Origin of the sequence: Terribacillus aidingensis (assembly GCF_040703035.1) — a bacterium.
GTDB lineage: Bacteria > Bacillota > Bacilli > Bacillales > Amphibacillaceae > Terribacillus.
Map to the genome: position 1 here is coordinate 1,147,634 of NZ_CP159996.1, position 57,671 is coordinate 1,205,304.

The window sequence follows — 57,671 nt, forward strand, 5'->3', positions numbered from 1 at the left end:
GCAGCCGGTACATCTAATGAGCCCGCTTGTAGCTTCTACGATATTGCTTGTCAGTATGTTGAAAATCGATCTTGGTGCATTTCAGCGATATGCAGTTAAATGGGCTGTTTTGACTTCATTATTCATTATTCTCGTAGCGATAGTAACAGGTGCCATTACATTCCGATGATTTCAAGATTCTGTTTGGCCATGACTAAAAAGTGGAACAAGTACTGGCTTCTAATGAAAGTTCTTATATGACAGGACAGACGATCCATATAAATGGAGGACAGTGGACTTCCTCCTAAATGAAAGAAGCACCAGCCCAAAGGGCTGGTGCTTCTTTTTTTATGCGTGGACTTTCGATCTTTCTGAGGGTGCATAGGCATCCAGATAGTTGCTGCTCCAGTCATTGATATGCAGCTTCAGGATCTGGTCGATGGCAAGCAGGTTTTCCTTGCTGAGAGACAAGTCCTCAACACCTGTCACTTCATCTAGTTGATCTGGCGAATAAGCACCCCAAATGGCTACATCCACTCCGTCTTGTTCCAGTACCCAACGCATCGCTAATTGAGCGATTGTCTTATCGCGGTTGGCTGCGAAGTTCTTCAATTGCTCGACCGCCATCTGCCGCTTTCGAATAGTGGGTGAGAAGAGCGGAAATCCTCCTCTGAGAATGTAGTCGATTTCGTCAGTGCCCCTGCAAGCAAGCCATATGCCATTGGTCCCTAGGCTAAGCCGCCAATATCATGTCGTTTAGCGTAATCAAACCATTCCCATAGACCGCGCTGCAGCATGTTAAACTGATTTTGTGTGACATGTAGTGGTGCTCCTCGCTGAAAAGCTTCCATTTCCTGTGGCGTGAAATTACTGACTCCGATAGCTCGAATCTTACCCTTTTTGTATAGGTTGTGCATCACTCCAGCGAGCTCTTCCATAGGAATTTCATGGTCTGGCCAGTGCACTTGATAAATCCAGATAATCCGTTCCTAAACGCTTTAATGTTAAATCAAGTTCCTTTTCCACATTCTCCGGGCGCATATCCCGGAACAATTGTGTATCCTCTGTCCAATTGACGCCGGGTTTTCCGGCTAGGATTAGTTTGTCACGAGGGGTACTGGATTCCTGCAATGCTTTGCCGATGAATTCCTCTGACTTCCCTAGTCCATAATCAGGTGCGGTATCGATAAAGTTGATGCCCTGGTCAAGTGCGGCATGGACATTACGTTTGGCACTGACCTCATCTGGCTCATGCTGCCACCTATAGCCACCCATGGCCCATGTTCCTAAAGCAATATGTGTTACTTCCAGATAACTTTTTCCAAGTCTGACTTTCTTCAAGCTGCTTCATCCTTTCCTCATGTGCATCTGCTTTTGGGGATTGTGTTCACGTCTGGTAGAAAACAAAACACATGAGAAAAGGCATTTACTTAGGTCCTAAACGCCGCATTAATGAGCGGATACCGAAGTAGAGTGTACTGCCAACTGCTAAAATAATAATTAAAAGCGTGATTGTATTCCCCATTCAAGTTCTCCTTTTAAGGCCCTATTTGAAATAAACGCAGAATGCCGCGACCGATCCAAGCGAGTAAGCGAAAAGGCAAAAACAGAAGTTCAGGTACCCAAAGCGGAATATCCATAATATCCCATTTGTGATTCGGATCAGCTTCCCTTTTTCGTTGTCTCCGTAGTTCCCGCAGTGTCAAAAGTCATCTCTCCTTTTGGCAAAATTAGGTTATCTTCATCTTATCATAATTTACTGACAAAACTTGTAATTTTTATTACAGTCCATTGAACGCACCTTGACAAAAACCTATATCCGTCACACTATAAAAGAAAGCGCTTTCCAAACAGGGGCAAGCAGCAGCCTGATAAAGGGGTGTCATGCATTTTGGATACAAAGGAATTGTGCAGGACGTTAATTGTCGATGATGAAATTCTTATCCGACAAGGCATCAAACACTATTTGGATTGGGAGAAGGAAGGGTTCACAATAATTGGGGAGGCTTCAAATGGAAAAGAAGCATTGGAACTGATTGAAACGCTGAACCCGCATATTGTTATCACGGATGTCGTCATGCCGATTATGGACGGCGAAGCTTTGACGAGGATGGTAAATGAAAAATACCCGAATATCGGACTGATTGTTCTGAGCAGCTTCAGTGAATTCGATTATGTACGAAGTGCTTTTCAGAACGGAGTTATCGATTATATTCTCAAACCAAAGCTGAATGCAGAAGTGCTGCTGAAGACTTTGCGCCTTGCAGCAGGACAACTGAAAGGATTTCACCTTAGCAGTGAGGGAGAGCATAAGCAAACCTTAACGGAAAAATTGCGTATTCTCTATGAAGGAACTGATATCCGTATGGAAGAAGATGCTGCATATTTTCCGCATAAGCATTTTCAAGTAGTAAGCTATAGACTGGAAGCAAATAAGACAACGAAGCCGCTTCATGAATATATAGATAAGGAAGCGGGAGTCCTAACGTTGATCTTACAAACTTCAGATCTGCACATATACTTGTGGAACAGCGACCATACATTCAGTGAGGGTTTATTTGGGGAATTACCGAAATCAGGTGCTGTATGCAGTACAGAAGCTTTTGCTAATCTCTCGGAACTGAAAGGAAAGCAAAAGGAACTGGAAAAAGTCGAGAGTTATCGGTTTTTCTTTCCGGGGAAGTTTTATCTGTCGGAAGACATCCTGCCGCCACTGCCTGAGGAGAGACAGTTATTTCAATTGGATCGATTTATCGAAGAGTGCAAGCGGGAAAATTTTCAGGAAGCTTTTACTTATTTAGAGGAACATATCGGACAGATGGTTCTGGATTACCAACAGGATATTGGCGAATACAAAGCTTTTCTGAATAATATTATGTTCAATCTAATGGTGCTGCTTGGCAATATGGATTACCAGACAGAGGTGCTGGAGAAGAAGAAGTATTCGTATTTCCAACAAGTCGGCCAATCAGCGGATGTTTATACAGCTAATCAGACGGTTGAATCATTTTTAAAAGAAGTAAAGCGGATTGTGGAAACAGAGGAAGGACAGGGACATATGCGGAAACTGACGGATTATATCAAGGCGCATTATCATGAATCGTTATCATTATCTGATATTGCGAACCATTTCCATTTTAGTCCTTCTTATTTATCCAATTATTTTTCGACCCATAGCAAAGAGGGTTTCAGCGAGTACCTTAACCGTATCCGAATTGAGGCAGCTATTTCCTTGCTCAGACAAAACGATATACCTATTTCAAAAATCAGTGAGCAAGTCGGATTTTCAGATCACAGTTATTTTTGTCGTGTTTTCAAAAAGCAAACAGGCTATTCTCCTTCGCAATATCGGCGAAAACGGATGATGAGCTAAGGAGGGGAAGTTGATGAACTTGATCAAAGACCGTCTTCAGCCCAATGGTCTGTTTATGAAGATGTTCCTTATAACTGTTGCACTTATTATTTTAGTTGCTATTACCGTAACTCTTACGACAATCCGGATGGCTGAGCAGTTTTTCGTAGAAAAGTTCAGCATTACCAATTCGCAGATCATCGATCAGATTCAGTATGATTTTGAAGAATTGAATTACAGCATTGTGATGGCGGCTACCGATATCGGTCAGAGCAGCACAATCGAGGCTTATTTATCAGAGAAAGAGCCGGATAATGAGCGTATTATGAGTCTTTACCTTGTAATGAGCCAAATTGATCATCTGCGGGAACAGCTAGGTGATCAAAATGTGGAGATAGCAATTGCTGATCAAGATGCAATCTCATACAGGACGAACTTTACGTATTGGCCTGCAGCACCAACAGATATTCGTAATCATGACATTACGGAAACGATCACCAAGGAGCCGAACAAGCTGCTTTATTTTCAGGATTCAAGAGAAGCATCCGATAATTATGTCATTGCGGCGAAGGCACTGCTTGATCGGGAAACAGATCAATCATATGGCGCGGTTTACTTTCCGATTAAAGAGGGGCAGCTGCGTTCCTTTTACACAGACTACGTAAAGCCGGGGAATGATTTTTATGTACTGGATCAAAACGGCAAGGTGGTCTCAAGCAGTTTAACGAATGCCATCGGGCAATCGCTTCCTGAGCTTAGTCAGCAGGCAAAAAATATGCAAGCCGATGAAGAAACGTACCGGGAGGTCGAGTTTCAGGATACCAATCAAATTATGCTGGCAGAATATCTGCCTTATTTTGATATGTACCTAGTTAATATGGTGGACAAGCAGACCGCTGTCGGAAATCTGATTGATACAAAGCAAATTGCATTATTGCTAGCAGGTGTTGTCGTTCTTGCCCTGATCATTGTTTTCCTTGTTACGAAGCGGCTGACCAACTCCCTATCGAAGCTTGTTAAAGACATTGAAGCTGTACCAAAGAAAGGACTGAAGCGGCGGCTCGTGTATGAAGGTACATACGAAACAAATCAAATTGGCCTTGCTTTCAACAGCATGATGGATGAACTGCAAGTATATGTAGAGAAACTCATCGAAGCCCAAAAACAGCAGCGTCATGCGGAGCTGGCTGCATTGCAGCAGCAGATCAATCCCCACTTCCTTTATAATACGATGGCTTCCATCAAGTTCTTGGTCATGATGGGGGAAAGGGAAGAAGCTGAAAAAACGATTGATGCGTTCATCACGCTTTTGCAAAATACAATCGGCAATGTTGATGAGTCGGTTACCGTAGAGCTGGAACTGCAGAATTTAAAAAACTATGTGCTGATCAATCAGAAACGGTACGGGGATAGGATTCAGGTACAGTTTATGGTGTCACCGGATTGTTTGGACTATCTTATTCCAAAGCTGATATTGCAGCCATTTATCGAAAACTCATTTTTCCATGCTTTCAATAAAACAGCTGAAGGCACTATTACAGTGCTTGTATGGAAAGAAGCAGACGACCTTGTATGTGAAGTAGCCGATGATGGCGATGGAATGGCAGCATGTGCAGATTTGCCTAATACAAACCGCAATCGACAGCTGTTTTCCGGTATCGGTGTCAAAAATGTACATGAACGAATCCAGCTTCTGTATGGAACAGAATATGGTGTGTCCATCACGAGTGAGACAGGTCAGGGGACGAAAGTAAAATTAAGGCTGCCGGCAGTAAAAGAAGAAGAAAGAGACGTAATATGATGCAACTACTTGGCAGTCAGCATGGATGGAGTTAAACATATTTCAACTGTCGTAATGAAGAGGCGGTATCGGAGTAAAGTAAATTGCGATAGAAAATACAAATAACAAAAAATAATCCTAATCTCCATTATGTAAGCGTTATCAATATAGAGATTTAATCCAAGTATGACACAATAAATTCCTAACAGAAGATAGTAGACGCATGCTAAGATTTAATCATAAAGACAGCGCTTACAAAAAAGAGGGGGTAACATTTGATGAAAAAGTTTCTAGCACTTTTATTTGTTAGTTTGCTCGTTCTGTCTGCGTGTTCTTCGGGTTCCGGCTCGGAAGCGGATGCAGATACGAACGATATCAAAGTTTGGGCTTGGGACCCGAACTTCAATATAAAAGCAGCCGAGCTTGCGAAGACAGCTTATCAAAAGGAAAACAGTGAGCTCAATATTGAAGTTATCGAGTATGCACAGGATGACATCATCCAAAAGCTCAATACTAGTCTCAGCTCTGGGACAACAAAAGGCCTACCGAACGTCGTTTTAATTGAGGACTATCGTGCGCAAAGCTTCTTGCAGTCTTATCCGGATATGTTTTACGCGGTTGACGATGCAATCTCAATCGATGAATTTGCAAAGTACAAACAGCCGCCGACAAGCTTTGAAGGCAAGCAATATGGAGTTCCCTTCGATTCAGGTGTAGCTGGTTTGTATGTACGAACTGATTACTTGGAAGAAGCAGGATACAGCATCGATGACCTGCAGGACGCTGATTGGGAGAAAGTAATTGAAATTGGTAAAGCAGTGAAAGATGCTACAGGCAAGCAAATGATCACGCAGGATCCAAAAGATCTAGGTCTGTTGCGTATGATGATCCAGACAAGTGGTGCATGGTATTTGGAGGAAGATGGAGTAACTCCGAATATAGCTAATAATGATGCGCTGAAAGAAGCATTCCGTCTGTATAAGGAAATGATCGATGCAGACTTGGTGAAACCTCATGCAGACTGGAGCCAGTACATTGCCACAATCAATAATGGAGACATTTCCATGCTGCCAAGTGGTAACTGGATCACACCTTCTGTTAAAGCGGAGGCATCTCAGTCAGGTAAGTGGGCAGTAGCACCATTCCCGAAACTTCCTGGCATGGAATCAGTGAATGCATCCAACTTGGGCGGTAGCTCCTGGTATGTATTGAACATCCCTGGTAAAGAAAAAGCAGCTGAATTCTTAGGCAAGACATTCGGTGCCGACGGTGATTTCCATCAGCAGTTCGTTGAAGAAGTAGGCGGTGTTGGAACCTATCAGCCTGCAGCTGAAGGAGAAGCTTACCAAGCAGAAGATGAATTCTTTGGCGGTCAGAAGATAATGTCTGATTTCGCAGCTTGGACAGAAGAAATTCCACAGGTCAATTACGGTCTTCATACGTATGTGATCGAGGACATCCTTGCGAATGAAATCCAGAAATATTTGCAGGGCGAAGATTTAGATACGGTTATGGAAAACGCACAATCGCTGGCAGAACAGCAAGCGAAGTAAACCAAGTGCCCTGGGACGCCGCGAACAAAAGCTGCCTCCCGGGGCTTCTTTCGAAAGGAGCCCACATTCATGAATATTCCTGAAAAACTAGGACCGGAAAAACTTGCAGAAAAACCAGCACCGCGTCCAGCACGATCCCTCAGGCTGAAAAATACATTGGTCGGCTGGACATTTGTTGCGATAGCTTCACTTTTAATTGGAATATTTTATTTCTTCCCGATGGTGCAGGCATTGATAATGTCGTTCGAGTCTGGCAGCGGTGTGAATCTGTCATTCGTCGGATTTGAGAACTATATCCGTCTATTTCAGGACCCTGTATTTCTGACTACGGTCAAGAATACGGTCATCTATTTGATCATCCAAGTACCAGTCATGATTTTGTTAGCATTATTCCTGTCTGTTGTACTGAACAATAAGACACTGAAATGGAAGGGATTCTTCCGAACAGCCATTTTCCTTCCGTGTGTAACATCACTTGTTGCATACTCAGTTGTGTTTAAATACCTGTTTGCACCAGACGGTATCGTGAACATGACCTTGCTGAAGATCAATCTGGTTTCTGAGCCAATTCAGTGGCTGACAGACCCGTTTTGGGCGAAAATCACCATCATCCTGGCAATCACATGGAGATGGACTGGCTACAATATGATCTTTTATTTGTCTGCTCTTCAAAACGTGGATCGATCCATCTATGAAGCTGCAAAAATCGATGGTGCTTCTGCTATCCAGCAGTTCTTCAAGATTACGATTCCGATGCTGAAGCCGATCATTCTATTCACATCCATCACATCGACAATCGGGACATTGCAATTGTTCGATGAGGTAATGAACATTACAGCTGGGGGACCAGGAAATGCCACCATGACCATTTCCCAATATATTTATAACTTGTCCTTCAAGTACACGCCTGACTTTGGCTACGCTGCAACTGTTTCCTATGCCATCGTAATCTTGATTGTTATCTTCTCGATCATCCAATTCAAAGCGGCAGGTGATAAGAAATGAGACTATCCAACAAAGTAATCGGTTATCTTTTCCTCAGCATCTGTGCGATCATTTCCATCTTCCCGTTTTACTGGATGGTTGTCAGCATGACAAACACGTCTACTGATGTTACGAGAGGGAAATTACTGCCCGGTGGACATTTTATTGAGAACTTCAAGAATCTGCTTCAAACAGTAGATTTAGTGCCAGCATTGACGAACTCAGCAATCATTGCAGTCGCTACAACAGTCCTTAGCTTGCTGATAGCTTCTTTGGCGGGATATGGATTTGAAATTTATCGCAGCAAAGCAAAAGATGTCGTATTCAATATCTTACTATTGTCGATGATGATTCCATTTGCGGCCTTGATGGTGCCTTTGTTCCGTATGTTCGGCAGTATCACACCAATCTTTCCGTTTCTCGGAATTGATACACTAACTGCTGTAGTGCTGCCGAGTATTACGACAGCATTCCTTATCTTTTTCTTCCGTCAGAGTACAAAAATGTTTCCTAAAGAAATTTTGGAAGCAGGACGGATTGATGGCTTGAAGGAGATTGGTATCTTTTTCCGAATTTATGTACCAACGATGAAGACAACATATGCCGCTGCAGCCATCATTACATTCATGGCCAGCTGGAATAACTATCTCTGGCCGCTAGTCGTCTTACAGTCACCAGATAAACAGACGATTCCATTGCTTATTTCGAATCTAGGTTCCAGCTACTCGCCCGATTACGGCATGATCATGATGGCAATCGTTATTGCGACATTGCCGACAGCGATTATTTTCTTCTTTATGCAGAAGCATTTCGTAGCAGGAATGATGGGTTCCGTGAAGTAACAGAAAGAGAGGGAGGAAGTAAATATGACAATCAATACAAATGTAATTCCAAGTTTGGATTGGCTTTCGGATACAAGTGTGTTCGCGGTGAATCGTGTTCCAGCTCATTCTGATCATGTGTATTTTGAAACTTTGGAACAGGCCAAGGCAAAGAAGGATATGCCTTGGCGCCACAGTCTAAATGGAAAATGGAAGTTCCATTACGCACAGAATCCTGCTGTTCGTCCTGCAGATTTTTACAGTGCAGCATACGACAATAGTCGTTGGGATTCCATTACTGTCCCAGCTCATATCCAACTGGAAGGGTACGGGACACCGCAATATGTGAATACGATGTATCCATGGGATGGAATACATGATATCCGGCCTCCTCAGGTGCCGATGGAGGATAATGCCGTTGGCAGCTATGTGAAACATTTTACTGTACCAAAGCATATGGAAGACATGCCGTTATACATCTCTTTCCAGGGTGTAGAGTCTGCATTCTATGTTTGGCTGAATGGTCAATTTGTCGGTTACAGCGAGGACAGTTTTACACCAGCAGCATTCGATCTGACAGCATATCTCCAGCCAGGTGAGAACAAATTGGCGGTAGAGGTGTATCAGCGCAGCACAGGCAGCTGGCTGGAGGACCAGGATTTCTGGCGCTTCTCCGGTATTTTCCGTGATGTGTATCTATACACGACACCTGAGCTGCATGTTTTTGATTTGTCTGTACAAGTACGATTGGATGAAACGTATTCAAAAGGATCGCTAAAGGCAGCCATGCTATTCCAAGAGGATATACCAGCGGCTGCAAAAATAACAGGCAGCCTTTATGACAAGCATGGAAGCTTAGTACAGGAAGCTGAAGGATTATTCCATGAAAAAACAGCTGTCGTTTCATTTCATGTAGATTCACCGCAACTATGGAGTGCGGAAGATCCTAATCTATATTCGCTTTATCTGCAAGTTTACAATGAGGAAGGGCAGCTCGTCGAAGTCATTCCGCAGACCGTCGGCTTCCGCCGTTTCGAGATGATAGACAAAGTGATGTGCTTAAACGGTAAGCGGGTTGTTTTCAAAGGTGTCAATCGACATGAATTCAATGCTCAATCAGGAAGGGTCGTTACCGAAGAAGATATGCTGTGGGATATCAGAACGATGAAGCAGCATAATATCAATGCTGTCCGGACTTCTCATTACCCGAACCAGACTCGGTGGTATGAGCTATGTGATGAGTATGGTTTGTATGTTATCGATGAGATGAACCTGGAATCGCACGGTTCCTGGCAGAAGCTTGGACAAGTGGAGCCATCCTGGAACGTACCGGGCAATTTGCCTGAATGGCAGGATATCGTCATGGACCGGGCAGTATCCATGCTGGAACGGGATAAAAACCACCCGTCCATTCTGATCTGGTCCTGTGGTAATGAATCGTACGCTGGCGAAGTCATCGTCAATGTTGCGAATTACTTCAGGGAAAAGGACCCGAGCAGGCTTGTCCATTATGAGGGCGTGTTCCACGCACGGGAATACGATGAAGCAAGTGATATGGAAAGCCGGATGTATGCCAAAGTGGAAGACATTGTAGAGTATCTGGAAAGTGAACCGGAGAAACCATTTATCAGCTGTGAATATTCCCATGCGATGAACAACTCGTTGGGCGGGATGTACAAATATACTGATTTGGAAAATGCCTATCCAATGTACCAAGGCGGTTTTATCTGGGATTACATGGACCAGGCACTTCTGAAAAAGAATCGTTACGGTCAGGAATTCCTTGCATATGGCGGCGACTTCCAGGATCGGCCGACTGATTATATTTTCTGTACAGATGGCATCGTCTTTGCCGATCGTAAACTTTCTCCGAAAATGCAGGAAGTGAAATATCTTTATCAGAATATCAAATTGGATATAGATGATAAAAAAATTGTAGTGCGCAATGAAAATCTCTTTGCCGATACAAGTGCCTATGAATTGGTCTTGGCAGTGCGTAGAGAAGGAGAAAGCTGTTATGAACGAAGCATTGAACAAGATGTTTCGGCTGGTCAGCAAGCAGAATATGAGATAGATATTCCAGCAAGTGTTATAGCAGAACCAGGAACATACACAATCGATGCCAGCATGAGATTGCGTGAAGCAGCATTATGGGCGGATGCAGGATTTGAAATCGCATTCGGGCAATATGTTTTGGAGAGAAAAGCAGAGATTCCTAAAGCTGCGGGTACGCTCCGTGTTGTCGAAGGAGATGTGAATATCGGCGTATATGGCAATGATTTCTGTGTTCAATTCTCAAAAGCAGCAGGCAGTTTGACGTCGCTTCGTTATGACGGAAAGGAACTGATTGAGACACCTCCTCATCCGACATTCTGGCGGGCAAGCACGGATAATGACAACGGCTATCAGCATAGCTATACAGCTGGAGTCTGGCTGGCAGCCAGTGTAGCGAGGAAATGTACGGATGTGGCTTTGGATATAGGGACTGAGCAAGTGGATGTGACATTTACCTATGCATTTTCAATAGCAGAAAAGCTGCAAGTCCAAACAATCTATTCCGTGTTCCCGGATGGTTCTATCCGTGTGAAAGCAGTGTACCAAGGGGCAGAAGGATTACCAGATCTGCCGACATTTGCTCTTTCTTTCCGGACTTCTGCAGATTATAGCAATTTGGAATGGTTTGCCCAGGGGCCAGAAGAGAACTACGCGGACAGAAGTCATGGAGCGAGGCTCAGCCGGTTCCGGAATACGGTTCAAACAAACGGTACAGCATACGTACGACCGCAGGAATCTGGCACAAGGACGGGAGTTCGCTGGCTGAAGCTTACCTGTGAAAAGGGAAGCGGGATTGAGCTTCAATCTGATGATAAGCCGATTACATGCAATGCATCTCCGCATACTGCTTTGGAGATTGAGCAAGCCAGTCATGCTTATGAATTGCCGCCAGTACACTATACTGTGCTTACTGTTTCTGGCAAACAGATGGGTGTAGGGGGCGATGATAGCTGGGGAGCACCGGTGCACCCGGAGCATAGGCTATCATCTGATGGAGATCACAGCTTCACTTTTACTATCAAAAGGGTATAAAGAAACCCCCCTCTGATCAGGCAGAGGGGGGTGTTTGATTATGCGAAGCTTGCTTCTTCATATTGCAGCAATGTCTTCGTCATGACAGGTGCTTGATCTTTGTCTTTATTTTCTTTCCGCATTGCACGGTGCTCTGCGACATGTGATTCTCGGGAGATCCAGGCTACGAAATCAGCTTTTTGATCCCACTTGGTAACAATAGCATAAGCGACTGTATCACTTTTTTTTGTATCTTTGTTCCAGCATTCGGCTGAATGCAAGCCAGCCACATCAGTCAGTTCTTCCATCGTATGCTTTACTTTATTTATAATTTTATCTTGGGCGTCGAGTGCACCTTCGAAAATAACTTGATTGACAAACATAGGATTGCCTCCTCATAAATCTCGTTCTCCTTTAAAGCTACCAGAATGCTGGGGAACAGTCAATGAGAATGATTATCAGTATTGAAGGAAAGTTGTGGAGTATAAACTTTCTGTCATACTTTTACAACGTGAGGATGTCCTGTCATAGTTATATATAAACTGAATTTTTCGACATGTGGGGGCGCGGTATGTTTGAGTCTGACTTCGTTAATCTGATTATAGAAATAATAAGCACGTTGGCATTATTTCTAATTGTAACCTATACCATTTTTGACGATATTAAACAGGATGCGTTTATGCTTGTATTATTCATTATTATGTCTATTGTGATGATCAAATCTATCGTCATGAGAATAGTGAAATTCATTAAGAGCACTCAAAAAGCTGACTGATATATCAAATGAAATACGTCATGAAATAACAAACGGGCTGTCGGTATTAACTCGACAGCCCGTTTTATCAATAAACTTTATCGCCATTAAAGATACTATTTTTAACAACAACATAATCAACGTTGCGGATTGCTTCTAATTTTGTACCGCCAGCATAAGAGATGGAAGACTGAAGGTCTTGTTCCATTTCTGTCAAAGTATCTTGAAGTGACCCTTTGTGCTCAACGAACATTTTCTTGCCTTCGACATTACGTTTTTCGCCTTTTTGGAACTCAGATGCAGAACCGAAGTATTCTTTGTACAGCTTGCCATCTTTTTCTACCGTGTCGCCAGGTGATTCCTCATGACCGGCAAACAAGGAGCCGATCATGACCATAGATGCTCCGAAGCGAACTGATTTGGCGATGTCGCCATGTGTGCGGATACCGCCATCAGCGATGATTGGCTTGCTTGCTGCTTTCGCGCACCAGCGCAGTGCTGCCAGCTGCCAGCCTCCAGTTCCAAAGCCAGTTTTGATTTTTGTAATACAAACCTTACCTGGCCCGATGCCTACTTTCGTTGCATCAGCTCCAGCATTCTCAAGCTCCCGGACTGCTTCTGGTGTACCGACGTTTCCGGCAATGACAAAGCTTTCCGGCAAATGCTTCTTGATGTGCTGAATCATGCGGATAACAGCATTGGAATGACCGTGAGCGATATCAATCGTAATAAATTCAGGTACCAAAGCTTTGCTTGCCAGTCCTTCTATGAAACCATATTCGTCTTCTTTTACTCCTACACTAATTGATGCGATCAGATTCTGTTCCTGCATTTTCTTGATAAAGGCTTCTCTTGTTTCAGGTTCGAAACGATGCATCACATAGAAGTAATTATTTTCAGCCAAATAAGTGGCGATGTTTTCGTCAATGATCGTCTGCATATTTGCCGGTACGACTGGCAGACGGAATGTATGGTTTCCAAGTGTAGCAGTCGTATCGCATTCTGAACGGCTGTCTACTACGCATTTTGCGGGAATTAATTGAATATCTTCGTAATCAAATACATTTTCCATGTTTATACCCCTCTAAAGACGAATTATTTTTGGTGGTGACTTTTATTTCGTTCGCCCTTTGGTACTATACAATAATTCAGAAAACAAAGCAAAGGTTTTATTCAAAAAATAAAAATATAATTAAATGGGGTAGAATAATAGGGGAGGGATAGTAAAGTGAAATTGCGAATGAAGATGATCTATCGTACACCTAAAGGAACGGAAGCGGAGTTCTTGTCAGATTATTTGCCGCCAGGTGCTGCGCTTTTACTGATGGAAGATATGCAGCAGAGCGGAAGAGTACCGCAGTTAGAGCTTCTGGATCAATATGAGACAGAATGGACCATAAAAGAATTGCGCAGCTACATGAAGGAATTGGAAACAGAGCCGCATAATGTCCGCATGTATGTGGATGGAGGTTTTGATAAGGAAACAGGCAGAGGCGGCCTTGGCTGTGTTATCCATTATGAACAGAGTCAAAAGGAATACCGTCTTCGTCGTAATCAGGAAATGGAACAGCTTATCTCAAATAATGAAGCGGAATATGCAGCCCTCTATTTTGCGATAGGTGTTTTGTCCGAAATAGGAGTGAAAGATCAGGGAATCGAGGTATACACAGATTCCCGAACCGTCGTCAATCAGATGTCGGAAGAGTGGCCAGTTTATGAAAAAGAACTGAAATACTGGGCAGATAAAGTGGATGATGTGGTGAAGAGGATCGGGTTAACGGTGCAATATGCCCATGTGGACAGAAATCAAAACAAAGAAGCAGATCAGCTTGCAAGCCAAGCTTTGAAAAGTATCCAAATTGACAGCACGATACAAAAATAACCGCCCAAGCTAAGCTTGAGCGGTCATTCTTATTTGGAAGTCTGTTGATCAAGAGCTTCAATCAAACTAGTCTTGGTAGAACCAGATGCTGCTTCCACTAATGCTTGGAAACGTTCTGTCAGCAATTCCTTGTTTTTATACTCCTGCGGATGGTTCTGATTGTAATAGAAACGGAAGATAGCTTCCTCAGAGAAATGCTGTTTTCCGATCTTAATCATGAATCCTACAGGAAGCTTATCATAAGCATATGCTGCTTTTGTCTCGACTAGCGGCGTTTCCGCTACAGCTGTTTGGTTTTCAGTTGCCAGCTGTTGAATTGCCTGCTTGATGAATTTCTTGCGGGCACGCTTCTTCTTAGAACGCATGTTCATCTCAGCAAGAACTTTATCCAGACTTTCGGTTTTCGTAAGTACTGTCACGACTAAAAACTCCTCTATTATTGTCTGCAACCTCTATCATATGATATTTTCGCAGATTTTAGAAGTCTAGCAGTAGAATTGCTAACTTTCTGACAAGTTATCAATAATAGTAAGTGTCGGAATACGTTGGATCTGATTCAAATAGTGCTATACCGAGAATCATGAAAATCATGAAGACAAGGAAATAAAGTACGATAACTGCGGCCATTACGATAAATGTAGCAATGGCATAATTCCTTCTTGGATTGGCACGATCAGCTGCCCAGATGATCAGCATGATAATATTGACAAGCGGAATTCCTGTTAATACCAATGTCCATACCCATTGCATAATTCTCATTTGACCATTGCTTTGATGGTCTCTTTGTTGTGGTTCCATAAATAAATCGCTCCTGACTTAGGTAAAATAATGACAGAAATAACTATAATGGATAGTTTCTGTTAATTCAACCAGTGTCAGTAAACCCTACAAAGCTGGTATGAAGCTATTTTAGGGACTTTTCTCCTGATTCGCTGCCCGCTCCAGTCTTTGTTTCGTTTCCAGCATTTCTTGCCGTGTCATCGGATCAAAAAGACCTTCCGCAAGGGTTTTATCAATATATTGGATTGCTTTGTCCAATTGGGAATCCATTTTCTTGGCACTCCTTCTCCATAGGTTTTCTCTACTACCGGGATTTGTTAATACTTCCAGTATAATGACACATAATCACATCTTTTATACTAGGTAAATTGCAGTCTGATTCCTGAAAATATTATAATTCTAGAGGTTGTCCGCCAATCCCTCTTTCGATATGCTTAATTTATTGAAAAGTTGAGGTGAAACAGATGCTATACGACATCATCATTCTCGGGGCTGGTTCAATGGGGATGAGTGCAGGTTATCAGCTGGCAAAGAAAGGCCAAAAAGTATTGACGGTGGACAGCTATCATCCTCCGCATACACACGGGAGCCACCACGGGGAAACAAGGATTATCCGTCATGCATACGGCGAAGGGGAGGCTTATGTTCCATTTGCCCTCCGTGCTAGAGAATTGTGGAAGGATCTGGAGCAGAGGATCAAAAAAAGCATTTTGCTTGAAACAGGTGTATTAAACTCCGGTCCTGAATCAAGTCCTTTTATACAAAATGTCATTAAGAGTGGTAAAAAATATGATTTGGATGTGGAAAAGCTTACTTCTGAGGAAATGAAAAAACGGTGGTCAGGTTTGACTATACCCTCCGATTATATTGGCGCTTATGAAAAGGATGCAGGTTATCTGCTAACGAATCAGATTTTGAATGGTTACGCCGGGCTGGCTGCTTCTCATGGAGCTCAACTTGCAGGAGGGCAGCGTGTAGAAAAAGTACATATAAAAAAAGGCAAGGTCGAAGTTAAGACTAATAATGGAATATACAGTGGGAAGAAGTTGATTGTAACAGCAGGAGCATGGGGAGGAGAATTACTGTTACAGCTTGGACTGCAGCTGCCGATTACAGTCATTCGGAAGACATTCGCTTGGCTGCATGCTGATGAATCTTTTCAAGAAGGCAAATTCCCTTGTTTCAGCTTTGACACAAATATGGGTACATATTATGGATTTCCTGATATAAACAGGACTGGATTTAAGATCGGACGCCATGACACCGGCTTGCCGATACACCCAGATCAAAAGAGTGCTCCATTCAATGATGGTGATGCAGAAGAGCTGCTAAGCTTCCTGTCTCGATTTATGGGAGGCGGAACATTCCGGCTGCGGGAAGGGAAAACATGCATGTACAGTATGACTCCCGACGAAGATTTTATCATTGATCATCATCCGGATCACCCTGAAGTCATGTTCGCACTCGGCTTTTCAGGCCATGGATTCAAATTCGCCAGTGCAGTAGGTGAAGCTCTCAGTGAAATGGCACTGGAGAAGGAATTGACAGTGGATATGAAGCCTTTTCGTTTAAAGAGATTTGAATAGATGCAGATTTTGATGGTTATTGTTAAAGAATGGACATAAATCAAAGCAAGGTAACTTTCTATCATGTTATAATAAAGGAATAGACTATTTTTTGTAAGGAGATGCTGTATCATGCCACCAAGCGTGCGTTTGATTCTGATCTTGGCGGTGGCCTTGCTTACTGTCGGGCTCTTATTTTATGGAGCTGTCAAAAGTAAGCAGATGAGGGTGCCTTTCATGATTTTGGGGATATTATTAGCATTCATCTATATCGTTTCATTTATCGTATTATTTGTTATATAAAAAGCATGCACAAATATCGTGCATGCTTTTTATATTTTCTACAGGAAAGCGTACCATTCATTTCTAGGAACAGTGAAATTGAAACATTATTGTAATGTTTTGTCACACTTTCGTATAGTATACTGTTTCCGGAGATTACTTTATTTTCTATTCATTACAGATTAATCATACTAGGGCTATAAGAATCAAAATCAAATAAATAGATTCACAGGGGGAACGGATTTGAGAAAAAAATGGCTGCATATCGGTTTGGCTGCAGTGATCGGAACTGCTGCACTTGTCTTGCCGGTATCTAGTAATGTTGCTTTTGCCTATGAGGATTTGGATGAACAAAGAGAAGAAGTCGAACGGAAGAAATCGGAGAATGAAGAGCAGCAAACAGAGAAGTCAGAGAAGCAGGATGACTTGCAGGCTGCTGCTGCGAAACTCCGCACTGAGTTAGAGAAAATCGATGGCAAAATCAGTGAAACGAACACCAAACTAGCAGATACAGAATCTGAGATTTCCAGCTTGGAATCTGATATTGATACATTGAAGAAGGAAATTGCTGATCTTGAAGTCCGGATCGAAGAGCGTCACGGTTTGCTGAAGGATCGGATGCACTCTTTGCAGAAAAGTGGGGGTCAGGTAAAATATTTGGATGTCATCATGGAATCCAAGAGTTTTTCGGACTTCCTGAACCGTGTTGATGCTGTAAGCACAATCATGGGAGCCGATCAGGATTTGATGGAAGCTCAGCAGCAGGACTTAGAAGATGTTGAATCTAAGAAATCAGAGCGTCAAACAAAGCTTGTTCGTGTAGAGAAGCAGGCAGATGTCTTAGAAGAGACAAAGCAAACCTTGACAGATCAGCAGGAAGAGAAGGACAAGCTTATTGCAGAGGTTATGGAAGAATATGATGTAACTTCTGAGGAACTTGTCAGTCTGAGTGAAGAATCCGCATTGCTGGCTGCCCAGGAAGAAGCTATTGCTGCAGAGGTTGCTTACCGTGATAAGCAGAAAGCAGAGGAAGAAGCACGCAAGGAAGAAGAGCGTCAGCGTGCAGAGCAAGCAAAGCAGGAAGAAGCTGCTAGAGTAGCAGCAGCTGAAAAAGAAGCAGCTGCCGAAGCGGAAAAAGCTTCTGCATCTGCTGCAAGCGAATCGACAGTAAAACAAGTGCCGAAGCAGGAAACATCTGAGCAGAAGCAAACAGCAGATACGAAGTCGACATCTGCTAAGTCAGCTCCAGCTAAACAGGCAAATACTGCACCAAAACAGGAGCAGCAAACATCCAAGGTTCCTGCGTCCAGTGGTGATTTCATTACACCAGCACCTGGCAGTATTACTTCCGGTTTCGGACCAAGATGGGGTACATTCCATTACGGAATCGATATTGCGAAGCGTGGGTCTAATGTGCCGATTTGGGCAGCAGCTTCTGGTACGGTGTCACAAGCCTACTATTCTTCCAGCTACGGAAATGTGATTTTTGTGAGCCATTCTATTGATGGAAAAACATATACAACTGTATATGCTCATTTAACATCCATGAAAGTAAGTGCAGGTCAGCGTGTCTCCCAAGGGCAGCAGATCGGAACAATGGGGAATACAGGTATGTCTCAAGGGCAGCACCTTCATTTCGAATTGCACACAGGTGCATGGAACGGCAGTAAATCAAATGCAGTGAACCCGATTCCATATTTGAATTAAGTAAAACTCCAACACTCGTAAAGGGTGTTGGAGTTTTTTTGCATTTGGTGTAAAATGGAAGGAATATATGGAAAAAGGAGGGAGATGAATGCACCAACCAGCATTAGATAGACTAGCAGATATTTTGGCAAATGAAGAGGAAGTTAAAGCCATATTCGTAAAAGGATCTTTTGGCAGAGGAGAACAGGACCCGTACTCTGATATAGATTTATATTGCCTAGTGGAAGAAAATGACTTAAATCACTTTCTAACAAAAAGATTGACCTTGCTTTCCGCATATAAAAATGTGCTTTATAGCGAAGAGCTATTTATAATTGCGCCGCAGTTAATTGTTGTTTACGATGACTTCCTCCATGTGGATTTGTTCACAGTAACGGAAAAGACGTTTAAACAGAGCGACCATTTTCAAACTCTTTATGATCCGCATCACTTGCTGGATCAATTCAAAGAAACACAAAAGCTGACGATGTCAGATGAAGAATACGGCAGCCAGATAATAGATATGACATGGTTTCTCTTCCAGTATCGAAAAGCTGCTCTGCGAGAGAATGGTGCATGGGCAGCTGCTATGCTTCAGCAAGTTACCGATCCGCTCGCCAGAATGCTTTTGCATCATTATGCACCTGGTCGTGCACAACTTGGTTTAAAACGAGCGGAGCAGCTGCTGCCTTTCTCTATTTTTTCCGAGTTCAAAATAATCTTGGAAAATGTCACTCCATCAGGACATCAAAAAGCAGCAACTGCTATTCTTCATCTGCTCACCCGAGAACAATCTTTTCTGGAAAATCGGCTTAAAGGAGCCGAAAAACAAGTAATCTATCCTTTTTTTCAAAAGTTGATTGCAGAAGTATCTCTTCTTAATAAGTAAAAGAAAAAGCGATATCCTTTAGGATATCGCTTTTAATCTATACTAGCTTGAACCGACCACCGGACATCGCTATTCGTCTGTGAATTAAGCTTCTCCATCAGATCTGTTGCTTCCATTTCATTACGGAACAGCATATCTGAAGATGAACTAGAATGTTTTAGGTAGGTTTTCGTTCCGTTCGCTTCTCGGACAATTCTGTAGAGCATCGAACCCACTTCCTTACCTATTTATTATATTTCTATATCCATTGTCTCATAGGAAATGACGAATGTATATGAATTAAATCGAATATACCATTAAGATTCTGTGGCAAATTAGTATAATCTGCATTTTCTTAGCAGACTTCTAACAGAGAGTAGGTCAAAAGTAATTACAAGTTTTTCTATGCACATGAAAAGGATCAATTTATGTATATATTGTAAATTATTTACGTTCAAACAGACAGAGTGATAGATAAATGTCTGTTCTTATTGAGAATAAGCCTCCGGTAACAATTTTCTTTCTTTTACAACAATTAAACATATCTTCACAATACTTTAAACACTAGCTTCACAATCAGCTTGTACAGTTAACAATATAGGAACAATTGAAAGGAGTAATGCTGTGAAGAATATGTATTTTTCTTTAATGTTGCCATGGAGCGAACCTCAGGAAAAGATAGTGCAGAATGCAGCTGAAAGCTGTTTGTCTGGCTTTATGCAAGCAGAGGAGGGCGTCACATGAAAATATTGGTTACCAATGATGACGGTGTCTTCTCTCCTGGTGTAGAGGCGATGATTGAGACACTGCAGCATTTCGGCGAAGTATATGTCGTTTGCCCAGATCAGGGATTCAGCGCTGTCAGCCAATCCATTACTTCACGGCAGCCTGTTCGTGTAAAGGAGATGTATCATTTTCCGGGTGTTGCTGGAGCTTGGAGTTTGAACGGTACTTCTGCTGATTGTGTCAAGCTCGGTGTGGAAGTACTGCTTCCGGAAACACCGGATTTCCTTTTCTCAGGGATCAATCTGGGACCTAGTCTGGGGAGGGATGTGTATTATTCCGGCACGATGGCTGCGGCTGTGGAGGCTGCCCTATATAACATTCCGTCTGCCTCCGTCAGCTTGAATATTAGCTCTGTTCACCATGTAAACTATTCCAAGGTAAAGACTCTTTTCTATCAGGTTGCAGAAGTTCTGCTCCAGCATAGATCGAAATCGGTCGGTTTACTGAATGTGAATTTGCCGAATGTCGATAAACGGGAGTACAAAGGGATTCAAGTCATCCCGATGGACATGAGTGTATCGCGGTATCGCTTCGTTGGCCTGCATGATCCTCATGGTGAAGTATATTATTGGCTGAAGGATCAGCTTCGGGAGCTGGAGAACTTTCATCCGGCAAGCGATTATCTTTTGTTAAAAGAAGGATACATAACCGTCTCACCAATTGAATTGCGCACCCACTATAAACGCAAACAAGAACAAGTAGAACGCTGGTTTAAGTCTATGGAGACAAATACATCAGAGTAAAGGGAGAGATTGAGATGAAAAGAAAATGGATGGCAGGTATCGTAGGTACTGCATTGTTTGCACTTACAGCATGCGGGCAAGAGGAAGCCGGTACCAGTGCAGGTGCTTCGGACGGAGAAATCGCCGGTACGCTCAGCTTCTATACATCCCAGCCGGATGCGGATGCTCAGAAATTGGTCGAGGGCTTTGAAAAGCACTACCCGGAGGTGGAAGTGGAAACATACCGTTCTGGTACCGAAGAAGTGATTTCCAAGCTGAATGCGGAGAAGATGGCAGGAGATGTACAAGCCGACGTCCTGCTCGTGGCGGACAGTGTGACATTTGAGGATTTGAAAGAGCAGGATATGCTGCAGGCCTATGAGTCTGGAGAATTGGATAGCGTCCCGGATGAATTCGAAGATGCTGATCATTATTATACAGGAACGAAAATCATGGCAACAGGAATAGTAGCCAATACCGAATCGGGTGACGTACCAACTAGCTGGAGTGCATTAGAAGAAGCTGATGCAAAGGCTCAGACAGTCATGCCTAGTCCGCTTTACTCTGGTGCTGCAGCATACAATCTTGGTGTTTTGACCAGACAGGATGCTTTTGGCTGGGAATTCTATGAAAAGCTCAAAACCCAAGAAACTGCAGTAGTAAAGGGGAACGGTGATGTATTGAAATCTGTTGCTTCCGGTGACAAGCAGTATGGTGTGATTGTCGATTATCTTGCTGCCAGGGCCAAAGCGGATGGATCTCCAGTTGAGCTCGTTTATCCAGAGGAAGGTGTCCCGGTCATCACGGAACCGATCGGTATCACAAAGGATACCGACAACACTGCAGCAGCAGAAGCTTTTGTTGATTATGTTTTATCTGAAGAAGGACAAAAGCTGGCAGCAGAGCTGGGTTATACCCCGATCCGTGAAGGAATCGATGCTCCGGAAGGGCTGAAGACATACGATGACATGAAAGTATTACAGGCTGATACTGAAGCATTGTATACATCACGCAATAAAGACAAACAGCAATTTGAGGACCTGTTCGGTAAATAAGCAAATGGAGGGCAACCCATGCAACAAACTATGAAATCAAGGCAGCTGGAAGAAGGCGGGCATACCGCCCTCCGCAAGCTTCCTGCTATAATCGGGATGCTGATCCTCATCTTCTTTTTCCTGCTGCCGATTGTCAGGCTGATCATAATGAGTTTCACCTCTGGAGAGAGCCTCTCTGTCAGTGCTTATTCAGAGGTGCTCAGGGAGTCTGTCACTTGGAAAACACTTTGGAATACAATTTATATTGTCCTCGGCAGTACTGTCTTGTCCATGATACTCGGCATAACGATGGCTGCAATCATGGCATATACTGATGTTCGCGGTAAGTCTGCTATGCAGCTGTTCATCTATTTGCCTTTCATCATTCCGTCTTATATTACGACACTCGCTTGGGTACAATTTTTCAGCAGTTCAGGTCCGCTTGGTAGATTGCCTGAATGGCTGATGCCTAATCTATACAGTGTCGGAGGAATTATATTCGTACTCGGTATATCACATTACCCGCTTGTCTATTTGATGACAGTACAAGTGTTCCGCAGAATTCCTCGTGATGCAGAACTTGCTGCAATGGTTTCGGGTGCGTCACGTATCTCAACCTGGAGAAAAGTGATTCTTCCGATGGCCCTGCCTGGTATTTGCAGCGGCGGTTTGCTAGCGTTCTTATCCAATCTGGATAACTTCGGTGTGCCAGCTTTTCTAGGTATACCTGCGAATATACGTGTACTGAGTACATACATCTATGAACAAGTCATCGGCTATGGACCAAGTGCCTTCAGTCGGGCAGCTGTTCTTTCCGTATTGCTTGGTATCGTTGCTGCAGCTGCTACGCTGATTCAAGTATGGCTTTTAAGAAGAAGCAAAGTTACAGAAACAACTGTGCCGGATAATGAGCCTCGAATCCAGCTGCGCCCAAGCCGGAGGAAAATCTTGCAGACAGTCCTTTGGATATTTCTGCTAAGTACAAGCCTGGTGCCTTTTTTTGCAATGGGTACAGTCAGTTTGGTTCAAGCATATGGAATCGATTTGACATGGGAGAATTTATCTCTGGAAAATTATCGCTATATCTTATTTGAGGATGAAAAAGTAATTCGATCCTTAAGCAATAGTCTTCTGCTAGGACTCATCACTGCATTTGTCTGTCTTATTTTCGGAACTATATTTGCTTATTACCGTTCCCATAAGCAAGGAAGATTTCCAAAGGTATTGGAAGCGATTATTACGATGCCTTACGCTCTACCAGGAACAGTACTGGCGCTATGTATCATTTTGATGTGGATGCAGCCATTACCTGGCTGGTATCCAGGTGTGTATGGCACACCAGCTATTCTATTAATCGCTTATATCACGCGGTTCTTTGTATTACAGTTTCGAGGCAGCTACACTGCTTTCTCGCAGTTGGATGCTCGGATGGAAGAGGCAGCGCGGACGAACGGCACAAATCTTATTACAAGATGGAGGCAAATTCTCTTGCCGCTTATTTTGCCTGGTGTCCTGAGTGGTGCGCTGCTTGTTTTGCTGACATCGCTGACAGAGTTGACTGTCTCCAGTATGCTTTGGTCAAGCGGTGCCGAGACAGTCGGAGTGATTATTTTCAGTTTCGAGCAAGCTGGTTACAGCACGTACTCGACTGCATTTTCGTCATTGATTGTCCTGGCAATTCTGCTCGGGGGTATTGCATATCTCGTGTTGCAGCGTAAATGGAGTCAAAGGGGGAAAAAAGCATGATTACATTACAAGGATTGGAAAAGCATTATGGGAAAACCGCTGCATTGAGCCAAGTGGATCTGACGATACCACAGGGGGAATTCCTCGCCATTCTCGGTCCGTCTGGCTGCGGAAAAACTACATTGCTGCGATTGCTGGCTGGTTTCATGAAGCCTACGGCTGGAGCTATACGATTCGGTAATACAGAAGTAGCTAATTCCAAACATAGCAGCAAGCCGGAAAATCGTAATATAGGTATGGTTTTCCAATCGTTTGCCCTTTGGCCTCATATGACTGTCGAGGATCATATACGCTTTGCATTGAGAAATCATCGTTTTACTCGAAAACGGACGGTCGAAGAACAGGCAGAAAGAGTAACAGAGGTATTGCAGCTTGTCGGAATGGAATCTTTCCGGAAAAGATATCCTGCAGCTCTATCAGGCGGACAGCAGCAGCGTGTAGCATTAGCTCGGGCAATCGCTCCGAAACCTGATATTCTGCTCATGGATGAACCGCTTAGTGCTCTGGATGCGGAATTGCGTATCAGTATGCGAAAGGAAATCAAGCAGATTCACAAGAAGCTGGGTGCCACCATCATCTATGTTACGCATGATCAAGGAGAGGCTTTGGCAATGGCTGATCGAGTGCTTGTCATGCAGCAAGGCAAGATTGAACAAGCAGATGCTCCAGAAACAATCTATCAGCGTCCGAGAACTCCTTTTGTGGCTACGTTTGTTGGAAAAGCAAATTTAGTAAAAGGTACGTGGCATGGTGACCATTTTGTACCTGCCGGCAGTCAAATACGCTGGCGGGATAATGGCGTATCAGAAAAGCTGAAACAAAAGCAGCTTTATCCTGTCCGACCGGAGGAATGGCAGCTGTTACCGGCAGAAGCGGATGGATTGAAAGGAGAAGTAATCATAAGCCAGTTTCAAGGAACAGAACGGCATTATGTGATTCGGGTGGACAGTCAGGATTATCAAGCATCTCAGCCAATTGCTGCTTCAGCATGGCGTGAAGGAGAGCTGGTGTCGTTGCAGGCAAGAGCAAAAGAGATGCAGTATACAACCGAAGAAGTGCTGATAGAATTAAGATAATAGTAAAACTGGACTCCCGTGAAAGGGAGTCTTTTTTCTTGAAGGAAATTGGATACAAAGACAGAAATAATGGATAGAGGTGATGCGTTTGAAACGGGATATGTCTCTTATCAGAAGTCTCCTGCTGGATATTGAAGCAGAGTTCACAGAGGGAGGTTTTGCGCTGGAAGTAACAGAAGAGGATGAGTATTCCGAAGAAGAAATGAATTATCACTTGCAGCTGATGAAGGAAGCGAAATTAATTAAAATGGATACCGTTCTTGATGAGGAAGAGGAAGAAGAGGAGCTGCTCATCTATGGGTTGACCTGGGATGGACATGAGCTCCTGGACAGTATCAGGGAAGAGGAAGTATGGCAGCAGCTACTCGTGAAGCTGAAGAGAGAGAAGGGCAGTATGCCGTTTTCCGTTCTGCGTAAACAGGCGGCGAAAGCAGCGGAAGCATTTTATGCTTCCGAATAATTTATCAAAAATACGATTACGATCGGCACAGAAGTTAGTAGATGATGATAATGAAATTTTTGAAAAAAAGAAGTTTTAATTACTGGCCAATTTGGCAAAACAGAAGTATCAAGATTATGGGAGGGTTAAATATGCTCTGCATCTTTTCCGCCGCGAGGGATAAGTTCCGGGAAGACCACCAAAAACAGCAGCAGGCGGCTAAGCAAGGCGCCAAGACTGATACTGCTGCTAAGAAATAAGAAAAAGCTGCGCACTTATAAAAAGCGGATGCGAAGTAAAGACTACAGATAAAAAGCAAAAGAGGTGCAGGCAGGTGCGCAGTCGGTCTACATTCATCAAAGGATTCATGTTAGGGATTGTCATTGCCCTGGCAGTATGGTTCGTCGTAACTTATATAGCTTCTAAATTTGTATGATATAAGAAAACACAGCTGTTATAGCTGTGTTTTTTTCTGCTTGTGGGCGTTGTTTTCATATTCTGTTTCCGGATGACCGTATTCGCCATTCATCGCCTGTTCATCCTGATCTAAACCGATCGCTTCTGCTGCTTCATCACGCTGATTCGATTTATCTTGTCTTTGCTGCATCTATCCCACCTCCTGTCGATAGTGTGGCACTCCTGACAGTAATTATGTAAGGACAGTCTAGCTGCCCCTCTATTTTAACGCTGTTGAGTGGAATAGTAATAGTTGTTATACGGATAAGGTGTTGGATATGGATAAGGAACAGGATAAGGCACTGGGTAAGGAGCGTTATATCCATATTTATAACCATAGCTCGGTCCGCTGATTAAAGCACTGCCAAGAAGACCTCCTGCCAACCCGCCAATGAATGGGATGAAAGCGAATCCGAACCGCTGATCCTCCTGGTTTATTCTGTAGTCTGTTGTATATGTTGATTGTCCATATGGATGCGAATAGTGTGTATAGCTCATAAACATTCCTCCTGTCCCTTTACTTTATGCACAGCAGTCTAGGGAAGGATGGGCAAGTATCTTGACGATTGAGAAAAGATTTCCAAGCTAGAAACTCATTGGCAGGACTAGTTTTCAGGCAAGGACATACACTAGTAATGACACGTTCATGTTTGTAAGCCAAGGTGACTGGGTATTAAGCGTTATGGACTAATTTTGGACATACATAACGAGAAAAGGACTTGATTATGCAGAAACTTCTTACGCTTTTTTTATTGACTTTCTTTTTTATCAGTAACCTATGTCTGGTTTTATACCTGCCATTAAAGGATCTGAAACAGAATGTCTATCCTGCAAGAGTTTATGCGGATGAAAGAACCCAGCCAATGCTATCGGAGAAGGATACGCATTCTGAAAACGGACCTGCATCCATCGTCTTATCTGAAAGAGATGATCGAACCAAAGACTTGGCGGAAGCGACAATCGAACAAAAACAGTATTCAGCTGAAGAAATCGAGCTGCTTCAAAGGTTAGTACAAGCTGAGACGAGCGGAGAGGACTATCCCGGCAAGGTGGCAGTGGCTACTGTAGTCCTTAATCGTATCGAAAGTGATGAATTCCCTGATTCAATTCATGATGTAATCATGCAGAAGGGGCAGTTTCAGCCTGTAAGCTCGGGTGTCATATGGCGAAGTGAACCAACAGAAGAAACGGTACAAGCAGTGGCGGATGCATTGGTGCAAAAAGATAACATGCAGGACATAGTCTGGTTCATGAATCCGGAAACAGCTACTACAAACTGGATAGCAGAAACACAGGAGCATGTGGAACAGATTGGCAACCATGTTTTCTACCGTTAATATGGAGGTGGTACTGTCGAACTCAATAATTTTTTTACTTAATGTAATTTAGGCTCATCAGGAATGGCAATAAGCTCTAGCAGATTTGAATTTCAAACCCATCGCGTTGTCAACAAAGTATGTTTTATATCTCCTCTGACCGGCAAAACATTAGGGAAGCCTAATAGAAGGAGATGTTAGCATTGGGGAAATTAGATGATCGTATTGCAGTCGTGACCGGCGGAGCTACCGGTATTGGTCGAGCAACTGCTTCTTTGTTTGCAAAAGAAGGAGCTACAGTACTAGTAGCGGATATAAAGAAAGATGAGATGACAGGTTTGGTAGAATCCATTCTATCGGCTGGAGGAAAAGCAGAAGCCTACGAAGTAGATGTTTCTGACGAAGATAGTGTGAAGAAATTTGCTGATCAGGTAAAAGACGCTTACGGAAAATTGGATGTGCTCTTCAATAATGCCGGTATTGATCAAGAAGGCGGCAAAGTGCATGAATATCCAATTGAATTATTCGACAGCATCCAAAAGACAGATCTGCGGGGAACCTTCCTTATGAGCAAATTTCTTATACCGCTTATGCTGGAAAATGGGAAAGGCGCTATCGTGAATAATGCTTCGATGAGCGGGAGTTTTGCCGATCTGGACAGATCTGGCTATAACGCAGCCAAGGGCGGGATTATCAACTTTACAAAAGCAACTGCCATTGATTATGGCAGACAAGGAATACGGGCTAACTCTGTGTCGCCAGGCACAATCGAAACACCATTGATTGACGAACTGACAGGTTCAAAAGAAGAGGAACAGGGAAAAGCTTTCCGTGAATCGAATAAATGGCTTGCTCCAATGGGCAGACTCGGAGCACCAGAGGAAATTGCCAAGGCTGTTTTGTTCCTTGTATCAGATGACAGCTCCTATATCACTGGTCAGGACTTGATCGTTGATGGAGGACTAACAGCATACACATGGCCAGGCAAAATGGTAATGGACGACAGCTGGAAAGAAACGACGCAATAAGAGTGGTGGAGCAATTAAATACTGTCCCAATTGTGAAGCGGTAAAGAAAAAATATATACAAACAGTCAATCACCGATATTGAATCGGAGATTGGCTGTTTTTTTTGTATAATAAGTTTTCTTCTTTGATGGAGTTTTGTAGGTTCTGTGGACCTGCCTCTATTTTGTATATATGCTCATATGTTAAAAAATGCAACATATTGTTCTTGATATAGTTTAAAAATGCCTCTTTAAGAATCGAAATTTTTGATAAAATGAGTGGTTATTTAAAAGAAAAAATATTTAAAAAATACAGATATTTAATTGATATTTGAAAGGGCTTTCATTTATACTGTTACTAAATCAGTTTACAAAACCGATTTAGTAAAGGAAACTCAGGATTGCAGCTACAAAGAGTTTGTTACTCTTATCGCGGTCTTCGAGGTTCCACCATCCCCTTACCCCAAAATCATATAGCAGCTCAGCATGTAAACGCCTGTCCATTGCTTAGTAAGAGTTTGCTCATCTATTATTCTCCTCGATACAGCTATCATAGACAGTTTTAAATGCAAGTTAAAAACATGGGAATGCTTCGTGAAAATCGTTCAAATTAAGAGTGAGTGGGAGGCAAGTAACATGTCAACAGTAGTGATTGAAGCGGAAAAAATAAAGGAGCTTGCAAGCAGGAAATTGAAAGAAGCTGGCCTGAATGGTATTCATGCTGAAAAAGTGGCAGAAGTTTTGGTTCATGCTGATCTTCGAAATGTTAATTCTCATGGTGTGCTGCGCACAGAACATTATGTAAACCGTTTGAAAGCGGGAGGGATTAATCCTGACGCCCAAATCTCATTTAAAGCGACAGGACCTGTAACCGGGATAGTAAATGGTGACGATGGATTTGGCCATGTGATTGGCGATGTGGCCATCGATCATGCTATAGACATGGCAAGACAGAGTGGAGTAGGCATGGTTACAGCTATTAACAGCAGCCATTGTGGAGCATTAAGCTACTTTGTTCAAAAAGCGGCCGAAGCTAACCTGATCGGGATTGCCATGACCCATACTGATAAAGTGGTGGTTCCGTTTGGGGGCAGTTCTCCCTTCTTTGGAACAAATCCGATTGCTTATGGTGTTCCAGCCAAAAACAATAAGCCTTTTATCTTGGATATGGCCACCTCCAATGTAGCTTTGGGGAAAGTCCTCCAGGCTCGTGAGGAAGGAAAAGATATTCCGTTTGGCTGGGGTGTGGATGACAATGGCGCACCAGTGACAGACCCGAACAAAGTCGTTTCCCTCTCCCCATTTGGAGGTCCAAAAGGGTATGGACTTGCTGTCATTGTTGATATTTTTTCTGGTTTATTAGCTGGAGCAGCTTTCGGTCCTCATATTTCCAAAATGTATGATGACTTAGATCAAAAACGTAAATTGGGTCATTATTTCTGTGTCATCAATCCATCATTCTTTACCGATACCGATACATTTCTCGAACAAATGGACAGGATGATGGATGAGCTTAAACAGGTACCGCCCGCTCCAGGTATTGAGCGTGTATTTGTTCCGGGGGAAATAGAACAAATTCATGAAGAAAATAATACGGAGAATGGGATTAGAATCGCCTCCAGCGTTTATGAATACCTGACAGGGGAGAACAAAAATGAAAGCATTACAAGTTAAAGGTCCTCGTGAATTAGCTGTCATTGAAGCTGAGCTGCCTAAAATAAAGAGCACTCAGGATGTATTGGTCAAGGTTAAAAGAGTAGGGATTTGCGGGTCTGATATGCATATTTATCATGGAACGAACCCGCTTGCAACCCTTCCGCGTGTGGTTGGGCATGAAGTTACGGGTGAAGTTGTGGATATTGGAAACGACGTAAAAAATATCAGAGTAGGAGACCATGTCGTAGTTGAACCAATTCGATATTGCGGAAAGTGTTATGCGTGCCGAAAAGGCCGACAAAATGTATGCGCTTTATTGTCTGTGTTCGGCGTTCATGAAGATGGTGGAATGAGAGAATGGCTCGTTCTTCCTGAAAAGCAGCTGCATGTGGTTGATTCAGAACTTCCTTGGGAAGAAGCTGTAATGGCTGAGCCGTACACGATCGGTGCACAGGCGGTATGGAGAGGAAGTGTCGCCCAAGGGGACACGGTTTTGATACAAGGAGCAGGACCAATAGGGATTTGTATCTTGAAGCTTGCAAAGTTTCAGGGAGCAGCAGTTCTGATTACGGATTTAAGTGAATCCCGTCTTGATTTTGCGAGTGAGAATGGTGCCGATGTTACAGTAAACGCTGCAAAAGAAGATGTGAGGCAGCGAGTTTCTGAATGGACAGGTGGAGAGGGTGCAAATGTAGTGATAGATGCCGTCTGCCTGCCATCCACCTTTGAACTGTCCATAGAAGTGGTATCAGAAGCGGGACATGTGGTTGTTCTTGGCTTTGACGAGAGATTCTCTTCTATTTCCCAGCTGCCGATTACGAAAAAAGAAATAACTATAACTGGTTCGAGGCTGCAAACTCACCAGTTTCCGAAAGTAGTGGATTTATTGAATAGCGGGAAGCTCAGGGCGAACGGTTTGATAACACACACTTTCACTCTCGATCAAGTGCGGGAAGCTTTTGAGTTCATTGAAAACAATCCTGATCAGGTAAGAAAAGCAGTTATCATATTCGACTAAGGAGAGATAACATGATCGCTAAACATTCAATCCTAGCCCGTATATCTGAATTGAAAGTGGTAGCCGTCATTCGCGGCAATACAGCAGAAGAAGCTATTGAACTATCAAAAGCAGCCGCTGATGGAGGGATTGAAGCCATTGAACTGACATACACAACCCCCAATATCGATCAAGTCTTCAAGGAGTTAGCAGGAACAAAAACGCTTCTTGGAGCCGGTTCTGTACTAGATCCTGAGACAGCGAGGCACGCCATTCTTTCTGGCGCCCAGTTTATCGTAAGTCCGTCTTTGAACCCTGAGACCGCTACAGTATGCAACAGATATGGAATTCCTTACCTGCCAGGGTGCATGACGATCAAGGAAATGATTCAGGCGCTGGAAACTGGATGTGATGTAATCAAGCTATTTCCTTCCAGCCAATTCCCGCCTTCGTTTATCCGCTCCATTAACGGCCCACTTCCAAATGTGAAAGTGATGCCTACAGGCGGTGTAAACCTGGATAACATAACAGAATGGTTGAAGGCAGGGGCAGTTGCAGTTGGCATTAGCAGCGACTTAAATAGAGCCTATCAAAATGGCGGGTATAATTCCGTGGTGGAACTATGCAGTGAGTATCACAATAAAGCAAATAAAGCTGCTGGAGGTGTAGCATGAACATCACATTTCGTTGGTATGGAAGAGACAATGACACTGTTCAACTCGAACACGTCAAACAAATTCCAGGTGCTAAAGGAATTGTCTGGGCCCTTCACCAAAAACCAGTAGGGGAAATATGGGGAAAAGATGAGATTAAAGAAGAAGTCGAATACATTCAATCATTTGGTTTTCACACAGAGGTTGTAGAAAGTGTAAATGTCCATGAATCTATCAAATTAGGCAATGAGGAAAGACAGCACTATATTGAGAACTACAAGCAGACGATCCGTAATCTATCGGAATTCGGGGTTAAGGTAATTTGTTATAACTTCATGCCGATATTTGATTGGACGCGAACGAATATGTTCCATCCGTTGGAAGACGGTTCCACTGCCCTGTTTTACGAAAAAGCTAAAGTGGCAGATCAAGATCCGCAAGATTTGATCCGTACTGTGATGGAAGCTTCAGACCTTACTCTTCCGGGTTGGGAACCAGAAAAAATGGCAAAGATCACTGAGCTCTTTGAAGCATATAAAACGGTCGATGAAACCAAGCTATGGGATAATCTAGCATTCTTCCTGAAAGAAATCTTACCTGTTGCGGAAGCTTCCGGCATCAAAATGGCTATCCATCCGGATGATCCACCATGGTCGATTTTTGGTCTTCCACGGATCATTACAGGGGAACAAAGCTATGAAAAACTGATATCTATATCAGCTTCTCCTGCCAACGGCTTTACTATATGTACAGGGTCCATGGGAGCAAATCCGAAGAATGATATGGTCCAGGTAGCAAGAAAACATGCATCGCGTGCACCGTTCTCCCACATTAGAAATGTGAAAATCTATGATAATGGAGATTTTGTAGAGACTTCCCATTATACGCAGGATGGTTCCATCAATATCAATGGCGTCGTAGCTGAGTTACATAGACAAAACTACGATGGATATGTAAGACCAGACCATGGCCGCCATATATGGGGCGAGAAATGCAGACCAGGTTATGGGCTTTATGATCGTGCACTTGGTATTATGTATTTGCTTGGATTATGGGATGCATATGAAGCAAGGAAGTCAGGTGAAAGCACGTGATACCAATTCATGAAAATTTAAAAGGGAAAGTGGCAGTCATTACAGGCGGGAGCGGTGTCCTCTGCTCCCAAATGGCTATCGAGCTTGCCCGACAAGGCGTGAATATAGCTATTTTGAACAGGGATGCTAAAAATGGTCGTGATGTGGTTGAAAGGATTCAGACATCAGAGGGTACTAGTATCTCCGTGAAAGCTGATGTTTTAGACAAAAGTTCTATGGAAAAGGCTCGTGAAGAGATTTTAGGAACCTTTGGACAAGTGGATTTTCTAATCAATGGGGCTGGAGGAAATCATTCTGATGCTGTTACAGATACGGAAACATATCAAGGTGAGGATACAGGGAAATCGTTCTTCGATTTAGAAGAAAATGGATTTTCAAAAGTGTTTGCGACTAATTTTACCGGCTCCTTCATTTCCAGTCAGGTATTTGGAAAGGATTTATTGCAGGCAAAGGCACCGTCCATTTTGAATATTTCTTCCATGAGTGCCTATGCACCAATGACAAAGGTTCCAGCATATAGTGCGGCTAAATCATCCATCAATAATTTCACGATGTGGATGGCGGTTCATTTCGCAGAGACCGGTCTAAGGGTAAATGCCATTGCCCCAGGCTTCTTCTTAACGACACAAAACCGGAACCTTCTTATAAATGATGATGGGAGCTATACGGCTCGCTCCAACAAAATCATAAACGGAACTCCTATGAAGCGATTCGGGAAACCGGAAGATCTGCTGGGAACAATGCTTTGGCTGCTCGATGACAGCTATTCCGGTTTTGTTACGGGTATTACCGTACCTGTTGATGGAGGGTTCATGGCATACTCAGGTGTATGATTAAATTGATATTTTTGAAAAGTTAATCATCCGTCATTTTACCGTGCTTGCTTCTGCGTTATAATAACCAAGAAATGAATCGTACTACAAAACGTTTTATAAATAGTAGTACGGAACAAATATGGCGAGGTTGACAGAATGAGACCCATTACAATCACAGACGTAGCAAAGCAAGCCAATGTATCTAAAAGCACTGTATCTCAATACTTGAACAAGCGGTACGAGTATATGAGTGAAAAAACACGCCAAAAAATCGAATCCGCCATAGAAGAATTGAATTATCAGCCTAATATTGTGGCTCGAAGCCTTAAACAAAAAACTACTTTTACAGTTGGGGTCATTGTAGCGAATATCCTCCATACATTCTCTACACATGTGATTCGTGCCGTTGAGAATTTCTTTCATGAAAAAGGGTTTCAAATAATTGTATGTAACGCGGATGATGAACCTGAAAAAGAAAAGAAATATATCGAAATGCTCAGGGCAAAACAGGTAGACGGAATCATAATCTTTCCAACCGGAGGCAATTTGGATCTTTATGAGCGTATGCTCAATGATGATTTTCCGATTGTATTCATGGACAGAACCATCAAGGACATGAATATTGCAACAGTGATGCTTGATAACCATCTGGCATCTAAGCTGGCAGTTGACCATTTTGCTGATAAAGGCTACGAACAAATTGCCATACTCACTACTTCTGTTATCAGAAACATTAGTCCAAGGGTGGAAAGAATTGAAGGATATAGAATTGCTATGGAAGCCTGTGGACTGCAAGTAAAGTCAGAGTATATAAAAACAGCTGATGTCGATCAGATTGCACCAGCATTAAAGGAACTTTTTCAACTGGAAACTCCACCGCAAGCTTTGCTAGCTGGTAATGATATCGTACTTATTGAAATACTGAAATATATAAAAGAACAGGGCTTGAGAATACCCGAGGATGTAGCGGTCATTGGAATTGATGAAGTTCCTTTTGCCAATTTCTTCACTCCTCCCATTACAACAGTATCTCAACCGGCTATCGAAATGGCTGGCAAAGCAGTCGACTTATTGCTGCAGCAAATGAATAAAGACCTGGAAGAGAAGGACAAAAGCGTTATTCGCCTAAAGCCAAGTCTTCTAGAAAGGAACTCTTGTCTTTCCTTAAAGCAATAAAGGCTGCTTCCGCCTTTTACTTCGAAAGTAAATCGGTTTACTATCTTTATTCCTAGTGGGTTTCTGGATGTAAGGCAAATCGTTACCTTAAAATGTAAGCGCTTTATCTAAAATTGTTACAACCCTAAGGAGGTAAATCCATGAAATCATTGTTTACTAAAGGGAAACTAGCTGTCATGATTTTGTTGTTTTTTGCCGGTATCATTAATTATCTTGACCGTTCAGCCTTGTCCATTGCAGCACCGTTCATTACGGAGGATCTGGAACTTACTGCTACTCAAATGGGGATTATTTTCAGCAGTTTCTCAGTCGGATATGCGATTTTTAACTTCTTGGGAGGGGTAGCTGCTGACAGGTACGGAGCTAAACTCACTTTATTTGTAGCTATGATTGTCTGGTCTGTATTTAGCGGGGCCATTGCGCTTGCTGTCGGATTCACTAGCTTAATCATTATCCGTATCTTGTTCGGAATGGGGGAAGGCCCTCTTTCCGCCACTATTAATAAAATGGTGAATAACTGGTTTCCATCTGATCAGCGGGCTTCTGCTATAGGACTAGCCAACAGCGGAACTCCGCTAGGTGGTGCTATAGCAGGTCCGATCGTGGGCTTCATTGCCATCTCATACAGCTGGAAATTATCCTTCGTCCTAATAATGATTATCGGGTTTATATGGACGATTATATGGTGGAAGGTTGTAAAAGAAAAGCCAGCTGAGACTGCTGTAGAGAAAGATATTACAACAGAAGCAGCTCCAAGGGCAAAGAAACCATTGACCTTCTATCTAAAACAAAAAACGGTCTTGTTCACTGCATTTGCTTTCTTTGCATATAACTATATTTTGTTCTTCTTTTTAACCTGGTTCCCTAGTTATTTAATAGATGCAAGGGGAGTCAGCGTTCAGGAGATGAGTATCGTCACAGTCATTCCCTGGGTTCTTGGTTTTATCGGCCTTGCTGCGGGAGGTTTTGTTTCTGACTTTGTATTGAGAAAGTTTGCTAGAAAAGGCGTGCTGTTCTCCCGTAAGGTCGTATTAGTTACATGCTTACTTGCCTCTGCAATATGCATCGGTCTAGCTGGCCTTGTTACTACAACATTTAGTGCTGTTGGGTTAGTGGCATGTTCAGTATTTTTCTTATACCTAACTGGTTCTATTTATTGGGCAATCGTTCAAGACGTTGTTGACCAAGGTAATGTCGGTTCAGTCGGGGGCTTCATGCATTTCCTTGCCAACACAGCGGGTATTATCGGGCCGACTCTAACTGGTTTCCTTGTTGATAGATCAGGCACTTACACTGCAGCGTTCCTGCTTGCTGGCGGATTAGCAATATTTGCTTCGCTGGCTGTCATTCGATTTGTTCGTCCGATTAAAGGGACAGTTGTTCCTGGTAACGCAGATAAAACGATTACCGGAAACTAAATTCCGCAGGATGCTAGAAGAGGTTTCTTTATAGTTTAGTAAACGTAAAGAGACCTCTTTTCGTTTAATGTAATTTCGGAATCAACATCGGAAAGGACGAAGGACCTTGATAAAACAAAGGAGCATGGAAGAAGTAGTCAATGATTGTAAGGGTCGTAAACCGCTGCCAGTAAAAATCCTTCAGATCGGGGAAGGAAACTTTCTAAGAGGCTTTATTGATTGGATGATACAAGAAGCAAATAGACAGGGAAACTTCAATGGCGGAATTGCCGTAACAAATCCACGCCAATCTGGCAGTGAGAAGATGGAGAAGCTGAAAAAGCAGAAAGGGCTGTTTACCCTCTTGACCAGGGGAATTCAGTACGGAGAAACGATTGAGAATGGTCAGATCATTGATGTCTTTTCTAAGATAATAGATCCTTACCGGGAATGGGACGAATTTTTGCTGTTGGCAAAAGAGCCGGAGCTGAAATTTGTCATTTCCAATACGACGGAAGCAGGCCTTGTCTATATTGCAAGCGATGTAGTCGAAAACAGCCCCTTGGAAACGTTCCCTGCCAAACTGACTCATTTCCTTTATAAACGTTTTGAAATATACAATGGTGACCCTGATAAAGGGCTTATTATGCTTCCTTGTGAATTAATCGAACAGAATGGGCAGCTCCTTAAGGAAATAGTGTTATTACATTGCAGGGATTGGAATCTACCGAATGAATTTATTTCCTGGTTGCATGATCATAATCTTTTCTTGAGTTCTCTTGTTGATCGGATTGTCCCTGGTTTTCCGGAGCAGGAGGCCGAGACGATATTCAAAGAATCGGGATATGAGGATCCCTTTTTAAATGTTGTCGAACCTTATCATTTATGGGTAATCCAAGGGGATGGCAGGCTCGATGATCTCCTCCCTTTAAAAAAATCCGGTCTAAATGTTAACTGGGTAGATGATTTAAAGCCTTTCCAGCTTAGAAAAATTCGTATTCTGAATGGGTCTCACACACTCATGGCACAACTAGGCATTTTGATGGGCATTGAAATCGTGAGGGAAGCAGTAACACATAAAGAGATGGCACTATTTATTAAAAATACGATTACTGAGGAGATAATACCCTCGCTAGATCTTGATCCTATGGAATCTTTAGCATATGGAGAGGCTGTGTGGGAACGTTTTCTCAACCCCTTTTTGCAACATAGACTCTCAGATATATCTCTTAATGCCTGTTCCAAATTCCAATCGAGGCTCCTGCCTACACTAAAAGCATATGTTATTAAGAACGGTAGACTGCCGGAAAACATCATGAAGGCCTAGCGGCCATCATCTGCTTCTATAAGGCTGAATTGTTAGATGGAAGATATGCAGGAAGTGATTTTAACGGCAAAACCTATATTATCCGTGATAATGAACGAGTTCTTGAATTTTTCCATTCACAATGGGGTCTTCTGCAAAGTCAAGAACGATCGCTTCACACAATGGTGAAAGGAATCTTGCAAAACAAGGAAATATGGGGAGAGAATTTACATGAAATCCCAGGTGTGACTGAAAAAACTGCTGCGTTAGTAGCGGAATTGGAGGGGAAACGATGAGCTTAAATGCATCTATTCTATTGCATGAAAATGATGGAGCAGCTGTTGCATTGCGTGACATCCGCATGGGGGAAACAATCTTGATTGAGGAACTATCTAAATCCATAAAGGCTACCGAAGACATCACCAAAGGCCATAAGTTCGCTGTCAAAGAGATTGCACAAGGAGATAATGTCCTGAAATTCGGTTATTCCATTGGGATAGCTACCGAGCACATCATGGAGGGTTCCTGGATACACACCCACAATTTAAAAACCGGCTTGAATGGATTGCTGGAGTATTCCTATGAACCGGATGTGGCATCCAATCAACCAATGAGGGAGAGCAGTTTTTACTTTAATGGGTATGTTCGGGAAAATGGAGAGGCCGGCATTCGGAATGAGATATGGATCATCAACACAGTGGGCTGTATCAACAAAACGTGTGAGCATCTGGCTAAGATGGGCGGATCATTATATGGAGATCGAATCGATGGTATTTACCACTTTTCCCATCCATATGGATGCTCTCAGCTAGGGGATGATTTAACCTATACACAAACATTATTGGCTTCACTGGCAAATCATCCAAATGCAGCCGGTATTTTGGTGGTCGGTCTTGGCTGTGAAAACAATCAAATCGAAGAGTTCAAAAAGGTAATAGGAGAACAGCCCGCTGGAAGAATCAAGTTTTTAACTTCACAGGAAGTGGACGATGAATTCGAGGTCGGAATGGAGCTGATCGGGGAGCTTGTGGAGTATGCTGAACAATTCAAAAGACAGTCTGTTCCCGTTTCAAAATTGAAAATTGGTCTTAAGTGCGGTGGTTCAGATGGGTTATCTGGTATTACTGGCAATCCATTAGCAGGCATGATTTCTGACTGGATCATCTCTGAAGGAGGGACTTCCATACTGACCGAGGTACCAGAAATGTTCGGTGCAGAAACGATCCTCATGAATCGAGCAGCCAATGAAGAAGTCTTTCGTAAGATTGTTCATCTAGTAAACGATTTTAAAGAGTATTTCATTAGACATGGACAGGAAATTTATGAAAATCCCTCTCCAGGTAATAAAAGGGTGGCATTACGACACTGGAGGAAAAGTCGCTTGGCTGTACCCAAAAAGGAGGTCATTCGATTGTCCAGGATGTAGTCCCTTATGGGGAAAAAGTTAAAGTGTCTGGATTGAATCTGGTCCAATCACCAGGTAATGATCTTATTTCTGTAACGGCTCTTGCGGCAGCTGGTGCTCATATCGTTCTATTCACTACTGGCAGAGGAACTCCTTTTGGAGGGCCGATTCCTACAGTGAAAATCTCCACTAATACAGAGCTGGCACATCGAAAGAAAAACTGGATTGACTTTGATGCGGGCCGGCTTGTAGACGGAATGAAAATGGAGGATTTGACTGATGAGCTGATTGAAGACCTTATCGATCTGGCCTCCGGAAAAAGCCGTACGAATAACGAAAAGTTTGAGTTTAGGGAAATTAGTATCTTTAAAGATGGCGTTACGCTGTGATCCAGGTATCTTATCCTAAACCGGAGGGGAATTATTATGAAAACGATCGTATGCAATAGTCCCAATCAATTATTAGTGACAGAGAGGAAAAGGCCTGCTGTTAAAGAAGGGGAGGCCTTAGTGAAGATTCATAGGATCGGGGTATGCGGAACAGATATACATGCATACCATGGCAGACAGCCCTTTTTTTCCTATCCAAGAGTTCTGGGACACGAGCTTTCTGGAGAGATTGCTGAATTGAATGAAGAAAATCAAGATCTTTCCCTAGGAGATAAAGTGGCAATCATTCCCTATCTGGAATGTGGACAATGTATAGCTTGCCGAAAGGGAAAACCGAATTGCTGCCGGAATATCCAAGTGCTTGGTGTCCATACAGATGGTGGCATGCAGGAGTATATTTCGGTACCCACCAGCCATTTGATAAAAATCAATCAATTGTCTTACGATCAGGCTGCTATCGTCGAATGTTTGAGTATAGGCGCACATGCGGTCCGTCGGGCTAATATACAAAGAGATGAATATGTGCTGGTGATTGGGGCAGGTCCAATCGGGTTAGGAATCATGCAATATGCAAAGCTTGCTGGAGCAAAAGTCATTGTCATGGATATGAGTATGGAAAGATTGAAATTCTGTCAGAAATGGGCCTCCCCGGATTATACAGTAAATGCAAAAGAAAACCCTGAGTATGATATTGCTGAAATCACTAATGGGGATTATCCGACAGCGGTGTTTGATGCGACAGGTAATATTAACTCCATGAATAATGCCTATAAATATGCTGCCCATGGAGGAAGCATAATTTATGTTGGCTTGGTACAGGCAGAGCTTCAATTTTCAGATCAGGAATTCCATAAGCGGGAGTTGACCATATACGCAAGTAGAAATGCTACCAAGGAAGATTTCGAAACCGTTATAAATTCGCTGGAAGAAGGAAAAATAGACATTCAACCATTCATTACCTGTAATGTATCCCTCGAGTCCCTCCCAGAACGTTTTGAGGATTTGACTGCACCTGAAACAGGCAACATTAAAATAATGATTGAGTTGCCGTAATAAAGCTGGGGATGAACCTCCAGCTTCTTTATATTTATAGTAGATATGGCGAAACCCCATGAGCCTAAAGATGAAAGAGAATCTTACTCATCAAACCGAGAAAATGCTTATTCAAAAGTACTGAACATAAAAGGCCATCACAGAATAGAAAAGGTAAAAGTAGGAGCAGGATTATTGACATACAAAAAATTTAGATATATGATTGACCTATCAACTATTGATGTATCAACTATTTAGGAAGAGGTTATGACGATGACTGCTTGTTCTGTCCGTCTGCAGATTTTCCTGCAGCTGCAGGCTGTAAATAAAGAGCTCTGCTCAAAGTTTGAGGCATGCTTAGGCGCCAGCCCATCCCGGGTGGAGATTCTTCATTATTTGCTGCAGCATGAGGAAGTGACCCAATCAGCATTACAAAAGGAAGTCAATATCGATGCCGCCGCTGTAACGAGACATTTAAAGCAGCTTGAGGCTGCCGGTACGATTCTGCGCTACAAGAAAGCTGATGATCAGCGAGCTACATGGGTGAAGCTGGAGGAGGAAGCAAAGCGTCATATCGAGCAATCCTATCTGGAAAAATGCCAGTTCGTGAATGAGACTCTCGCTGGATTTTCGGAAGACGAGCTAGAACAATTCCTGCAAATGCTGAGCAAAGTCAGTAAAAATGTGTCCCGTGTTACAAAGAATCAGCTAGGAGGAGAAAACAAATGAACGAAACATCCATATATAACAAAGAAGCTTTTTTGCAAATCGTACAGGATCGCCGTTCCATCCGTACGTATGATGAAAACGTGAAAATCAGTAAAGAAGAAATGTCTGAAATGCTCACTGTAGCAACGAAGGCGCCATCATCAGTCAACTTGCAGCCTTGGCGCTTTGTTGTCATCGAAAGCCCGGAAGCGAAAGCAAAGCTTGCGCCGCTTGCCCGCTTCAATCAGCAGCAAGTGAAAACTTCTTCTGCAGTAATCGCCGTATTTGCTGATATGAATAATCTTGACTACCTGGAAGAAATCTATGGAAAAGCAGTAGAGCATGGTCTGATGCCGAAAGAGGTCAAAGATCAGCAAGTGGTCTCTATACTTAATTTGCTTTCAGGTATTACGGAACAGAAAAATAGGGAATCAATCCTTATCGATAGCGGTTTAGTATCGATGCAGCTGATGCTGACTGCAAAGGCATATGGTTATGATACAAATCCGATTGGCGGATATGAGAAAGACCAAATTGCTGAAGCATTCGATTTGGATAAAGAACGTTATGTTCCTGTTATGCTGCTTTCTATCGGGAAAGCAGCAGATGCTGGCTACAAATCCTATCGTATGCCGGTAGAACAAATTACAGAATGGAAATAAGGAGAGAGAAACTATGATTATCATCCACGCTAGAATGTCAGTTAAACCAGAGAAGAAAGAAGAATTCCTTCAAGAAATCGAAGCAGTTATGGAAGGAAGCCGTGCAGAAGCAGGTAATAACAGCTACGACCTATTCCAGGATCCAAAAGATGTTAACAGCTTTGTCATGGTGGAGAATTGGAAGGACATGGAGGCTGTCCAAGCACATAATACAAGCAGCCACTTCCAAAAATTCAGTGCAGCTGCCCAAGAAATGCTTAGTGCACCACTGGCAGCAGATGTGTATCAAGGTGAGAAATTGAATTAATCAAAAAGGATGACCACAGTCATCCTTTTTCTTTTATCTTTAACGGAAGTATTCCTTCATAATATTCAATTGGACCTGCTTCGGAGATGATGAATTCACGAAAACCTTGTTCACTTACATCATGGAGAGCAGCTAATAGGAGTGATCGGCCAAAACCTGAATCCATAGATATTTGATTTTTCTCTCGGGTTATAAAGACAACACGTTCGTCAGAAAAATTCATACATACGAAAAAGAGACCGCATTTTATTGCGGCCTCTGGATGTCAAATTTAGTTTGTAACAATTTATTATATTCTTCCTCGTCAATCGTCTGCTTCTCAGGGACACCGTTCTGCCATTTCGTAAAGGAAGAAGGAGTGAGAATATACAGACCATCTGATGTCCTTCTTGTAAGCAGCGGTGACTTATTGAAAGGGGAAGCAGGATGTGTTTCAATAATCTGCTGCATTTGTTCCAGTTCGGTCATGTCGGTAATCTGGTTTTCTACTGAGAAAAAATATCCTATACGCCAATCGTCGTCTCGATCCGCTAATTTTAAATCCAGCGTATAACCTTCATCAGCGGGAATAATACGGAATTGGCCATTAGCAGTTGCCATCATTTCACCTGACAAAGGAAGTGGAGCAAGAGGTATATTAGCTCCAAATCCGGCATCGACAATATATTCTTCACCATCATGCTTCAAAAGGATAGTGACATGTGTATTACCAGTAGCACTCCAGTCATTTTTATCCTGATCGTAAATACAGGCAGATACTAACGTTACATCGAATCCGCTATCCTCTAAGAAATGATAAAGAAGCGTATTAAGTTCATAGCAAACGCCGCCTTCGCTGTGAATAAGGATTTTTTCCTGCAGACCTTCTTTTGATAGAAGACTTTTATGTTTCTCAATAATGCGCAGGTTCTCAAATGGAATGGACTGAGCAAAACGTTGTAATAGTATAGGAAGAGTCTCAAATGTCACTTCGCTATCCATATTGATTCGCTGTTGAAATAAGTTTCTGAATGATTGCATCGTATTCCTCCTGACTCAGCTAGTATAAATACTTTGTATCAGAATTGCTTGCATCGTGCTTTTGTATCCTATATAATGACCAGATGAATATGGCAGATAGTTTTCTAGGGTTCCGCAGTTAATAGCTGGTCTGGTCCGAGAGAAAACGCACAGCAATGCTGTGACACGGAAGGATAAAAGCCTGGGAGATTTCTATCTCCCGGGCTTTTTTTGATTGGAGGAAATGAACATGACAAAACAGTGGCTTAGCGTAGTGCTGGCAGGACTGATTGAAGTATTATGGGTTATTGGGTTAAAGCACGCAAATAATGGGCTTGAATGGTCGGGTACGATTGTTTGTATCCTGCTTAGCTTCTATTTGATGCTGCAGGCGAGCAAACATATGCCTGTCGGTACCGTATACGCAGTATTCGTCGGGATTGGGTCGACCGGTACCGTGATTGTGGATATGTTATTCTTCGGCGAACCTTTTAAACTGGCGAAGGTCGCGTTGATTGCAGTTCTTCTCATAGGTGTTATTGGACTTAAGCTGGTAACTGGGGACAAACAGACAGAGGAGGGTGCCTGATGGCTTGGATTGTGCTTATCATAGCAGGTATGTTTGAAGTGCTTGGTGTGACAATGATCAATAAACTAAATGAGAAGCCCAGCTTCAAGAACATCAGCTTATTCGTTCTCGGATTCGCCGGAAGCTTTGGCTGTTTATCCTATAGTATGTCGTATCTGCCGATGGGGACTGCTTATGCGATTTGGACCGGAATAGGAACTGCAGGCGGAGCAGTCGTCGGGATGCTTTTCTTCCAGGAATCGAAGGATTGGAAGAGACTCGTCTGTATTGCGCTGATCTTGGCTTCAGCTGTAGGTTTAAAACTGATTGCTTAAAAGAAGAGCATGTGGAGACACATGCTCTTCTTTTATTTAATACTAACGTTTTGTACGTACTTATTTACGTAAAATAATTGTAAAGTCCTTTTTTGCTACAATTCGTCTTAATTTTGCAAAAAACCTCAAATTACCAGTTTATAAGACTATTATAATGGTACTATATTATTTCTTTTCCTAAACCGGGATATCTGCCTATAGAGTCTCGGGACTTAACGCTTAATTTCTGGAAATCGTTTCATACTCCGTTGACTTTAAATTTTCCTTTCTTTAGGATTTATTTTAGAAGGTAATGGGTATACATTTATTGGAATCGTTACAACCTTCTGTAAAATTAATTAAATGAGGAGCTGAGCAAATGTCAGGACAAATTCGCATGACCCCTGAGCAGTTACAAAACCATGCAAAGAGATATGGTAAGGGTTCTCAAACAATTGATGACGTTCTTACAGATCTAAGTAATCTGCAGGTACAACTTCGTTCAGAGTGGGAAGGTAGAGCTTTCGATCGTTTTGATGATCAATTCATCCAGCTGAAGCCTAAAGTTCAAGAGTTCTCCCAGCTTATGCTAGATATCCAGCAGCAGCTCGAGAAAACAGCTCAAGCAGTACAAGAGCAGGACGAAGCACTATCACAAAACTTCGGATTCAGATAAGCACCCAACTGGCTGCTGTTTGACCGTCGCATCACACGACAGGGTGGGCTGCATGACGCACGCGTTATGTAGCCCAATTACTGTAAAAAAACAAGTTTTGTGTATCATCCATCATTACCATAAACGATACTTGAAAACACATACTATACAAACTGGAGACACCAGGAGTTGAGAATACATTGAAAAAGTTTGATAAAAGATGGATTTTATTTTTAGTACTTATCGTATTGCTAGCGTCTGGTTTATCTTACTTAACCTTGCACCAGGAAACGACGAAGACAGCGGAACAGCCGCAAACACAGAATATGTCGGTTGCACTTGTAAATGAAGACCAAGGTTCTACGTTTAATGGTACCGAGCTTGCCTTCGGGGATGCCTTTGTCAATTCGGTTAGTGAGAATGAGAATCATGAGTGGTTCGTCGTAAGTCGGGGAGTTGCGGAAAGCGGCTTGAAGAATAATACATACGATATGATGATCGTAATTCCCAATGACTTTTCGGAGAAATCACTCAATATCACTGCTGAAGCACCTGAGCAAGTAGTGCTGCAGTATAAGATCAATGCATCTGAAAATCCGCGTATGAAGGAAGAAGCGGAGAAAACAGCAAGTGATATCCTGAATGATTTTAACAGAAGAGTTATTGATGTGTATTTTGCCAGCATCATCGGGAATCTGCAGAATGCACAAGATAACATTGGTCAGATGGTCAACCGTCAAGCGGCATATACGAATTCCTATAACTCAAATGTGTTCCAGCCATTGTCTGGCTACACCGATCAATTCGGTATGGTAAGAGACAATACCGAAGTTTCAAAAGAAAGCTTCACAAGTTTCGGTGAGCTGCTGGCTTCTTATGAAGATCAGCTAGTTGACGAAACGCAGCTCGGAGAAGACTTCGTCAGCAACCTGGACGAAGTGATGAATTTAAAAGAAACGAATAACACGGAACTTATAAACTTCCAGGATCAAATCAATCAATTCAGTCAAGGTTTGACGGCTGGGGAAGTCGACCAGCGACTGGATCAGCTTGTTGCTGCCAATGAAGCAATCAACCGTCAATTCGCAGCAAGTCAGCAGAATGCTGTTGATACAGTTATGAACCGTCCAGTTACATCATTAAATACGACTAATATCTATTCGGGTTCTGTATCACTACAGCAGCAGCTGCAGGATTCCTCTAAAAGAGTTGCAGCCTTACAGCAGGATATTGATGCGTATCTGACGGAAAGCAATGAGCAATTCAGGGCTAAGATCGAGGATAGAATCAGGAATACGATTGAGGAAGAGCTTGATGAAGATCAGTATTTAAATATCAATGCGCTGTTTGAAGACCCTAATCAAGTTGCTGTTAATAGAATTAACCGAGCTATTGGAAAGCTGCCTTCTTTGAATATTGAAGATTTTCAAAATGTAGGCTTGCCTGATAGTACAGTAAATGAGATTACGAATGTCATTGCAATGACAGAAAAATATCAGAATGAAATTAAGAATGTAAACATTGATCGGGATCCTTCCCCTATTTTGAAAGATGAATTTGACAGATTGAATGAGAAGCTGACAGGAGAAGGTGTTCAGGTAACAGATAGTGTCAACATTCCTGAAAATAAAAAAGAAGGACAGATTTTCCGTTTACAAGTTCCAGAAGGTTTCAAAGTTAGTCATTTGGGAATCCAGCTTCCAGGTGAAGCAGAGCAGTCTTACACAGGAGCAATAGAAAGTGGCGAAGTAAAATTACCAGCCAACCGTGAGGGCGAATTTAAGGTGAATCTCACCCTGCGGAAAGAAGAAGGAAGCTTCGATGTTTACAAGCCCATCGATTGGAGCTGGACTTTAGAGCAGAAGGATATAGGAGATGTAGATAAACCAGATGATTTGGCTTATGCACCTACAAAAGGAAATCTACTTGCAACTACCCAAATCAAAAATGACGATAACCAGCGAGTTGAAGAAGATGCGGTTACCGAAGAAGATACACCAGCAGAAGATACATCATCTGATAATGGAGAAAATGATCAAACTGCGCCTGAAGAAGGAAACCAGCCTGATGAAGATAATGCTGAAACTCCAGTAACTCCGCCTGATAATGATCAGGGTGAAAACCCAGGTGAAGGAGGAACCGATCAGCCAAGTGAACCAGGTGAGGGCGAAGAACCAGGAGATTCCAACGAACAGCCAGGCAGTGATAAACCAGATGAAGAAGATAAAGATGAGCCTGAGAAGCTCTATATCAAAGACAATATCATCGAGCATCAAATCAGTACGCCTGTAGAAGACTTGGATGATACGACTGAGACATTGATTCGCACTGTGACAAATACAATCACTGCGTATCAAGAACTTGGCTCACTATACGAAAGTTATTATGGTTTTGGATTGCATGGACTACCAGATGATTTTAGTTCCACAAGCTTAAATGATTTGGCTACCAATGACTCCCTGTATTACTTATTTAAGAAAAAAGACATTAAGGATCTTCTTGCAGGCTATATGACGAACCAAATCACTGGCAGCGTTACAGAACAGCTTCAAACACCAGCGGAAGCATTCCGTCAGCAAGTAGGAGACTACCAGTCGCGAGTACAGCAAGCTATCGCAGATGCTGATACACTAACTGGCCAGGTTGCCGCAACGACTGAACAAGCAGCGGTCTTGAATGACAATGTCAGCCGGACATTAGAAGATGTAGCAGCATGGCGCGAACAAATGATGACGGTACTGGATGGTCAGACAGAAATCCAAACGAATGCCCAGGGTGAGCAGGAAGCTGTCCTGACATTAGGCAGTGAATTCCAGCCGCTTCTAATGTCGAGTCAGTCATTAGCTGAGCAAGCACAAAGTAATACGAATACAGCTGATCAAGTATATGAAACCTTCGATAATATTGATACGCAAGCTAGAGAAATCGAAGAGAGCGGTACAAATCTAGTAAGCGATGCGGAGACGCTTGCTTCCAATCTGACAGACAAGCTGTCGGATGATCAGAACTTCACGGAGAACTTCACGGAAGTGCTGGCAAACAGCCGAGTCGGTGACAGGCAGAATGAAAATCTATATGATTTCCTTTCCAATCCTGTCCAGACAAGCAATGAAGGTACGATAGCAGCACAAGCCGAGACGATTTTCACGCCTTATTATCTAGTGCTGATCAGTTTCATTGTCGTTCTCTTCACGGCTTATGTCATCTCTACGTTGCATATGAGACGAAAACAGGATGATCAATTTGCATCAGATATATCACTAATGGTACAGCACGCACCAATCACTATCATTACAGCGGGTATTGGTCTGTTGGAAGGTATCGTCATTGGTATTGTATCCAGCTACTATTTGCCAATTGACGATTTGAACAAACTGCAATTGACAGCTGTCATGGCTCTCCTTATCACGGCGATGCTGTTGATAGCGACTTACTTGTTAAGACAGATGAAAATGATCGGAATGTTCATCCTGCTGGCGATATTCAGTTTGTATCTGTTCTTTACAGATGCGATCGGTACAGCAAGCACAGCATTCCCGACAATTGAGAAGTTTTCTCCTCTTCAATACATGGAAACATTCATGCTTCGTATTGTAGAAGGCTCGGTCAACTATGTTGTTGCGATATTTGCACTAGTCATCGCAGCGGCTGTAGGTGCCTTAGCCAACCTATTGGTCATTAGCCAATCGGATAAAGGAGTAGATAATGCCGATGACAACCAAACGGAAGCTGGTTGATTTGGCGTTCATATTCACCATTATTCTGCTGATACTTCTACCTATAGAAGTATCAGCAGAAACTAATTCTGATGAAAATGAACGTGGAAGTCTGCAGATGCAAATCGACCGTATACAAAAGCAAAAAGATGTTGGGACAGATAACCAGGAAACGGAGAAGGAAAAAGTTTTCCCAGGACTATTCAATGAGGAAACGACAGATGAAATTCAGCAAAAAGCGGAAGGCAAAAGAGCGGATGTAGAATCATTGCGAGATAGTGTTTTTACACTGGACATCAATAAGCAATCTTCATTAGAGGAAGTGCAGGATACATTATTTACCGCAGACTATACCTCTGAAGCTGCCAGTGGTCAGAAGGCAGCGGATCAAGCTGAAGAGGATTCCGGAAATGGAGTACTTTATTTCCTAATTGGAATAGCGCTCGCGTTATGCATCGGCTTATATATGATGATGCGAAAATTATTAGACTAGGAGAAAGACGATGGCCAACACGAAACATATTAACGTCACGATGGACTTCCAATCTGTCAGCGGAGAAGGATCTGTCTATGACTTGCGAATCCCCACCCAACTAACGGTGAAGCAGCTGCTTCATCACGTAATGGATACATTGCATATCGAAATAAATGACATTCATTCCACGATCAAGATCGTAACCAAGCATCTTGTCCTGGCGGATGATGACTATCTAAGAGACTATCCAGTCACAGACGGCGATGTACTCGTAGTCTTATAATGTAAAGAGCCGTGTGTGCCAATTGTGAAGGAGCCAGCAAAACATGAATGAGAGAAAAATAGAATTGGATAAAGCTACATATACCCTACAGCAGGATAAACAAACTATCCGGATAACAATGCCCAAATCACAAACCTCGGTAAAAGATATCCGGCAGCTTCATTTGATGCACCAACCTTCCGATCAGTTTGTACCAATGGAGGTACAAGAAGAGGAAGATACTTTAGCTTTCATCTACAACACCAATCCCAACCATAAAAAGTGGTCTGACGTCCAAAAGCTGCGTCAAGATGATAAACTGCGCATTTTGAGCAATATTGGCAAACTTGAACGCTTTTTGTCCAGTCGGATTACGTTTTTCCTTCATCCTGACAATCTCGTCTTCGATGAGAACTTGATGCCGCAAGTGATTCATCGCGGTGTCCGTGAAATCGTACCCCCATTCGATATGCAGTCAGAGACATTCCTTAAACAATATAAATGCTTGAGCATCGCCATGTTCTCGAAGAAATATTCATTCGATCAGCTTTATCATGGCTCCCTTGAGAATGCAAATGAATCAGATTTTGAGAAGAAGATCCAAAAGCTTGAAACGATTGAAGCATTAAGACAATTCCTGCGAGAGAGCTATGCAAAGGAACAGAAAAAAACGGATAAGACGATGAGCTTTTTACCGACAAAACGTTTTAGGTTATATAAACGCTTATCCATCATCATGATTATCCTTAGTGTTTTGCTGGCAGCGCCGCTTGTTTACTTTGCGCTGATCAAGGACCCTTTCCAAGATAAGCAATTGGAAGCGCACGGTGAGTTCCTAGCGGACAATTACAATGACGTTATTTCAACTTTGGCAGAAGAGGATCCGGAAAAGCTGCCGAGCCAGACCAAATATGCACTGGCGTATTCCTATATCCAGGTAGAAGCTTTATCTGATGAAGAAAAAGAATCAATTTTAAAAAATGTATCCTTGAAGAGTGACCAAGATTATCTGCTTTATTGGATCTATAACGGTCGTGGAGAATTCGATACTTCCTTGAATAAAGCCAAGTATATTGATGATCCGCAGCTGATTATCTACGGCTTGATCAAGAAAATCGAACAAGTGAAGAACAATCCGGATCTATCGGGTACGGATCGTGACAGACAAGTTGAAGATTTCCAAAATCAGCTGGATAAATTGCTGGAAGAATATAATATGGATCCTCTTGGTGAGGAATCCGGTAGTGAAGCGGCACCTGATCAGGAAGCTGCAACAGAGGAACAGCAAAACACTGAGGATCAAAATGCTGATGAAAATAAGCAAGAAGAAGAGAAATGATGTTTTCAGCGATGGATGGAGTGCATAGAGAGGAAGAAGAATAGATGGCACATAAAACACTGCTCATAGCATATAAAGATAAACTGCATAAATGCCATTTGCCAGAACAATCAGGTCAGACTGTAATCATCGGGGATAAGCGCAAGGACCAGGTAACGATAGCTGGACTGACTACTGAGATAGAACTGGACTGGGACGGACAGAAACTATCCTATCAGCAAGAGGAGATTCGTGCTGCTAAACAAATAGGGGAACTGCAGCTATATGTAATTGATACGAAAAAGTACAACATATTTGATATTGCTGGCCAGCAATCTGTCACATTCGGTGCAGCGACCTACAATGATATAAGTAAACAGCATTGGAAAGCCGATTTTGTACTAATGCGTGAAACAGGTGTGGATGGTTTTCGAATAGATTTACGTAGCGGAAGCATCTACCATAACTACCGCCTGCTCCAAGATGATGCACTGGTGGAAGATGGAGATATCCTGTTTGTAGATGGCGTCATGATGACAATCTACACAGATACAATTGAAATCAACTCAAACGGAAGCTTGGATGCTTCGTTCATGGAATTGATCGGTCAAGAAAAACCATACGGCGGGGAGTATCCAGACTATCACCGTTCTCCGCGTATCATTTACCGGGAACCAGAAGAGCAACGAACCATTGCAAAACCAGCCAATAAGCCGAGTAAACCGAGTGAGCAGCTGGCGAGGAACATTGTACCGCCGCTGGTCATGATAGCGGCTTTAGTTGCTATTTCACTGGTTCAGCCTCGTGGGATTTTCATCATCGTTATGGTAATCGCCACTTTGGTTACGGTCATCTTTTCCATTACGTCTTATGTGAAAAATGTGCGTAAATACAAAGCGGACATGAAACACAGAGAGGCAACGTATAAGAGCTACCTAAAGAGAAAAACGAAGGAACTATATCATGCAAGTGAAGAACAGCGACATGCGCTGCATTACCACTATCCTGATGTAGAGAAAATTTCGGGAATGGCAGCTGCGACAGAAGCTCGTATTTATGAGAAGACACCTTACCACCATGATTTTTTGAACTTCCGTACAGGATTAGGGCGCGTGGATACAAGCTTTGAGATTTCTTACAACGAGGAAGAATTCACACAGGAACAAGATGATTTGGTAGATGAAGCAAGACATTTACTAGACCAGTTCAAAGAATTGCATGATGTTCCGGTCATAACGTCCCTGACGAAGGGACCGGTTGGTTATATCGGGCAGAGAAAGCTTGTTCTGGAGCAGCTCCAGCTATTAGTGATGCAGCTTTCTTTATTCCACAGTTATCATGATTTACAGTTCGTTACGATTTTCCCGGAAGAAGAAAAGCAAGAGTGGGATTGGATGCGCTGGCTGCCGCATGCAAGTGTGCGGGACATAAATGTTCGAGGCTTCATTTATCATGAACGTTCCCGCGACCAAGTACTCCATAGCTTGTATCAAGTGCTGAAAGAGCGGAAGCTGCAAGTGGATGAAAAAAGCAATTCGAATGAGAAGCTTTATTTCTCACCTCATTATGTTGTCCTTATTACCGATGAAAAGCTGATTTTGGATCATACAATTATGGAATTTTTCAATGAAGATCCAAGTCAATACGGTGTATCGCTAGTCTTCGTTCAAGATGTTATGCGAGCATTGCCGGAGCATGTGAAAACAGTCATCGATATCCGCGATAGCAATGACGGAAAGATCATCCTAGAAGAGGCAGAGCTTGTAAACAAAGCGTTCAAACCAGATCATTTTCCGAAGGATTTCAATAAAGAAGCTGTCTCAAGAGCTTTGGCTCCACTAAACCATCTCCAAAACCTGAAGAATTCCATCCCAGAACAAGTAACGTTCCTGGAGATGTATGGAGTAGAGAAGGTGGAAGAATTAGCGATACAAGCACGCTGGCGCAAGAATGAGACATACAAGACTCTTGCTGTACCACTTGGACTGAGAGGAAAAGAAGATATTGTTCACCTTAATCTTCATGAGAAAGCACACGGTCCGCACGGATTGGTAGCGGGTACGACAGGATCTGGTAAATCGGAAATTATCCAGTCGTATATTCTTTCGCTTGCTGTAAACTTCCATCCTTATGAAGTTGCATTCCTCCTGATTGACTATAAAGGAGGGGGAATGGCGAATCTGTTCCGCAAGCTGCCGCATTTGATGGGTACAATCACCAACTTGGATCGTGCACAATCAATGCGTGCTTTAGCTTCCATTAAAGCAGAGCTGCAAAAAAGACAGCGTCTGTTTGGCGAGTATAACGTCAACCATATTAACCAATATCAGAAGCTATTTAAACAAGGAAAAGCAGCTGAACCAATGCCGCATTTATTCCTTATTTCAGATGAGTTCGCCGAGCTGAAGTCCGAACAGCCGGATTTCATGAAGGAACTCGTTTCTACGGCCCGTATCGGACGTTCCTTGGGAATCCACTTGATTCTTGCGACACAAAAACCAAGTGGTGTAGTGGATGATCAAATCTGGTCCAACTCCAAGTTCAAGCTGGCATTGAAGGTACAGAATGCAAGCGATTCGAATGAAATTATCAAAACACCTGATGCAGCGGAAATCACACTGCCTGGCCGTGCTTATTTGCAAGTTGGAAACAATGAAATCTATGAACTGTTCCAGAGTGCATGGAGCGGAGCAGACTATATTCCGGATAAAAACGATGAAGACCATGTGGATCTTACCATCTACAGCATCAATGATCTGGGGCAATATGACATTTTAACGGAAGATTTAAGCGGACTGGAGAAGAAGGAATCTATTGAAAAGATTCCATCAGAGCTTGATGCCATCATTGATCATATTGCGGATTACACAGAACAGCAGCGTATTGAACCTTTAGCACGCCCATGGCTGCCGCCTCTGCCAGAAAAGATTTTCGGGCCGGAACTTCACCCAGTTTCATTCCGTGATGCATGGAAAGAACCGAAAAAGCCTTTGGAGCCGATGATTGGTTTACTCGACCAGCCGGAAATGCAGCAGCAGATTCCATTGACGCTAAATCTATCCAAAGACGGACATATTGCTGTATTTGCGAGTCCAGGTTACGGGAAATCGACATTCCTACAGACAGTTGTCATGGATTTGGCGAGACAGCATAACCCGGAACATTTGCACGTGTATTTGCTTGACTTTGGTACGAATGGATTACTCCCATTAAAGAATCTGCCGCATGTAGCCGATACGTTCCTCGTCGATCAAGTCGAGAAAGTAGGCAAATTAATCCGAATGCTGAATGGGGTTATGAAGCAGCGTAAACAAAAGCTGAGCCAGTACAGTGTGGCGAACATAGGCTTGTTCGAAAAAGCAAGCGGGGAGACTGTACCGAATATCTGTATTGTGATTGATAACTATGAGTCTGTCAGAGACAGTGATTTCGGTGACGATTTCGAGAAGGTAATCACACAGATTGCCCGGGAAGGTGCCAGCATCGGAATTCATCTGATTATCAGTGCCGGGCGCCAAAGTGCGATGCGCATGCCTTTGCTGTCCAATATCAAGACACAAATCGCTTTGTACCTGATTGAGTCCAACGAAGCAAGATCGATTGTAGGACGCACCGATATAGAAATTGAAGAAATCGCAGGCCGAGGTCTTGTGAAAATGGAGGAACCAGCATTATTCCAGACCATGCTGCCTGAACACGGGGAAGAAGCATTGGAAATCCTTGATCGGATACAGGATCTAGCTAAAGACATGAACGAAGTATGGGATGGAGACTATCCGGATGCTATCCCGATGATGCCAGAAGGTGTTGTGGACTTCCTTGAATTCAAGGAACAGCGTCGTACCAAACGGATATTGGAAGAGAAGAAAGTGCCGCTTGGGCTTGATTTTGAAGAAGTATTGCCTGTTGCCTATAATCCGGCGCAATATGATCACATGACCGTTATCAGCGATCGGAAAGATGGATTGGATCGTATGATCAGATCTGTCGCGAAGAACGTTACCTTACTGAAAGATGTGTATCAAACGATGCTTATTGATACAGCAGATCAGGATATGGCTGACGTAGGGAAAGACATGCATGCTTATGTGTCTGAATCAATCGGTATCTCAACTATCAAAAATGAGCTTATAAATGAGATCAAGCAACGAAATTCAGATGGAGTATCGGAACCAAAATGGCTTGTTCAAATTGCAGACCTGCAGGACTTCACGGAACGTGCCGGACTTACTCTTGAAGAAGCTACTCTCATGATGGAACGCGGCAGCAAAGCGGGCATTCATTTCATAATTTGCAGCGATTACAACTATATCGGTATCAGTTATGAACAAGTTCCTAAATATCTTCGCAGCCAAGCTATCTTCGGACTCGTCGGCATGCGCCTGGGCGATCAGGATCTTTTCAAACAGCCATTCATCCGCCAGGAGAAATATCCAGAACCATACGAATGCTATGTTGCCATGGATCATCAGCATGTGAAAGTGAAAATTCCAGAATAGGAGGAGCTTATCCTTGAGTAAGAATTTGAGCATTTTGCAATCACGCAAGCGGTCCCTTTTGAATGGAATTAGTGATGCAAGAAGTCAAGCACAAAGCTGGGGCGATAAAATTACTCGCCTCCAGCAGGCTTCTAACAGTCTTCAGTCAGATATAACAGCATTGGAAGCAGATAAAGGCAAAATTGACACCTACGAAATCGATGTAAGACGCTGGAAAGGCAAAGAAGAAACCCGCTTTTTCGATGCCTATGCCGAGTACAAAGATCAAGTCCAGCTCTTCGTCAAAAAGACAAAGCAAGCAAAAGAAACAATAGATGATGAAATTGTTCGCTGTGAAGCGAATCGTGCTAGTTGTCTGGCTAGTGCTGAAAACTTGTCTATGTCTTTAAGCACTGTGGAAGGTAGGATTAGACAAGAGATGAAGAAGGAGTGAGGATATGGGGAAAGAAGTAGCTATTAATATGGAAGTATTTGAATCCAATGTCAGCAGTCTAAAGGCATCGGCAGAATCATTGCTTTTTAGCCAGCATAAAAGCTATACACTGGAAAAAACAAATATAGCACCATTTACGAAGGATTTGGAACAAATGGTAAAAGCTATTGAACTCTTAGATAAATACCAGTCATTCCTGACACAAGATATCCAAACATTAAAAGAGGTCGGAGAAACAATGCGGGACACTGACGAGCAGCTAGGTAAGAAATAAGAACAACAGTCCGCTTAATAAATAGTTCTTGGAGGGTTGAATAATGGGAAATAAAGTGGACATGAGTGAGGTTAATCGCTTTTCAAAGGACTTAGCCAATATCTCAAGTAATATTACAGAAGTTTTGGAACAAATAAATTCTGATTTAGAAAAAATAATAAGTATGGATTCCTTTAGTGGAGAAGCAGCAGATAAGGCAAAAAGCTATTATACCAATGTACATGGAACCACCATAAAGCTGTTTCAGGATTTATGGAGTGAATTAGAGGTAAATATAACCAACCATATAGAGACTTTTGCTACTGTCGTAGATACAGATAAAGCCGCTATTATTGAGAGTGATTACCTAACTGAATCAAGCACAGAGATTGAAACACAGCATAGTGCACTAGAATCAGAAGAATCATCAGTTCATAAAACAATTGATAGTATTTTAGACATTTGCCACGTAAATAAACCGACTTTAGCGACAGCAACAACAAATAAAGAAAAAGCAATAGAAATTATAAAAACGACTCATGACAATTTGGAGAGCTTTAAAAGTAACGGTAAAGACGAAATAGAGCAGTTGGATAGTGTCATGGAAGACATCAGGAAAGCTATGGATGAAGCAGGTAAGGAATCCGGTACTAAGCGATTTGATACAGGTATTGATGGGGAGAAGGTATTAGCTATTTTAAGCAAAGCTGTGACAAATCTAACGTATGCAAAAGATTTAACTGCAGGTTATACATCTAATAAACCGGTTATCCAAGCAGCTAAGGACTTGGGATTAAATGTTGTAAAAACAAAAGATAAAAATACTGGCAAGCCAATTTATCGTATAAGTGCTACCGAAGAAGCATTAAGAAAATTAGGTGTTGAACCTGATCCTCATGCGTTACGTGCATTAGGGCATAAAAAAAATGGTAATGTTAAAGCGCACTGGAGTGAGAGAACTAGAATACGTTATCTCAAGAAAGCACCTTTACGCTATTATAATGAGAAGACGGGAAAGCATATATGGTCTGTGACTGGTAAACGTGTACTTGAAAAATATCCTCAGTTAGAGGCATGGAATGAAAAGGCAGGAATGCTAGATAAAATAAAGGATGTTTCTAAAGTAACAGGTAAAGAAACACTCAAGGGTCTCAAAGATAGTGTTGTTCCTGATATTAAAAGTTTTGCTTCAAGCTCCGGAGGCGTTGTAAAAGGGGCAGCGAAGTCTTTAGGTCCAATAGGGACAGGCTTAAGTTATTATAGTAATTATAATGATGCTAAGAAAGGTGGACTCTCAGGTGGTGATGCAGTTTCTCGGGCAGTTCAGGATACTGTTATTGACACTACGGTAAGTACAACGGTTCAAGCGACTCTTACCACTTTGGGGACGGTTGCAATTCCGATCCCAGGTGTAGGAACTGCAATCGGTGCAGGTTTAGGGGTGCTAACAAATATAGGTCTGAATATGAAATTTGGGAAGAGTAAAAAATCTGTTATGGATCGTACGAAAGATACTTTTCATAAGATTAAGGGTTGGTTTAGCTAAGGAGGTAAGAATCATTGAAACAATTTAATGAACAGGACTTTGCTGTATTAAGAAAAACGCTAGAATCAGGAAGGCAAAGTCCATCTATGTTAGGAGGAGTATTAATATTATCTATTATTATGACTCCAATATTATTTTTAATAACATACATTGTAATGTACGATCAATCTACTTATCCATATAAAGATTTATTATTAGAAATTCATTTATATATGTCTATTTTAATATGCATCTTTTCAATATTATTCGCGATACCAACTATTTATAGAAGGTTTGAAAGAATACAGTACCTTATAATTATTATCGTTTCTCAAAATATATTTGCTTGGTTGCCGTTAGTTGCTTGTTTATTCTTAATCGGAAAAGACCCAGGAATGAACACGAGTGACTTAATTTGGTTAACCATCTTCTGTTTAATAGTAGGAATTATTATTTTCGCAGTAACGTTAATTCGCTTTTATGGGTTACTGAAGAAGGGCGCATATAGATTAGGGACTTCTAGAGATAGAAATAGATCGGTTTTAGAAGATTTGGTTTCCAAAAATAAGATAACTATTATTCTCGCTAGCGTTGGACTAGTTTACATAATCCAATTCTTGATTAGAAGTTTAGATTATTTGGCTATTGATACTATTGTGTTTAGCGTTATAGGATTATTAATTTACTTTGCAATGCAATTCGTTCTTCCTGAACAGCTGGTAATGTTATATTGCAAATATAAGTTCGAGAGTTTTAATCATAATAAAAAGGGTGGCTTAAAACCCATGAAAGTAAAGAGAGTATAGAAGTATGCAGACCGGTTAACTTTCCCTCATAAATATTTAAGGTTTAATAGCTTGAACAACCATTATCAAAAATGAAAGGAACCACCAAATGAACCTTGAAATTAAGCAGTTATACTTTACGAATGTACTAATATATAAAAATACAATGTTACGTGAAGACTGGCAAGATGGTGTAGTTATTATGGAAAATTTCATCCTGAACGAAGATATTTACCGGAATGGTCCGGTTTTCTTTTCTGTAAAATCAGTTGATAATGAACCCAAGTATGGACAATTTGAATATTATCTACCGGTAAATGAATGGGTAGAACTTGAGGG

Annotated in this window: 56 protein-coding genes, 2 pseudogenes and 1 riboswitch (2 of these 59 running past the window's edge); of the genes and pseudogenes, 47 read left to right on the forward strand and 11 right to left on the reverse strand. The window is 42.4% G+C overall.

Features of this window, described 5'->3' with window-relative positions:
* Nucleotides 1–169 carry the 3' portion of a citrate:proton symporter gene (locus ABXS78_RS06220; RefSeq protein ID WP_366249373.1) on the forward strand. It extends 1,139 nt beyond the left edge of the window, so 169 of the gene's 1,308 nt are visible here — the last part of the coding sequence; its start codon lies off the left edge, out of view; the stop codon is at nucleotides 167–169.
* A gap of 158 nt (nucleotides 170–327) precedes the next feature.
* Here the strand turns inward: ABXS78_RS06220 and ABXS78_RS06225 are convergent, their stop codons facing one another.
* Nucleotides 328–606 (reverse strand): aldo/keto reductase, encoded by a 279-nt coding sequence (locus tag ABXS78_RS06225; protein WP_366249374.1) that lies wholly within the window; start codon nucleotides 604–606, stop codon nucleotides 328–330.
* Between the two features lie 101 nt (nucleotides 607–707).
* Nucleotides 708–1,254, reverse strand: a pseudogene (locus ABXS78_RS06230) (aldo/keto reductase).
* A 616-nt stretch (nucleotides 1,255–1,870) separates the two neighbouring features.
* Between ABXS78_RS06230 and ABXS78_RS06235 the strand changes: the two are divergent.
* The 6 genes from ABXS78_RS06235 (at nucleotide 1,871) to ABXS78_RS06260 (ending at nucleotide 11,556) form a co-directional block, all read left to right on the forward strand.
* Nucleotides 1,871–3,352, forward strand: coding sequence for a response regulator transcription factor (locus tag ABXS78_RS06235; RefSeq protein ID WP_366249375.1), 1,482 nt, complete (start codon nucleotides 1,871–1,873; stop codon nucleotides 3,350–3,352).
* 13 nt (nucleotides 3,353–3,365) lie between these two features.
* Nucleotides 3,366–5,132 carry a histidine kinase gene (locus ABXS78_RS06240; protein WP_366249376.1) on the forward strand — a complete coding sequence of 589 codons (1,767 nt, stop codon included), beginning with the start codon at nucleotides 3,366–3,368 and terminating at the stop codon, nucleotides 5,130–5,132.
* A 257-nt stretch (nucleotides 5,133–5,389) separates the two neighbouring features.
* Nucleotides 5,390–6,664, forward strand: coding sequence for an extracellular solute-binding protein (locus tag ABXS78_RS06245; protein WP_366249377.1), 1,275 nt, complete (start codon nucleotides 5,390–5,392; stop codon nucleotides 6,662–6,664).
* 69 nt (nucleotides 6,665–6,733) lie between these two features.
* On the forward strand, nucleotides 6,734–7,669 hold the full coding sequence (locus ABXS78_RS06250; RefSeq protein ID WP_366249378.1) for a sugar ABC transporter permease: 936 nt from the start codon (nucleotides 6,734–6,736) through the stop codon (nucleotides 7,667–7,669).
* A complete protein-coding gene (locus tag ABXS78_RS06255) occupies nucleotides 7,666–8,490 on the forward strand; it encodes a carbohydrate ABC transporter permease (protein WP_366249379.1) in 825 nt (274 codons plus the stop codon). Before ABXS78_RS06250 ends, ABXS78_RS06255 begins: the two co-directional genes overlap by 4 nt.
* Before the next feature lie 24 nt (nucleotides 8,491–8,514).
* Nucleotides 8,515–11,556 (forward strand): glycoside hydrolase family 2 TIM barrel-domain containing protein, encoded by a 3,042-nt coding sequence (locus ABXS78_RS06260; protein WP_366249380.1) that lies wholly within the window; start codon nucleotides 8,515–8,517, stop codon nucleotides 11,554–11,556.
* Between the two features lie 38 nt (nucleotides 11,557–11,594).
* Here ABXS78_RS06260 and ABXS78_RS06265 read toward each other — a convergent pair whose 3' ends face one another.
* Nucleotides 11,595–11,918: an antibiotic biosynthesis monooxygenase gene (locus tag ABXS78_RS06265; protein WP_366249381.1), complete on the reverse strand. Its 324-nt coding sequence runs from the start codon at nucleotides 11,916–11,918 to the stop codon at nucleotides 11,595–11,597.
* Nucleotides 11,919–12,377: 459 nt separating this feature from the next.
* Nucleotides 12,378–13,361, reverse strand: a complete 984-nt coding sequence (gene guaC, locus ABXS78_RS06270) for a GMP reductase (protein ID WP_366249382.1) — start codon at nucleotides 13,359–13,361, stop codon at nucleotides 12,378–12,380.
* 156 nt (nucleotides 13,362–13,517) lie between these two features.
* Between guaC and ABXS78_RS06275 the strand changes: the two genes are divergently transcribed.
* The gene (locus ABXS78_RS06275) at nucleotides 13,518–14,171 is read left to right on the forward strand and encodes a reverse transcriptase-like protein (protein WP_366249383.1); all 654 of its coding nucleotides are present in this window, start codon (nucleotides 13,518–13,520) and stop codon (nucleotides 14,169–14,171) included.
* A gap of 29 nt (nucleotides 14,172–14,200) precedes the next feature.
* Here the strand turns inward: ABXS78_RS06275 and ABXS78_RS06280 are convergent, their stop codons facing one another.
* The 3 genes from ABXS78_RS06280 to ABXS78_RS06290 all read right to left on the reverse strand — a co-directional run bounded on the left by ABXS78_RS06280 (nucleotide 14,201) and on the right by ABXS78_RS06290 (nucleotide 15,221).
* A complete protein-coding gene (locus ABXS78_RS06280) occupies nucleotides 14,201–14,590 on the reverse strand; it encodes a hypothetical protein (RefSeq protein ID WP_095222879.1) in 390 nt (129 codons plus the stop codon).
* A 100-nt stretch (nucleotides 14,591–14,690) separates the two neighbouring features.
* The gene (locus ABXS78_RS06285; protein ID WP_366249384.1) at nucleotides 14,691–14,969 is read right to left on the reverse strand and encodes a hypothetical protein; all 279 of its coding nucleotides are present in this window, start codon (nucleotides 14,967–14,969) and stop codon (nucleotides 14,691–14,693) included.
* Between the two features lie 111 nt (nucleotides 14,970–15,080).
* Nucleotides 15,081–15,221: a hypothetical protein gene (locus ABXS78_RS06290; RefSeq protein ID WP_366249385.1), complete on the reverse strand. Its 141-nt coding sequence runs from the start codon at nucleotides 15,219–15,221 to the stop codon at nucleotides 15,081–15,083.
* A 194-nt stretch (nucleotides 15,222–15,415) separates the two neighbouring features.
* Here ABXS78_RS06290 and solA point away from each other — a divergent pair, with 194 nt between their 5' ends.
* The 4 genes from solA (at nucleotide 15,416) to ABXS78_RS06310 (ending at nucleotide 19,373) form a co-directional block, all read left to right on the forward strand.
* On the forward strand, nucleotides 15,416–16,537 hold the full coding sequence (gene solA / locus ABXS78_RS06295) for an N-methyl-L-tryptophan oxidase (RefSeq protein WP_366249386.1): 1,122 nt from the start codon (nucleotides 15,416–15,418) through the stop codon (nucleotides 16,535–16,537).
* A 111-nt stretch (nucleotides 16,538–16,648) separates the two neighbouring features.
* Entirely contained in the window at nucleotides 16,649–16,819 is a 171-nt protein-coding gene (locus ABXS78_RS06300) for a hypothetical protein (protein WP_176465717.1), read from the forward strand.
* Nucleotides 16,820–17,041: 222 nt separating this feature from the next.
* Nucleotides 17,042–18,505, forward strand: coding sequence for a peptidoglycan DD-metalloendopeptidase family protein (locus ABXS78_RS06305; protein ID WP_366249387.1), 1,464 nt, complete (start codon nucleotides 17,042–17,044; stop codon nucleotides 18,503–18,505).
* A gap of 88 nt (nucleotides 18,506–18,593) precedes the next feature.
* Complete coding sequence (locus ABXS78_RS06310; RefSeq protein WP_366249388.1) at nucleotides 18,594–19,373, forward strand: nucleotidyltransferase domain-containing protein; 780 nt, start codon at nucleotides 18,594–18,596, stop codon at nucleotides 19,371–19,373.
* Nucleotides 19,374–19,405: 32 nt separating this feature from the next.
* Here the strand turns inward: ABXS78_RS06310 and ABXS78_RS06315 are convergent, their stop codons facing one another.
* A complete protein-coding gene (locus tag ABXS78_RS06315) occupies nucleotides 19,406–19,579 on the reverse strand; it encodes a hypothetical protein (protein ID WP_176465718.1) in 174 nt (57 codons plus the stop codon).
* A gap of 513 nt (nucleotides 19,580–20,092) precedes the next feature.
* Between ABXS78_RS06315 and surE the strand changes: the two genes are divergently transcribed.
* The 6 genes from surE to ABXS78_RS06345 all read left to right on the forward strand — a co-directional run bounded on the left by surE (nucleotide 20,093) and on the right by ABXS78_RS06345 (nucleotide 25,415).
* A complete protein-coding gene (gene surE / locus ABXS78_RS06320; protein ID WP_366249389.1) occupies nucleotides 20,093–20,881 on the forward strand; it encodes a 5'/3'-nucleotidase SurE in 789 nt (262 codons plus the stop codon).
* Nucleotides 20,882–20,895: 14 nt separating this feature from the next.
* Complete coding sequence (locus ABXS78_RS06325) at nucleotides 20,896–21,915, forward strand: ABC transporter substrate-binding protein (protein ID WP_366249390.1); 1,020 nt, start codon at nucleotides 20,896–20,898, stop codon at nucleotides 21,913–21,915.
* Nucleotides 21,916–21,933: 18 nt separating this feature from the next.
* Entirely contained in the window at nucleotides 21,934–23,640 is a 1,707-nt protein-coding gene (locus tag ABXS78_RS06330) for an iron ABC transporter permease (protein ID WP_366249391.1), read from the forward strand.
* A complete protein-coding gene (locus ABXS78_RS06335; RefSeq protein WP_366249392.1) occupies nucleotides 23,637–24,716 on the forward strand; it encodes an ABC transporter ATP-binding protein in 1,080 nt (359 codons plus the stop codon). The genes ABXS78_RS06330 and ABXS78_RS06335 overlap by 4 nt, the downstream gene beginning before the upstream one ends.
* An 82-nt stretch (nucleotides 24,717–24,798) precedes the next feature.
* Complete coding sequence (locus tag ABXS78_RS06340; RefSeq protein ID WP_095222888.1) at nucleotides 24,799–25,176, forward strand: DUF2513 domain-containing protein; 378 nt, start codon at nucleotides 24,799–24,801, stop codon at nucleotides 25,174–25,176.
* Between the two features lie 41 nt (nucleotides 25,177–25,217).
* On the forward strand, nucleotides 25,218–25,415 hold the full coding sequence (locus ABXS78_RS06345; RefSeq protein WP_366249393.1) for a hypothetical protein: 198 nt from the start codon (nucleotides 25,218–25,220) through the stop codon (nucleotides 25,413–25,415).
* A 194-nt stretch (nucleotides 25,416–25,609) separates the two neighbouring features.
* On the opposite strand, the gene ABXS78_RS06350 is transcribed toward ABXS78_RS06345, so the two are convergent.
* Nucleotides 25,610–25,762, reverse strand: a complete 153-nt coding sequence (locus ABXS78_RS06350; RefSeq protein WP_366249394.1) for a DUF4021 domain-containing protein — start codon at nucleotides 25,760–25,762, stop codon at nucleotides 25,610–25,612.
* Nucleotides 25,763–25,836: 74 nt separating this feature from the next.
* Nucleotides 25,837–26,109, reverse strand: coding sequence for a hypothetical protein (locus ABXS78_RS06355; RefSeq protein WP_366249395.1), 273 nt, complete (start codon nucleotides 26,107–26,109; stop codon nucleotides 25,837–25,839).
* 227 nt (nucleotides 26,110–26,336) lie between these two features.
* Here ABXS78_RS06355 and ABXS78_RS06360 point away from each other — a divergent pair, with 227 nt between their 5' ends.
* The 16 genes and pseudogenes from ABXS78_RS06360 (at nucleotide 26,337) to ABXS78_RS06435 (ending at nucleotide 41,530) form a co-directional block, all read left to right on the forward strand.
* Nucleotides 26,337–26,948 carry a cell wall hydrolase gene (locus tag ABXS78_RS06360; RefSeq protein ID WP_095222891.1) on the forward strand — a complete coding sequence of 204 codons (612 nt, stop codon included), beginning with the start codon at nucleotides 26,337–26,339 and terminating at the stop codon, nucleotides 26,946–26,948.
* 182 nt (nucleotides 26,949–27,130) lie between these two features.
* Nucleotides 27,131–27,955 carry an SDR family oxidoreductase gene (locus ABXS78_RS06365; RefSeq protein ID WP_366249396.1) on the forward strand — a complete coding sequence of 275 codons (825 nt, stop codon included), beginning with the start codon at nucleotides 27,131–27,133 and terminating at the stop codon, nucleotides 27,953–27,955.
* Nucleotides 27,956–28,569: 614 nt separating this feature from the next.
* Entirely contained in the window at nucleotides 28,570–29,607 is a 1,038-nt protein-coding gene (allD, locus tag ABXS78_RS06370) for an ureidoglycolate dehydrogenase (protein ID WP_366249397.1), read from the forward strand.
* Nucleotides 29,588–30,607 (forward strand): zinc-binding alcohol dehydrogenase family protein, encoded by a 1,020-nt coding sequence (locus tag ABXS78_RS06375; RefSeq protein WP_366249398.1) that lies wholly within the window; start codon nucleotides 29,588–29,590, stop codon nucleotides 30,605–30,607. Before allD ends, ABXS78_RS06375 begins: the two co-directional genes overlap by 20 nt.
* Nucleotides 30,608–30,618: 11 nt before the next feature.
* Complete coding sequence (locus ABXS78_RS06380) at nucleotides 30,619–31,260, forward strand: bifunctional 2-keto-4-hydroxyglutarate aldolase/2-keto-3-deoxy-6-phosphogluconate aldolase (protein ID WP_366249399.1); 642 nt, start codon at nucleotides 30,619–30,621, stop codon at nucleotides 31,258–31,260.
* Nucleotides 31,257–32,333, forward strand: coding sequence for a mannonate dehydratase (uxuA, locus tag ABXS78_RS06385; protein ID WP_366249400.1), 1,077 nt, complete (start codon nucleotides 31,257–31,259; stop codon nucleotides 32,331–32,333). Before ABXS78_RS06380 ends, uxuA begins: the two co-directional genes overlap by 4 nt.
* Nucleotides 32,330–33,166, forward strand: coding sequence for an SDR family oxidoreductase (locus ABXS78_RS06390; RefSeq protein WP_366249401.1), 837 nt, complete (start codon nucleotides 32,330–32,332; stop codon nucleotides 33,164–33,166). The genes uxuA and ABXS78_RS06390 overlap by 4 nt, the downstream gene beginning before the upstream one ends.
* Nucleotides 33,167–33,304: 138 nt before the next feature.
* Entirely contained in the window at nucleotides 33,305–34,324 is a 1,020-nt protein-coding gene (locus ABXS78_RS06395) for a substrate-binding domain-containing protein (protein WP_366249402.1), read from the forward strand.
* Nucleotides 34,325–34,473: 149 nt separating this feature from the next.
* Nucleotides 34,474–35,742, forward strand: coding sequence for an MFS transporter (locus ABXS78_RS06400; protein ID WP_366249886.1), 1,269 nt, complete (start codon nucleotides 34,474–34,476; stop codon nucleotides 35,740–35,742).
* A gap of 124 nt (nucleotides 35,743–35,866) precedes the next feature.
* Complete coding sequence (locus tag ABXS78_RS06405; protein ID WP_366249887.1) at nucleotides 35,867–37,048, forward strand: tagaturonate reductase; 1,182 nt, start codon at nucleotides 35,867–35,869, stop codon at nucleotides 37,046–37,048.
* Between the two features lie 29 nt (nucleotides 37,049–37,077).
* The gene (locus ABXS78_RS06410; RefSeq protein WP_366249403.1) at nucleotides 37,078–37,323 is read left to right on the forward strand and encodes a hypothetical protein; all 246 of its coding nucleotides are present in this window, start codon (nucleotides 37,078–37,080) and stop codon (nucleotides 37,321–37,323) included.
* Nucleotides 37,320–38,821 (forward strand): annotated as a pseudogene (locus tag ABXS78_RS06415) (altronate dehydratase family protein). The gene ABXS78_RS06410 and the pseudogene ABXS78_RS06415 overlap by 4 nt, the downstream one beginning before the upstream one ends.
* Nucleotides 38,822–38,857: 36 nt before the next feature.
* Nucleotides 38,858–39,874 carry a zinc-binding alcohol dehydrogenase family protein gene (locus ABXS78_RS06420; RefSeq protein WP_366249404.1) on the forward strand — a complete coding sequence of 339 codons (1,017 nt, stop codon included), beginning with the start codon at nucleotides 38,858–38,860 and terminating at the stop codon, nucleotides 39,872–39,874.
* A 252-nt stretch (nucleotides 39,875–40,126) separates the two neighbouring features.
* Nucleotides 40,127–40,582, forward strand: coding sequence for a MarR family transcriptional regulator (locus ABXS78_RS06425; protein ID WP_366249405.1), 456 nt, complete (start codon nucleotides 40,127–40,129; stop codon nucleotides 40,580–40,582).
* Nucleotides 40,579–41,223, forward strand: a complete 645-nt coding sequence (locus ABXS78_RS06430) for a nitroreductase family protein (RefSeq protein WP_366249406.1) — start codon at nucleotides 40,579–40,581, stop codon at nucleotides 41,221–41,223. The genes ABXS78_RS06425 and ABXS78_RS06430 overlap by 4 nt, the downstream gene beginning before the upstream one ends.
* Before the next feature lie 13 nt (nucleotides 41,224–41,236).
* Nucleotides 41,237–41,530 (forward strand): putative quinol monooxygenase, encoded by a 294-nt coding sequence (locus tag ABXS78_RS06435; RefSeq protein ID WP_366249407.1) that lies wholly within the window; start codon nucleotides 41,237–41,239, stop codon nucleotides 41,528–41,530.
* A 246-nt stretch (nucleotides 41,531–41,776) separates the two neighbouring features.
* Here the strand turns inward: ABXS78_RS06435 and ABXS78_RS06440 are convergent, their stop codons facing one another.
* Nucleotides 41,777–42,550: an arylamine N-acetyltransferase gene (locus tag ABXS78_RS06440; RefSeq protein ID WP_366249408.1), complete on the reverse strand. Its 774-nt coding sequence runs from the start codon at nucleotides 42,548–42,550 to the stop codon at nucleotides 41,777–41,779.
* 93 nt (nucleotides 42,551–42,643) lie between these two features.
* Nucleotides 42,644–42,740, forward strand: a riboswitch (guanidine-I (ykkC/yxkD leader).
* A 39-nt stretch (nucleotides 42,741–42,779) separates the two neighbouring features.
* Here ABXS78_RS06440 and ABXS78_RS06445 point away from each other — a divergent pair.
* From ABXS78_RS06445 to ABXS78_RS06505, 13 genes are all read left to right on the forward strand, one after another.
* Nucleotides 42,780–43,118, forward strand: a complete 339-nt coding sequence (locus ABXS78_RS06445) for a multidrug efflux SMR transporter (RefSeq protein ID WP_366249409.1) — start codon at nucleotides 42,780–42,782, stop codon at nucleotides 43,116–43,118.
* Nucleotides 43,118–43,432: a multidrug efflux SMR transporter gene (locus ABXS78_RS06450; protein ID WP_095222908.1), complete on the forward strand. Its 315-nt coding sequence runs from the start codon at nucleotides 43,118–43,120 to the stop codon at nucleotides 43,430–43,432. Before ABXS78_RS06445 ends, ABXS78_RS06450 begins: the two co-directional genes overlap by 1 nt.
* A gap of 358 nt (nucleotides 43,433–43,790) precedes the next feature.
* A complete protein-coding gene (locus ABXS78_RS06455; RefSeq protein ID WP_095222909.1) occupies nucleotides 43,791–44,087 on the forward strand; it encodes a WXG100 family type VII secretion target in 297 nt (98 codons plus the stop codon).
* Nucleotides 44,088–44,266: 179 nt separating this feature from the next.
* Nucleotides 44,267–47,803, forward strand: a complete 3,537-nt coding sequence (gene esaA / locus ABXS78_RS06460) for a type VII secretion protein EsaA (RefSeq protein ID WP_366249410.1) — start codon at nucleotides 44,267–44,269, stop codon at nucleotides 47,801–47,803.
* Entirely contained in the window at nucleotides 47,778–48,275 is a 498-nt protein-coding gene (gene essA / locus ABXS78_RS06465) for a type VII secretion protein EssA (protein WP_366249411.1), read from the forward strand. Before esaA ends, essA begins: the two co-directional genes overlap by 26 nt.
* Nucleotides 48,276–48,285: 10 nt before the next feature.
* Nucleotides 48,286–48,540 (forward strand): EsaB/YukD family protein, encoded by a 255-nt coding sequence (locus ABXS78_RS06470; protein WP_366249412.1) that lies wholly within the window; start codon nucleotides 48,286–48,288, stop codon nucleotides 48,538–48,540.
* Between the two features lie 43 nt (nucleotides 48,541–48,583).
* A complete protein-coding gene (gene essB, locus ABXS78_RS06475; protein ID WP_366249413.1) occupies nucleotides 48,584–49,858 on the forward strand; it encodes a type VII secretion protein EssB in 1,275 nt (424 codons plus the stop codon).
* 44 nt (nucleotides 49,859–49,902) lie between these two features.
* Nucleotides 49,903–54,336 carry a type VII secretion protein EssC gene (essC, locus tag ABXS78_RS06480; protein ID WP_366249414.1) on the forward strand — a complete coding sequence of 1,478 codons (4,434 nt, stop codon included), beginning with the start codon at nucleotides 49,903–49,905 and terminating at the stop codon, nucleotides 54,334–54,336.
* 13 nt (nucleotides 54,337–54,349) lie between these two features.
* Complete coding sequence (locus ABXS78_RS06485; RefSeq protein WP_366249415.1) at nucleotides 54,350–54,769, forward strand: DUF5082 family protein; 420 nt, start codon at nucleotides 54,350–54,352, stop codon at nucleotides 54,767–54,769.
* A 4-nt stretch (nucleotides 54,770–54,773) separates the two neighbouring features.
* Complete coding sequence (locus ABXS78_RS06490) at nucleotides 54,774–55,043, forward strand: TIGR04197 family type VII secretion effector (RefSeq protein WP_366249416.1); 270 nt, start codon at nucleotides 54,774–54,776, stop codon at nucleotides 55,041–55,043.
* 43 nt (nucleotides 55,044–55,086) lie between these two features.
* The gene (locus tag ABXS78_RS06495; protein WP_366249417.1) at nucleotides 55,087–56,568 is read left to right on the forward strand and encodes a T7SS effector LXG polymorphic toxin; all 1,482 of its coding nucleotides are present in this window, start codon (nucleotides 55,087–55,089) and stop codon (nucleotides 56,566–56,568) included.
* 14 nt (nucleotides 56,569–56,582) lie between these two features.
* The gene (locus ABXS78_RS06500; protein WP_366249418.1) at nucleotides 56,583–57,353 is read left to right on the forward strand and encodes a hypothetical protein; all 771 of its coding nucleotides are present in this window, start codon (nucleotides 56,583–56,585) and stop codon (nucleotides 57,351–57,353) included.
* Nucleotides 57,354–57,441: 88 nt separating this feature from the next.
* Nucleotides 57,442–57,671, forward strand: the 5' portion of a protein-coding gene (locus tag ABXS78_RS06505) for a DUF5085 family protein (RefSeq protein WP_366249419.1). The gene runs 226 nt beyond the window's last position; 230 of the gene's 456 nt are visible here — the first part of the coding sequence; its start codon is at nucleotides 57,442–57,444; the stop codon falls past the right edge of the window.

Excerpts from the sequence above, each read along its gene's own strand:
- ABXS78_RS06255 (WP_366249379.1), top strand. The coding sequence starts at position 7,666 with ATGAGACTATCCAACAAAGTAATCGGTTATCTTTTCCTCAGCATCTGT.
- ABXS78_RS06495 (WP_366249417.1), top strand. The coding sequence starts at position 55,087 with ATGGGAAATAAAGTGGACATGAGTGAGGTTAATCGCTTTTCAAAGGAC.
- ABXS78_RS06290 (WP_366249385.1), bottom strand. The coding sequence starts at position 15,221 with ATGGATTCCCAATTGGACAAAGCAATCCAATATATTGATAAAACCCTT.
- allD (WP_366249397.1), top strand. The coding sequence starts at position 28,570 with ATGTCAACAGTAGTGATTGAAGCGGAAAAAATAAAGGAGCTTGCAAGC.
- essC (WP_366249414.1), top strand. The coding sequence starts at position 49,903 with ATGGCACATAAAACACTGCTCATAGCATATAAAGATAAACTGCATAAA.
- ABXS78_RS06425 (WP_366249405.1), top strand. The coding sequence starts at position 40,127 with ATGACTGCTTGTTCTGTCCGTCTGCAGATTTTCCTGCAGCTGCAGGCT.
- ABXS78_RS06355 (WP_366249395.1), bottom strand. The coding sequence starts at position 26,109 with ATGAGCTATACACACTATTCGCATCCATATGGACAATCAACATATACA.
- ABXS78_RS06340 (WP_095222888.1), top strand. The coding sequence starts at position 24,799 with ATGCGTTTGAAACGGGATATGTCTCTTATCAGAAGTCTCCTGCTGGAT.
- ABXS78_RS06375 (WP_366249398.1), top strand. The coding sequence starts at position 29,588 with ATGAAAGCATTACAAGTTAAAGGTCCTCGTGAATTAGCTGTCATTGAA.
- ABXS78_RS06330 (WP_366249391.1), top strand. The coding sequence starts at position 21,934 with ATGCAACAAACTATGAAATCAAGGCAGCTGGAAGAAGGCGGGCATACC.
- ABXS78_RS06395 (WP_366249402.1), top strand. The coding sequence starts at position 33,305 with ATGAGACCCATTACAATCACAGACGTAGCAAAGCAAGCCAATGTATCT.
- ABXS78_RS06445 (WP_366249409.1), top strand. The coding sequence starts at position 42,780 with ATGACAAAACAGTGGCTTAGCGTAGTGCTGGCAGGACTGATTGAAGTA.
- surE (WP_366249389.1), top strand. The coding sequence starts at position 20,093 with ATGAAAATATTGGTTACCAATGATGACGGTGTCTTCTCTCCTGGTGTA.
- ABXS78_RS06380 (WP_366249399.1), top strand. The coding sequence starts at position 30,619 with ATGATCGCTAAACATTCAATCCTAGCCCGTATATCTGAATTGAAAGTG.
- ABXS78_RS06350 (WP_366249394.1), bottom strand. The coding sequence starts at position 25,762 with ATGCAGCAAAGACAAGATAAATCGAATCAGCGTGATGAAGCAGCAGAA.
- ABXS78_RS06240 (WP_366249376.1), top strand. The coding sequence starts at position 3,366 with ATGAACTTGATCAAAGACCGTCTTCAGCCCAATGGTCTGTTTATGAAG.
- ABXS78_RS06300 (WP_176465717.1), top strand. The coding sequence starts at position 16,649 with ATGCCACCAAGCGTGCGTTTGATTCTGATCTTGGCGGTGGCCTTGCTT.
- ABXS78_RS06315 (WP_176465718.1), bottom strand. The coding sequence starts at position 19,579 with ATGCTCTACAGAATTGTCCGAGAAGCGAACGGAACGAAAACCTACCTA.
- ABXS78_RS06285 (WP_366249384.1), bottom strand. The coding sequence starts at position 14,969 with ATGGAACCACAACAAAGAGACCATCAAAGCAATGGTCAAATGAGAATT.
- essA (WP_366249411.1), top strand. The coding sequence starts at position 47,778 with ATGACAACCAAACGGAAGCTGGTTGATTTGGCGTTCATATTCACCATT.
- ABXS78_RS06345 (WP_366249393.1), top strand. The coding sequence starts at position 25,218 with ATGATGATAATGAAATTTTTGAAAAAAAGAAGTTTTAATTACTGGCCA.
- ABXS78_RS06405 (WP_366249887.1), top strand. The coding sequence starts at position 35,867 with ATGGAAGAAGTAGTCAATGATTGTAAGGGTCGTAAACCGCTGCCAGTA.
- uxuA (WP_366249400.1), top strand. The coding sequence starts at position 31,257 with ATGAACATCACATTTCGTTGGTATGGAAGAGACAATGACACTGTTCAA.
- ABXS78_RS06260 (WP_366249380.1), top strand. The coding sequence starts at position 8,515 with ATGACAATCAATACAAATGTAATTCCAAGTTTGGATTGGCTTTCGGAT.
- ABXS78_RS06225 (WP_366249374.1), bottom strand. The coding sequence starts at position 606 with ATGGCGGTCGAGCAATTGAAGAACTTCGCAGCCAACCGCGATAAGACA.
- ABXS78_RS06430 (WP_366249406.1), top strand. The coding sequence starts at position 40,579 with ATGAACGAAACATCCATATATAACAAAGAAGCTTTTTTGCAAATCGTA.
- ABXS78_RS06450 (WP_095222908.1), top strand. The coding sequence starts at position 43,118 with ATGGCTTGGATTGTGCTTATCATAGCAGGTATGTTTGAAGTGCTTGGT.
- guaC (WP_366249382.1), bottom strand. The coding sequence starts at position 13,361 with ATGGAAAATGTATTTGATTACGAAGATATTCAATTAATTCCCGCAAAA.
- ABXS78_RS06245 (WP_366249377.1), top strand. The coding sequence starts at position 5,390 with ATGAAAAAGTTTCTAGCACTTTTATTTGTTAGTTTGCTCGTTCTGTCT.
- ABXS78_RS06440 (WP_366249408.1), bottom strand. The coding sequence starts at position 42,550 with ATGCAATCATTCAGAAACTTATTTCAACAGCGAATCAATATGGATAGC.
- ABXS78_RS06325 (WP_366249390.1), top strand. The coding sequence starts at position 20,896 with ATGAAAAGAAAATGGATGGCAGGTATCGTAGGTACTGCATTGTTTGCA.
- ABXS78_RS06335 (WP_366249392.1), top strand. The coding sequence starts at position 23,637 with ATGATTACATTACAAGGATTGGAAAAGCATTATGGGAAAACCGCTGCA.
- ABXS78_RS06420 (WP_366249404.1), top strand. The coding sequence starts at position 38,858 with ATGAAAACGATCGTATGCAATAGTCCCAATCAATTATTAGTGACAGAG.
- solA (WP_366249386.1), top strand. The coding sequence starts at position 15,416 with ATGCTATACGACATCATCATTCTCGGGGCTGGTTCAATGGGGATGAGT.
- ABXS78_RS06435 (WP_366249407.1), top strand. The coding sequence starts at position 41,237 with ATGATTATCATCCACGCTAGAATGTCAGTTAAACCAGAGAAGAAAGAA.
- ABXS78_RS06250 (WP_366249378.1), top strand. The coding sequence starts at position 6,734 with ATGAATATTCCTGAAAAACTAGGACCGGAAAAACTTGCAGAAAAACCA.
- ABXS78_RS06360 (WP_095222891.1), top strand. The coding sequence starts at position 26,337 with ATGCAGAAACTTCTTACGCTTTTTTTATTGACTTTCTTTTTTATCAGT.
- ABXS78_RS06490 (WP_366249416.1), top strand. The coding sequence starts at position 54,774 with ATGGGGAAAGAAGTAGCTATTAATATGGAAGTATTTGAATCCAATGTC.
- ABXS78_RS06455 (WP_095222909.1), top strand. The coding sequence starts at position 43,791 with ATGTCAGGACAAATTCGCATGACCCCTGAGCAGTTACAAAACCATGCA.
- essB (WP_366249413.1), top strand. The coding sequence starts at position 48,584 with ATGAATGAGAGAAAAATAGAATTGGATAAAGCTACATATACCCTACAG.
- ABXS78_RS06310 (WP_366249388.1), top strand. The coding sequence starts at position 18,594 with ATGCACCAACCAGCATTAGATAGACTAGCAGATATTTTGGCAAATGAA.
- ABXS78_RS06265 (WP_366249381.1), bottom strand. The coding sequence starts at position 11,918 with ATGTTTGTCAATCAAGTTATTTTCGAAGGTGCACTCGACGCCCAAGAT.
- ABXS78_RS06470 (WP_366249412.1), top strand. The coding sequence starts at position 48,286 with ATGGCCAACACGAAACATATTAACGTCACGATGGACTTCCAATCTGTC.